Below are 57,671 nucleotides of genomic sequence, written 5' to 3' on the forward strand. Positions count from 1 at the left end.
CAGGCTTTAGGAGCCGGAATGCGTAAGTTGGTACAGATTTGTTTTGGCGTTGTAAAACATCAAAGCGAATACCGCCCGCAAGTGGTTAGCTAACCCTTTACGGACGGTTCGGAGAGATGGTATCTACGTCAGAGCCGGTTAACGCGTTCCTGATGCCCAGCTAGCTCCTACCGCCGCACTTAGGCATACATACCTTGCCATCTTTGGTGCCATATTCTGTTAGTCACCCATTGTGTGAATATTTGCTATGCGTATACAGTATATTTTGAGTTTCGCAGAGAAACGTGTTCGTTTTATCCGACTTAATGCTCGGTTTACCGGCGCAGCGAAATTGGATAAGCTGCAAATTCAATACATTATGGAAACCGTGCCTGTCCTTTTTTAAGAGCACAGGCGCACGGTTATTGGCGCAGATGCGTATGCGCGTTTAGCAGGGAAGCAGTCAGGCCAGAAAATGGATTTTTCATTTCTAATCAAAGTCTTTCCTCATTTTCAGACGGTATATTGAAATCGTCATAACGCGCATGCCTATGATTAAAATAACTGGATACAGAGTTTGGAAAGCCGAATGCACAAAAACAAAGTGATTGTGGCATTGGCGAATAAGTTAGCGCGGATAGCCTGGGCATTGTTAGCCAAAGGCGTTCGTTATCAAAGAGTAGAGGAAGCCTGATTTTGCGCAGGTAGTATCAAAGATAACACGACAGGTTGAACCTGTGATCTGGACACTCTGGCCCTAACATCGTTCCGATAAGAGAACGCTAAAATGATTAGAACCAGATCAGCGAAGCTCATCAGGGATAGGGCGAACGCCCGATTAAAATCCGAATAGATGGCTGCAAACCTTTTTATGTTATCGGAAACTACTTGCCAAAATAGGGGCGTCCAGAGATGTTAGGCGTGTCTGATCGATCTCGGGAGTTGGTGTTGAGTAAAAGTTGTGCGTATTGCAAAAAAAACCAACCATTAACTAAAGAACATATTTGGCCTAATGGATTTATCAAGCGTTTTGGTTCTGACGGTGTAATCTACAACAAGAAAGTGGACCGTTTCTTTAAATCTGATCCAGTGATAAGAGATGTTTGTGCATCATGCAACAATATAAAATTAAGCAGCCTCGATAGGTACTTATGTGAACTATACGACTCTTATTTCCATACAGTAATCGCCCCTGGGCAGCCTGCGTCGTTTGGGTATAACTATGAAAAGCTGCTGCGAGGTTTATTGAAAATATCATTCAACTCTGCACGAACTCAGGACGAAGAAAACGGAAAGATAAAGGCCCACGATAAATTTTCGGATTACATACTCGATGGGGGATATAAACCAAACGATGTTCAGCTTAGGTTGTTGATTGTGACGTCGTCCACGATGCACATTCCAGAGCAAGGTTATACCGGTCAGCTTGAGCCGGAGTTTTTTCGATGTACGGACATCAGCTACGATGGCCCATTAAGCAATCGATTCATAGTAAGGGCTGTAATTATAAAGAGTTACTGGTTTTACATCGTTCTTTCTAAAAGAAGGGAAGAAAAGGCCAAGTGGAACCGGTTTAATAAAGGGTTTGAGAACTGGTTGGTACAGCCAGGGGAGATACTGCGTCCCGGCAATGTTAAATTGGAAATACCGGTTAATCAGACCACGTACATGCATAACGACTTGCTTGGCCGCTTGGTCGATGCTGCGAGTTAAGCCGCCTAGCCAATCGCGCAAGGCTGACGGCTTTTAGCCGCCGCTTCGCTTGGCCTTCAGCCTGTAGAAAAACCTCCCGAACTATGACCTGAACAGGTTTTGAAATGTAGGAGGCGGTGATAGCCCGGTTCAAACACGACGACAACCAAACGCCGATGGCGTACCTGGATCAGTGACAGCTGGGATCATTTGATTTCTGAAAAGGCCAGAAACACAGAATAAACAAACGATGGCCGATAAAAACCAGCCATCGAAAATAAACAACAGAAAACGAGCTGCTGCGAGAAAAGCTGGCTGAAAACAGGTTTTTCTACAGGCTCGTTGAAAGCTACCACGCGGAGCGTGGGAGCTAGTTTTGCCTCAGTACGTGGGAGCGAGTCTGTGGGAGCTAGTCCGGTAGGGGAGTGCTTGGTAAATCCCTTCTCAGTCTCCCAATCCCCAAACCCCACCCAAAAAAATACCCCGGCCTAGGCCGGGGTATTGGGTATCACTCTAGCGTGCTTAATAGTATCAAGCGTGCTCAGCGATCATCTTAGCCAGGATATCCAGACCTTCGTTCAGCACTTCATCGCTCATAGTCAGAGCAGGCAGGAAGCGGATAACGTTAGCGCGGATACCGCAAGACAGCAGGATCAGACCGTGCTTAGGTGCCGCAGCAACCAGAGCTTTGGTCAGTTCAGGGTTTGGCTTGTTGATGTCGCCATCCTGAACCAGTTCCATTGCGATCATGCAGCCCAGATTACGAACAGCACCAATCACCTGACCATGCTCTTCTTTCATGGCGCTCAGGCGTTGATTCATCTGGTCGCCAATGGATACAGCGCGTTCAACCAGGTTCTCTTCTTTGATCACGTCCAGTACTGCCAGGGCCGCTGCACAAGCAATTGGAGAACCTGCGTAAGTACCACCCAGGCCACCAGCAGGGGATGAATCCATAACGGCTGCTTTACCAACAACCGCAGACAGTGGGAAACCACCGGCAATACCTTTCGCCATAGTCATCAGGTCAGGTTCAACGCCAGCGTGTTCGATAGCGAACATCTTACCGGTACGACCGAAACCGTTCTGGATCTCGTCAGCGATCAGCATGATGCCGTGCTCGTCACAGATTTTACGCAGTTCCTGCAGGAATTCAGCAGGAGCCTGATAGAAACCACCTTCGCCCTGTACTGGCTCGATGATGATTGCTGCAACCTGAGATGCTTCGATGTCACAAGTGAACAGCATTTTCAGCGCTTTCAGAGAGTCTTCAATGCTGACACCGTGCAGTTCGTTCGGGTAAGGCGCGTGGTAAACACCCGCTGGGAAAGGCCCGAACTGTGCTTTGTAAGGAACCACTTTACCGGTCAGTGCCATGGTCATGTTGGTACGACCGTGGAAACCGCCATTGAATGCGATTACGCCCGGACGACCGGTGTGAGCACGTGCGATTTTTACACAGTTCTCAACCGCTTCAGCACCTGTCGTTACGAAGATCGCTTTTTTGTCGCCAGAGATAGGGGCAATATCAACCAGCTTCTCTGCCAGTTCAACCGCAGGCTCGTAAGGTGTTACGGTGGTGCAGGTGTGGGTCAGTTTTTCTGTCTGAGCTTTAACTGCTTCAATTACTTTAGGGTGGCAGTGGCCGGTATTGAGTACCGCGATACCTGCAGCAAAGTCGATGTAGCGGTTACCTTCAACATCCCACATTTCTGCGTTCTGACCGCGCTCAATGAAAGCCTGAGCCAGGTTGCCCTGACCTACTGCGAAAACTTTATTCTTACGTTCCTGCAAAGATGCATTCGTTGACATGTTTTAACTCCACAAATAAAGGCACGCCATGGCGGCCACACACAAAAAGGGGAAGCAGGCGTCCATTACCGACGCCTGAGTGAAGGTGTTTCGCTTAGCGAATGCCACCCATCAGCATGTATTTGATTTCCAGATATTCATCCAGACCGTATTTAGAGCCTTCGCGGCCCGTACCGGATTCTTTAACACCACCAAAAGGCGCAACTTCGGTGGACAGGATGCCGTCATTGACGGCAACCATGCCGTACTCCAGGCCTTCAGAGACACGCCATACGCGACTCATCGTTTCGGAGTAGAAGTAAGCCGCCAGACCGAATGGTGTATTGTTGGCAATCTCGATCGCTTCTTCTTCAGTTTCGAAACGAACGATAGGCGCTACAGGGCCAAAGATCTCCTGGGTGAATACCGGCATCTCTTGGGTCACATTGGACAGGATGGTCGGGGTGTAGAAGAGTTCACCGTGTGCGTGACGCTCACCACCGGTCAGGATTTTAGCGCCCTGCTCAACAGAGGCTTTAACCAGAGTGTCTACTTTGTCGATAGCCGCTTTGTTGATCAGAGGGCCCACTTCAACGCCTGGCGTTGTGCCATTACCGATCTGCATCTGCTCAACACGCTTGGCCAGCTTTTCAGAGAACTCATCGTGTACACCGGCCTGAACCAGTAAACGGTTAGCACAGACACAGGTCTGACCGGCGTTACGGTATTTGGATGCGATGGCACCTTCTACAGCTGCATCGATATCGGCATCATCAAATACGATGAAGGGTGCGTTACCGCCCAGCTCCATTGAGGTTTTCTTAACGGTGTCGGCACACTGTTTCATCAGCAGCTTGCCTACCGGGGTAGAACCGGTGAAGCTCAGCTTACGAACGATAGGGCTGGAGGTCAGCTCGCCACCGATCGCTGCAGCGTTGGTGCCGGTGACCACGTTCAGTACACCTGCCGGTACACCGGCGCGGTGTGCCAGCTCTGCCATAGCCAGGGCACAGAAAGGCGTTTCTTCAGATGGCTTGATCACGATGGTGCAACCCGCTGCCAGTGCAGGAGCGGCTTTACGGGTGATCATAGCAACCGGGAAGTTCCATGGCGTGATGGCCGCAACAACACCAATGGGTTGTTTAACGGTTACGATACGTTTATCAGCGGCGTGGGTTGGAATCACATCACCGTAGGCGCGGCGGCCTTCTTCTGCGAACCACTCAATAAAGGAAGCGCCGTACATCACTTCGCCCACGGCTTCTTTTAGTGGCTTGCCCTGCTCAATGGTCATCAGAAGACCCAGGTCTTCTTTTGCTTCAACCATCAGGTCGAACCATTTCTTCAGAATAACTGAGCGCTCTTTCGCTGTTTTTGCTTTCCAGGAAACCATCGCTTTATCTGCGGCTTCAATAGCCTGGCGGGTCTCTTCTGCGCCCAGGTCAGCTACATCATCAATATGCAGGCCAGTCGCCGGGTTTTTTACCGGGAAGGTCTGAGCGCTTTGGGCATTAACCCATTCGCCGTTGATGTAAGCCTGTGTCTTAAGTAGCTGTGAATCTTTTAATTTTAGTAACATGGTTTGCTCCAACTTCCTGGCACAAAAAGCAAGTAATTCGTCGGCAGGGGTCTGAGTCAGGAAGGGCCTGCCCATGACAAATACTGCCAAAGTACGTGCAGTCTAATTAAGGGTCTGGTTTAAAAAAATGAATAACAATCAACGCATAGTTTGGTTAAAGCTGAACAATAACCGCCAAACCTGCAGATAACCCCGGTTAGACAGGGGAATAATTAACCTGCAGAAAGCACTGAAGCCCTTACAGATGAAGGGCTTCAGTGTTTTCGTCATACTGATGCGATACTTATACAGTAAAGGCTTCTGTCAGTTTTTCCAGTTGTTCTGCCCGTTCGTAGGTTGCGCGGGTGTTGTCCGATATCTGGCGGTTTGCCTGATTGTTGTTTTTAATTTCACCGGCGATACTATCCATGTTTTGCGCCATATCACCTGTGGTGAGAGCAACTTCACGGATCGCCTGTTCAATGGCGGTGGCCTGTTCTGCCGCTTCTGACGTTTGCTGCTCAATAAGGCGGATGGAGTGCTCTGCTTTTTCGCTCAGCAGGCGGCCGTTTTCAACTTCACTCCGGCTTTGATCGATAGCCTCAACCACATCACGGGTGCCTTTCTGAATCCGTTCAATCTTTTCTGTGATGCTGGAGGTGGCGTTAACGGTCTGTTCTGCCAGTGTGCGGACTTCATCGGCGACAACAGCAAAGCCGCGACCGGCTTCTCCGGCCCGGGCAGCTTCAATAGCAGCATTAAGTGCCAGTAGGTTGGTCTGTTCCGCAACCCCCTGAATCAGTTCAATGACGGTATCAATCTCTTTGGACTGTTCACCAAGCTGCTCAACGGAGTGGCTGGTGCTTTCAAAGGCGGCGGCGACGGACTGCAGTGACTCCAGTGCCTGGGATATCACCTGTGCACCATCCAGGGCTGAATCATGGGCACCCTGCGTGGCAGAACTTACCTGCAGACCGCTTTGGGCGATCTGCTCGGTGGTCACGCTGATCTCCTCTGTTGCAGCAACCAGTGATGTACTGCGCTGGCTGATGTTCTCGCTGCTTTGCTGAATATTTTGCTGGGAGTGATCCGTTTCATCTGAAATCTGCTTCAGACTGTGGGTGCTGGTCTTAATGTGGCTGACCAGATCATGAATCTGGCTGCACATGGTATTCGTAGCATCTGCCAGCTGATGAAACTCATCACTGGGGTTGGAGCCTTTTGTCATGCGGGTTGTCAGGTCACCGGAGGCGATCTGATTGAGTGCGTTTAACGCTCTTTGCATATTGCGGGAGATGGATGTTGCCACTGAACCAATAATAGCGACCGCAACAGAGACCAGAATCAGGCTGCCGATGATCAATGAATTACGAGCGCTGTTACGGGTTTCCTGTACATTCTGCTGGGCTTCTTCAGCCAGTACATCGATCAGTCGATGGGTTGCGCGCTGAATCTGCTCATTCAGTTGACCGCGAAGCTGATCTAACCTGGTTTCATCTTTTGCATGTTGCAGTTTAAGTGCTGCCATCTCCAGATAAGCATTTTCATAGCGATCGACATCTGCGGCAAACATATCTTCAAAGTTAAAGGCGCGCATATTACTGCGTAGCTTCTCAATCAGATCCATAACCCCTTGCTTGTGCGGGGTGTCGGATGTAATCAGAAAGTCTTTTTCAGCGTTACGGATCTCTTTAAACGTGGTGGAGAAACTGTCCAGAATTCCCAGTTTTTCGACCACTTCATTGGCTATATTATCCAGCTGTTTAATCATGCCTTTTTCGCCCTGAAGCTTTAGGCTCAGGCCGACGCTTTCGTCCAGTGTATTAAGGTAGTCGGGCATCAGGCTCAGAATTTCACCTAACTGGCCACGGGCTGTTTGGTCCGTAAGGTGGTTCCGGGCCTGGGTTAGTGGCGCTTCATAGCTGGACTTTAATTGACGAACGGTTTCTGCAGCCTGGTTCAGTGACTTAATTTCCGGCTGCTCTTTAAGTTTTTCCAGAATCAGCAGGCGGGATTGCAACTGACTGATTTCAGTGCTGGCCTGGTTAATCTGGTTTTGTTCGGTGGAAGCATCATTCATGGTGCTCAGTACGGAGACACTGTAAATGCCCATGATGGCGAAACCGGCAATAATGACGGCAACGATAAGGATCAGCTTCTGTCTGAGCGAGAAGTTGATATTCATCCTGTACTACTCCTGGTTTTATATGAACTCTTACTCTGTTCAGAGGTGAGTTTCTTATCGGGTCTGGGGGAGGTTGTCTTCGTGCTGAAGGCCACCAGCCCTTATATTGCAAGGGGGTAGCCCGAGGACGAGGCATAGATTTGCGACTTTAGGGGGTAGGCTTTTGTCTAACAATGGATGGACTTCAATGTTCAGTTTGGTGTCCGTCAAACATATGACCTGTATCATATTAGGGTAATATCCCTAACCCCTTGTTACATAGAGCCTGAAGCCTTTTTGGCCCGAAAATCTCAATAGGGCGGGATTTCAGTTGAGTTACCAAAATACTGATAAATGGTTTCCAAAAATAACGTTTTCGCCCGGTTCGGCTTTTTCATCTGTTTGTAAATCACCGCTGCACCCAGGGTGAAATGTTTATGCTGCCGGGCGATCGCTTTTAGTTCACCTTTCTCAACGTAGGGCCGGGCAACCTCTTCCGGGAGAAAGCAGATAAACTCGCCACTCAGGGCCAGTGCGATCCGCGATTCGTAATGATAGGAGCTGCCTGCCAGATTCATCTCACTGAGCTGGTGGTAGATCTCTTCATGGGGTTGTAATCCGGCGTGAACCAGCTTGGCATTGCAGATCATCTCATTGGTGATTTCCGCTTCTGGCAGAGGGTAAAAGGGGTGCTCTTTAGCGCAGTACAGATAGTTATTGTCGGTAAACAGATGGATATAGCTTAGTCCCTGTAATTTACGGTGATAAGGGATAAAAGCGATATCCAGATCTCCATTCAGCACCTGCCGCTCCATATCACGCATATGTTCCACTTCAAAACTAAGGGTCACCTTAGGGGCTGCTTTGCAGTACGAGCGCATCACTTCCGGTATACGACAGCGTTCATCGTTGCTGTAGGTATCGCTCAGGGCGATGCGCAGTTGGCTCGCGGGACTTTCTCCAAGGTTGTTGAGTGTACTGCGGAACTGATCCAGTTGAATCAGAAGTTGTTTACTTTCTTCGTATACCACCGCGCCTTCATCTGTCAGTAAAAAACCGCCGCGCCCCCGTTTGCAAAGAGGCATTCCCAACCGGGATTCCAGGCTGGCGATATGGTTGCTCACCGTGGGGCGACTGATATTCAGCTCGGCGGCTGCGGAGGTAAAGCCGCCACTTTCTACCACAGTCTTAAAAAGTTTGAGCTGTTTCAGCTCGTAATCACTGATCTGGCCCAGGGATGGTTTTTTCATGGGAGGCCCCGCTGTTTGCATATATGCCTGCTTTAGGCTCATGGTAAATATAATCAACCTTAGCAGGGTTTATTGCGTCATTACGTAAAAAAAGTCAAACCCTTGGGTGGAAAGAGATTGGTTTAACCGTGAATTACCTTTTGTGATGATCTGCCAGCGCAAGGGGTAGGCTGAAAAGGCTGCTTACATAAAAAATGATAAAAATCAGGTGAGACGATAATGTTTCTAAAAAAAACGTTCACTCAGAAAACTCTGCACAACACATTGGGTCGCTACAAGAAGAAAATTTCCGCAACGGCTCTGGCTCTGGCTTTAGGTGTTACCGGGATCACACAGGCTTCTGCTGCTGAGCATAATTGGCGTTTCAGTAATCTGTATAGCCGGGGAACAGCTTTTGGCGAAGTCTACGAAAGCATGGCAAAAAATATCGAGAAGCTGTCTGATGGCCGCATCAAAGTTCAGGTTCTTTACTCAGGGGAAGGTGTTGGCACCAGTGGCTTGCTGGGTGCGGTGAAGTCCGGCCTGATCACCATGGGCGCGCCATTTCAGTCGATGCATGCGGGTGAGTTACCGGCCGGTGTGGTTGAAATCGGCTTGCCAGGCGGTACCGATGATCCTAAAGAGTTGCAGGCGCTGTTCCACGAAAAAGGTTTCGGCGATGTGCTGACCAAAGCGTATGGCTCCCAGGGTATGGTTTGGCTGGAACCCTACATTCAGCCGCCGGTTTATATTCTGACCAAAAAACCGATTAACTCGGTTGAAGACTTTAAAGGTCTGAAAATACGTGCGCCAGGAGCTTACGGTAAGTTCCTGCGTAACCTGGGAGCGTCTCCTGTTTCCCTGGCCTGGAGTGAGATCTACACCTCTTTGGCAACCGGTGTTATCGACGGTTCTATCGGGTCTAACATGATCGATCACCGTGATGGTAACCATGTTGAAGTGGCAAAGTATATGTATCGTCTGCCGCTGGCCGGTGCACAGGTTCTGCCGATTGTGGTCAACCGTAACGCCTGGAAAAAACTGCCGGATGATCTGAAGGCTGCTGTACGTAAAGCCACTGAAATTCATGCAGATGATCAGTTGCGCCTGTCACGTCAGTGGGAATCTGAGGCGGTTTCTGAGATGGAGTCTAAAGGCCTGAAATGGAGCCCTGAGCCGAGTGAGGCAGACAAGAAAGCATGGGCTGATGCTGGTGCAAGTCTGTGGGATGAGTACGCTGCTAAGGATAAGTACAGCAAACAGTTGATCGATATTCTTCGCAAAGAGCAGATGTAAGTCTGATTAAAGCACTTTACTATGGCAGGCTAACCTGACCTGCAGGTGCTTTAATACATATCACATCTTGGGGAGCGCCTTCGGGCGCTCTTTGTGCTCCGTTTATTAGGTAAACCGCTTTTAGGTAAGCCTTTTTATTAGGTAAAAAGTATGACTGCATTCCTCAGAAACCTGTGCCGACTGGTGGATCTGATTGTTCGCTTGTGCGGTAAAGCTGCGGCCTATCTGATGCCGGTTCTGGCCTTTGTTGTTGCCTTTGAGGTTTTCTCCCGTTACGTGCTGAACAGTCCGACCATTTGGGCCTTTGACCTGTCACTGTTTCTTTTTGGCTACATTGCGGCCTTAGGTGGTGCCTACGCCCAGCAACAGCGGGTACATATTAATGTGGATATTCTTTATTTCCGTGTCTCTAAGAGATCCCGCGCTGTTTTCAATCTTATCTCCTGGTCGTTGGGGATTTTCTTTCTGATTCTGGTGATGAAGCTTTGCTTCGGAAAGTTTGAGGAGGCGATGGAGTACGACTATCGCCGTCAGAGTGAGTGGGCTCCACCCATGTTTCATTTCTGGATCATGATGATTGTCGCTGCAGGTTTGTTTGTTGCTCAACTGGGTCGGGATATGTTGGCTGAGCTTTACTTTCTGGTTACCGGGCAGCCATTGATCGAAGATACAGATTCGGGCTCAGAGGATAACCGTGATGAGAACAGCTCTGATAAGAATGAAGACGAGAAAGCAGAGGCGGCGAAGTAATGGATCTGGGTATTGAGGCATTAACCGGCGTTTTGCTGGTCTGTATTTTTTTCTTTTTTGCATTAGGTGCCCAGGTCGGCCTGGCGCTGGGTGGTATCGCCATGGGGATTGGCTATATGGTTTGGGGGGATGGCCTGTTCAATATTATCCCCTCAACCATAGAGTCGACCTATTTCAGCTTTATTCTGCTGGCTATTCCACTCTACATCTATATGGGTCAATTACTGACTAAGTCTGGCATTGGCGATGCGATGTTTAACTTCAGTCAGCTGGTTGTGGGGAAGGTGCGCGGTTCTCTGGCGATCAGCGTGATCGGCGTCTGCTCTATGATTGGCGCTATGGTGGGGATTATCGGTGCGGGTATTATGACCTCAGGCTCTATCGCCCTGAAGCCGATGCTGGACCGAGGTTACGATCGCAGATTGGCTCTGGGTGTTATTATGGCCGGTGGTGGTCTGGGGATTTTGATTCCGCCCAGTATCCCTATGATTATGTTTGCTGCATCAACCCAGAACTCGGTGGGCCGGATGTTCCTGGGGGCTATGATGCCCGCGCTTCTAACGGTGTTCAGCCTAATGGCTTACGTGGTGATCAGCTGCTGGCTGAAACCGGAAAAAGCACCCATCGATTCCCAGCAGGAAGATTTTGTTCCCCATACTCCCAGTGAACGTTTCCGTGTGATTCGTGATGGTCTGTTCTCGTTGCTGCTGATTGTAGCCGTGCTGGGTAGCATTATTACCGGTATTGCAACGCCGACAGAGTCCGGCGCTATCGGGGTGATGGGTGCTATTGTTCTGGCGATCCTGTTTAAGCGCTTTAAGTGGGATATGTTCCGCTCTGCTGGCCTGCAAACCGGTACCTTAGTGAGTGTGGCGATGTGGATCATCTTTGGGGCGTCGGTATTCAGTAACTTCCATCTGCTGATGGGTGTGCAGAACATGGTGGCGGACTTTACCAATGGCCTGGATATGCCGCCGATCATGATCATTATCATGTTCCAGCTGATCATGCTGCTGCTGGGCTTTATCATCGACGAGTTTATTATCGTTCTGATGTGTGCTCCTTTGTTCACACCGATTGCGGTATCCCTGGGCTATGATCCGATCTGGTTTGGGGTGCTGATGATTTTGAATATTCTGATTGCAGTTCAGACACCGCCGTACGGTTTTGCGCTCTTCTATCTGAAAGGTATCGCACCTGCGGGTATCGGCATGGGGGAGATCTATCGCTCGGTAACCCCTTTTGTGCTGATCAATGTCATGGTGCTGGTCCTGTGTATGGTGTTCCCGGATATCGTACTCTGGTTACCTGGTATGGTGATGGATGGGTAAGTATCCGCTATCTGCTTAGCACTGTGAGAAGCCGCTTCCTATGAAGCGGCTTCTTTGTTTTCAGCTCAACCGTTGCTCTCAGGTGCCCACATTTCTGAGCTTGCTACGGCTTTCCATTACAGACTTTTTTGCCGGATTACTTTTCTGCTCGTGGGCAATGACAAACAAACCGGCTCCAAGAATAATACCGGTACCGACCAGGGTCAGGCTGTCCGGGTATTCACTGAACACCAGAAACCCTAAAAAAGTTGCGCTTACAATCTCCAGATACTGAAAGGGGGCCAGGGTACTGGCTGCTGAACGATGAAAGGCCACATTAATCATCAGATAGCTTACCGCGGATACGGCTCCCAGCAGTGCCAAAAGAGGCAGATGATTGCTTTGCAGGCTACTCCAGTGCAGTACCGCTTCCTCCGTATGGCTGCCAGCGATAAGCAGTAAGCCAAGAAAGAGAATACCAGCGATGCCGGTTCCGGCCTGGATCTGCAGCGGTTGCAGGTGGTCCCGGCATTTGCGGATTACGATAAAGTGCAGGGCATAACAAAGTGCTGCCAGCATCGGCAATACAGCGCTGAAACCATACAGCTGCCAGTTAGGGCGAATGACCACCATAGCTCCGATCAGGCCGACAATAGCGGCCAGATAACGAACCCAGGGTGTGCGCTCTTTCAGAATCAGCCCGGATAGAGCCATCAGTAATAAAGGCTCGATAAAAAAGAGGGCGATAGCATTGGCGACCGGAAGCTCCTTTAAAGACCACATCATAAAGGTAATTGCAGTGCTGATCAGAACGCCTGCGATACTTAATCTGAGCTTTAAGGCCAGATTTAATCTTCTGAGTGACCCTGATCCTGCGGGGCTTCGCAGCAGAATCAACATGATCAGAAGAGTCTGCAGCAGGGTTCGGATGAAGCTGACCTGAACCGGCCCTAAGGACTGGGTCAGAATTTTGGCCAGAACATCCACTGTGGGCACCAGTAGCATAGCCAGAATCATAATGATCAGGCCGCTTTGGTTGTTTTGTTGAGCATTGGGGTGCAGTAAGTAAGAGAGAAAAGCTCGCATAGCCGTCTCAGGCTCCAGACAAGGGGTGAAGGTGTTAGCCGGATATTGGCCTTTGGTTTAGACCCGCTGACGGGTGGTCTCTTGTCGTCGATTTCAGCTTCTGATGAGCTGTTCAGTGGTACTGCTCTACTGTTTCGGCAGTCTTGTTGCTGCTGTTTTACAGCTAACAGAGGTTATCTTTGGTGATGCTCTTTCGTCTGTTACGCAGAAGCGGCATAATACGCGCCTTTTACCGATGCGGACAAACAGGATTTCCTCCCGCCCGGCCGAATAATTAATCAACAAACTCAGGTTATTACATTGCTTACTACCGCTAATATCACCATGCAGTTCGGCGCAAAGCCGTTATTTGAAAACGTTTCCGTTAAATTTGGCGAGGGAAACCGTTACGGTCTGATCGGCGCCAATGGTTGCGGTAAATCCACCTTTATGAAGATTTTGGGTGGTGATCTTGAGCCAACAGCGGGCAATGTATCCAAAGATCCCAATGAGCGTATCGGTAAACTGAAGCAGGACCAGTTCGCTTACGAGCAGTACAGTGTTGTTGATACTGTCATCATGGGTAATACCGAGCTTTGGGCGGTTAAAGAGGAGCGTGATGGGATCTACTCGAAAGCGGAAATGACCGAAGAAGACGGCATTCGTGCCGGTGAGCTGGAAGGCGAGTTTGCGGAAATGGACGGCTACACCGCAGAATCCCGTGCCGGTGAACTTCTGCTGGGTGTGGGTATTCCTGTTGAACAACATTTTGGCCCGATGAGCGAGATCGCGCCGGGCTGGAAACTGCGTGTGCTACTGGCACAGGTGCTGTTCTCTGACCCTGATATTATGCTGCTGGACGAACCCACCAACAACTTGGATATTAACACCATCCGTTGGCTGGAAGGCGTTCTGAACGAGCGTAACTGCACCATGATTATCATCTCCCACGATCGTCACTTTCTGAACAGTGTCTGTACCCATATGGCGGATCTGGACTACGGTGAACTGCGTCTGTATCCCGGCACGTACGATGAGTATATGACGGCGGCAACTCAGGTGCGTGAGCGCCAGATGGCCGATAACGCTAAGAAAAAAGCTCAGATTGCGGACCTTAAAGCCTTCGTTAGTCGTTTCTCGGCCAACGCATCCAAGTCCAAGCAGGCAACCTCCCGGGCCAAGCAGATTGATAAGATCCAGCTGGAAGATATTAAGCCTTCAAGCCGTCAGAACCCGTTTATCCGCTTTGAGCAGGAAAAGAAACTGCACCGTTTAGCATTGGAAGTGGAGGGACTGGCGAAAAGCTTTGATGAGGAGTTGTTCTCCGGTCTTAATCTGATGGTGGAAGTGGGAGAGCGTATTGCGATTATCGGCCCGAACGGTATCGGTAAGTCCACGCTGCTGAAATGCTTAGTGGGGGACCTGGAGCCAACGAAAGGTATGGTGAAATGGTCTGAAAACCACAAGCTCGGTTATTACGCTCAGGATCATGCCAGTGACTTTGAGCAGGATGAGACACTGCTGGACTGGATGGCTCAGTGGGGGCAGGAAGGTGATGATGAGCAGGTGATCCGTGGCACTCTGGGTCGTCTGTTGTTCTCGCAAAAAGATATTGATAAATCGGTGAAGGTGATCTCCGGTGGTGAACAGGGTCGTATGCTGTTCGGTAAAATCATGCTGCAGCGCCCGAACATTCTGTTGATGGATGAACCCACCAACCACCTGGATATGGAATCCATTGAGTCGTTGAACCTGGCGCTGGAAAACTACGAAGGCACACTGCTGTTTGTCTCCCACGACCGTGAGTTTGTATCGTCACTGGCAACCCGTATTATCGAGATTACCCCAACCGGTATCGTCGATTTCCACGGCACCTACGAAGACTACCTGACCAGTCAGGGTGTTAACTGATAGGTGATTGCCAGGAATCAGATTGTCGTTTAAACGATTAATCAGTCCCTGATCCGATGCCGGTTTGTTTGCTCTGTCCTAAAAGGCAGTGCGTAACAGACCGGCATTTTTGTTGTGGTCTGTTGTTCGTCTTGTTCTGTCCGCAGTGATCGTTAACCCAGGCCAATGAGCATATATCGAATCTGTGGTTCTTTTACCGTTTTTTGATAGTGATAGCCCTCTGTTATGAGTTCATCAAAAAAAGCCCGCCTTGATCGTTTCATCAGCCAGACCCTGTTTGAGCGTGATCCGGTAAATCCGGTGAGTAAAAAGCAGGTACGCCTGTTATTGGCGCAAGGCCGGATTAGGGTGAACGGAAGACCTGCAGAAAGCATCAGTCAGCCCATCGACTTTTTCAGCCGTATTGAACTGGACGGTGAGCTGTTGCAGAGCAATCGTGCGCTGTATCTGATGCTGTATAAACCGGTGGGTGTGGTGACGGCGGTTACCGACGACGAGCACAAAACCGTGATCGATCTGATCGACCACCCTGATAAAGCTCAGCTGCATCATGTGGGACGGTTAGACCTGAACACCTCCGGGCTCCTGCTGTTAACCAATGACGGCGACTGGTCAACGGTGCTGACCCTGCCGGACAAAGATGTTGAGAAGTGCTACGAGGTAGAGCTGGCGCGTCCGGTTAATAAGGATTATGTGCCGGTTTTTGAGCAGGGCATCTGGTTCGATTATGAAGGCATCACCACGCGCCCGGCGCGGTTGGAGATTCTTGATGATTACCACGCTCGTGTCTGGCTGACGGAAGGGCGTTACCACCAGGTTAAGCGGATGTTTGGTCATTTTCGCAATGAGGTGGTTAAGCTGCACCGCAGCTCACTGGGGTCTCTGCAACTTGACCCGACATTAAAACCGGGTCAGTGGCGGGCCTTGACGTTGCAGGAACTGGAGGATCTGAACGCTGAGGGAGCCCCTTACTCGGCGGCTATTAATTTAATGACTTAAGTGTTGCTGTCAGCTCATCAAAATGGCGGATCACCTGGTCGGCCTGATGGGCGTAATCCGGTAACTCATCGGGGGCATAAAGACAGGAGTGCATGCCGGCATTGTTGGCGGCCTCAACGTCATAACGAAAGTCACCAACATACATAACCTGCTCCGGTTTCAGGCGCCACTCGGTGGCGATCATTAACAGTGCCGTGGGGTCTGGTTTTGCAGGAGCCTCTTCGCGGGTGATAATGCGGGTGATCGGCATAGCATTATTACGGATTTTAATCTGTGCGGCTTGCTGAAAGTTGCGGGTCACAATCGCCATCGGATAGTTATTCTGATTCAGACAATCAACGAAGAGTTTGGCGCCGGGTATCCAGTTGGCCTGATGGGCATCATCCAGTTCATGTTGTTCAATAATACTGTTTGCCCTGTCCTTAAGGTAAGGGTCCTGCAGCTGTGCTGTGAACGTCAGAATATCGTCTTCATCAGGGCAGTTCACCTGTTGACGTAGCCATTGGAAGTCCAGAGAGGAAGATACCAGCGTCCCGTCCAGATCAAAAATCACACCTTTAATATTTTTCATTCCGTTCTGCCCTGCGAAAGTTTAGTTGGACTGAAAGCCAGATAATTCAATACGTTATATCAGTAAAACAGAGCCTTTTCACGTTGCAAAATAATCTTAGACAGAAGAGGCTATCTGTGTATAATGACTTTGTCTGAAAGCAAGTCTGTATTTATGCACCATTTCGATGTCTTCAATTTAGTAAGTACCTCGTCCTGTTTTCCATAAGTAATAGCACGACTTCCAGCAAAACCGCTTCATTTTTGAAGCAAAAAAATTACTCTTGTATGACAGGAATTTAATCATGTCTAAAGTTACTGGCACTGTTAAATGGTTTAACGAATCTAAAGGTTTTGGCTTCATCGAGCAGGAAAGTGGCCCAGACGTATTCGCACACTTCTCTGCGATCGTTGGCAACGGTTTTAAAACCTTGCTGGAAGGCCAAAAGGTTGAGTTCAAAGTAACTCAAGGCCAAAAAGGCCCACAGGCTGAAGAAATCGTTGTACTGTAAGACATTATTGTCTTAGGTATTACGGGCTCAAGCCTGGATCTCAAGCTTAATTCGTTAGGCTAAGATCAACAAAAAGCGAAGCTACGGCTTCGCTTTTTGCGTTTTTGTCAGTTTTTTAAAGATCAGTAAGGTATCGCAATGGGTATTTCAAAAGATAAAGTGGTTCAGTTTTACTACACACTAAGAGATGAAGCTGGTGAGCTTCTGGAAAGCAATGTAGGGGCAGATCCTGTCGCTTATCTGCATGGTCATAAGAATATGATGCCAGGTGTTGAGAAAGCACTTGAAGGCCGTGAAGCAGGGGGTGAGTTCACGGTTACCCTGCCTCCGGAAGAAACCTATGGTGTGCGCCGTGAAAACAGTGAACAGCGTGTGCCGGTTAAGCATCTGATGGGAGCTAAGAGATGGAAACCGGGTATGATGGCGGTTGTTCAGACTGAGCAGGGGCAGCGTCAGGTTACCGTTATTAAGGTTGGCAAGTTTATGGTCACGGTTGATACCAACCATCCGATGGCCGGTAAAACCCTGACCTTTGATATGGTCGTCGCTGATGTTCGTGATGCAACATCGGAAGAGATCGCCCATGGTCATGCCCATGGTATTGGTGGCCACCACCACTGAGTATTCCGCAAAGAGCTGCTGTATAGCAGCCTATGCTGCTGGTTTTTATCTTTTCCGGCTCCGTTGGTCTTTTCATCAGAGTGGATTTAACTTTCAGGATAAGGCGGTGAGCGCCACTTTGAAGGTGAGTATCCTGTCCAGCGTTTAAAGGCGCGACAGAAGGCCGCCGTTTCCGAAAAACCTACCCGCTCACTCACTTCGTTGATGGAGAGATGTTCAGACCGAAGTAGCTTAATCGCAAACTCTTTGCGTAACTGCTCCTTAAGCTCCCGTAATGAGGTCCCTTCTTCTGTCAGTTTCCGGCGCAGGGTTCTGGGGGCGATATGCAGTTTATCGCTGACCTGCTCCAGATTTGGCAGTTGATCAAAGTCAAACTGCTGGAGCAGCATCCTGATCCGTGTCTGCAGGCGTGTATCCTGATCCGGTCGGTGCAGAATCATGGCCGGTGATTGTTTCAGAAAGCCTTTCAGCTCCTCTTCACTACGCACGATCGGCAGTTGCAGATAACGGGGGTGAAGGTAAAACCCGCAGCAGGGGGCGGTGAACTCCAGGGTTCCTGTGTACATCGCCGGGTACTCCTGCCGGTGGGCCGGAGGCGGGTAGGCAAAGCATGTCCGGCTGAAGGGGATCTGCTGTCCGGTCAGCCAGCTGGAAAAGCGCTGCCACATGAGAAGAAGAAACTCCTGCAACAGGTGATGGGGATCCCCATCGCTCCCCAACAGCTGTAGCCGGTAGAAGACCTGTGTCTGACCGGAATCCGTTACCTGTGCACTCTCCAGGCCGATATCGAGATGGGGGTAAACGGTACTGTAGAAACGGGCACTCTGCCTCAGCATTCCCCCCCAGGGTTTTCGCCTGTTGTGCCAGCTCCGCCATCAGGGCAAAAATCCCCTTTCTGCAGGGAGCCGGAGCTAACCCCATAAACTCATCCCGGGTCTCCCGCCAGACCGCCTTGATCAGATTGCTCAGCTGCTGCTCGGTGATCAGTTGATCCGGCTTCTGATACCAGTGCAACGGAATTCCGGCCTGCCGGAGTAATGTGGGCACTGTAACCCCCTGCGCCAGAGCACCGGTGATACAGGCGTGAATGTAGTGGTTGGCAATATAAGCCTTGTCTGTTGAGGCCGGCTTTGTGGCAGCCGGTAACCTTGTGGCAGAGGGCATGCTGTTGATGTCTTATTATTGTTTTTAAGAAAGATGTGCCCCAACGCTATTACATTCCCGACCTAAGATCCAGCTGTCTGTCTGACGGAATCGATCGCCTGGCCGTTTTGATCAATTAAATCGACCGGGTTCATCATTCTGCGCCCAAAAGATAACCGATTAAATGGCCTTTGTTATCAATCGCGTTAGACAACAAGATTCAATACTGCAGTAAGACAGCCGGTGAGTATCGACACTATGAATACATCTGTTTCTTCTCAACGTTCTTTATCAGCCTCTGTTTATGGGGATGATGCCCCGCTCTTTGCTGAGATGGTTCAACGCTTTCTGCAACAGGAGGTTGAACCCTACTTTGAGCAGTGGGAGGCGGCGCATCAGGTTCCGCGCTCCCTTTGGAACACCTTTGGTGAAGCGGGCTTGTTGGGGGTTGATCTGCCGGAGGTCTATGGTGGAGCCGGTACAGATTTCCCCATCAGCCAGCTGGTGTGTGAAACGATCTCCCGCTATGGCTACGGTGGTGTCGCTAGTGGCTATAACATCCATGCCAATATTGTGATGCCCTATCTTCTTCATATCGGCTCTGAAGCCCAGAAGCAGTATTGGTTGCCGAAAATGGCTTCCGGTGAGGTGCTGGGGGCTATCGCGATGACCGAGCCCGGTGCCGGTAGTGATCTGGCTGCCCTCAGAACCCGTGCTGAGAAGGTATCCGGTGGCTGGAAGATAAATGGCTCCAAGATCTTTATCACCAATGGTCTGCTGGCGGATATGGTGATCGTGTGTGCAAAAACAGATCCTCAGGCCGGTGCCAAAGGGGTCTCTCTCTTTCTGGTGGATACCCGCCTGCCGGGTTTTTCACGGGGTAAGGGGATCCATAAGATCGGCCAGCACTCCAGCGATACCGCTGAACTGTTCTTTGAAGAGCTGATCGTACCGGAAGATGCCTTGCTGGGTGAGCTGAACAAGGGCTTCACCTACCTGATGCAGGAGCTGCCCCGAGAGCGTCTTGGGGTCGCATCTCAGGCATTGGGGGCGATGGAAGGGGCGCTGCAGCTGACCCTGGATTATGTGCAGGAACGAAAAGCCTTTGGGCAGCGCATTGCCGATTTTCAGAACACCCGCTTCAAACTGGCGGAGGTGAACGCGCAGGTTGAGTTGGGCCGGGCTTACTTTAACCAGTGTATGCAGCGCTACAGTGAAGGGAGGATGAGTGCGACGGATGCTGCGATCCTCAAGCTGCAGCTCAGTGAGATGCAGTGTAAAACCATCGATGAGTGCCTGCAGCTGTTCGGTGGCTATGGCTACACCACAGAATATCCCATCTCCCGTTTCTATGTGGATGCCCGTATCCAAACGATTTATGCCGGTACCTCTGAAATTATGAAAGAGGTAATCGCCCGCTCGCTATTGGGTAAGTAAGAGCGGGCGGTATGTGCGCTATGCAACCGGAAACAGTAATAATCAAAAATCCAACCAGAAAACAATAAACAAAAGGATTCTGCTATGTCTGCAATCGATCTGTCTCAGGTCGTGATTCTTGACGGTGCCCGTACTGGGATAGGACGTTTTGGTGGCTCTCTGAGTTCGTTCTCTCCGGCGGAGCTGGGAACCTTCGTCGCGAAAGAGGCGATTCAACGGGCTGGGGTGCCTGCATCGGATATCGACCACGCTGTCTTTGGTCATATTATCACCACGGCCCCTCAGGATGTGTACCTGGCCCGGCATATCGCTTTGAACTCAGGTCTGCCGGTGGCGTCTGCGGCTTTGAATGTGAATCGTCTCTGTGGCTCTTCAGTGCAGTCCCTGATCTCCGCAGCCCAGATGATAGCGGCGGGTGATAGTCGCATCGCACTGGCCGGTGGTGCAGAGAGTATGAGCCAGGGGGCGTATCTGCTGCCCAATATGCGCTTTGGTCAGCGTATGGGGGATGGCAAAACCCTGGATATGACGCTGGATATTCTCAGCGACCCCTTTGATAGCGGTCATATGGGAATGACCGCAGAAAAGATTGCCGATCGTTACGGTTACCGTCGCCAGCAACTGGATGCTTTTGCATTGACCAGCCACCAGAGAGCGGCCCGGGGTATCCGCGAGGGGCGGTTTGCGTCCCAGATCGTGCCGGTTGAGATCAGAAAGCGCGGGCAAACTCAGCTTTTTGCAGCGGATGAACATGTGCGGGCAGATATCACGGCAGAAGACCTGGCGCGTCTGAAGCCTGCCTTTAAAAAAGAGGGATTGGTAACGGCTGGAAACGCTTCCGGTATCAATGATGGTGCCGCTGCAATGGTGTTGACCTCCGCACAGGAAGCCGCGAAACGGGGGCTGAAGCCCCGGGCTCGCTTTGTGAGCTATGCCTTTGCCGGTGTTGAACCTGATCTGATGGGGTTGGGGCCGATCCCTGCGGTGAAGCGGGCACTGGAGAATGCGGGCTTAACCGTCGCAGATCTGGATGTGATCGAGTCCAACGAAGCCTTTGCGGCCCAGGCGATGGCGGTAACGGAAACCCTGGGCCTGGATCCTGCCAAGGTGAACCCAAATGGTGGGGCGGTGGCCCATGGTCATCCGGTGGGGGCAACCGGTTCAATCATTACTCTGAAAGCCCTCTATGAGCTGGAGCGGACCGGTGGTCGCTACGGCCTGATGACCATGTGTATTGGTGGAGGACAGGGTGTCGCTCTGATCATTGAAAACCTGAAGGAGTGTCGCTGATGACTGATACGCAAATCAGGAGGGTTGCCGTAATCGGTGCCGGTGTTATGGGGGCAGGGATTGCGGCTCAGGCGGCTAATGCCGGTGCTCAGGTACTGCTGTTGGACCGACCATCTGAGGGTGACTCTTTTGCTGAGCGTAACCTGATTGCCGCTGGCGCATTGGAGCGAATGATCAAAGATGGCTCCCGGGGGGCTCTGATGTCTTCCGGCGTGGCTGATCGTATCACGGTGGGCAATACAGAAGATCATTTTTCAGAGCTGGCTGGACAGGACTGGATTGTGGAAGCGATTGTCGAGCGACTGGATGTTAAACGGGCCCTGTATCAAAGAATTGATCAGGTTCGCTCTGCGCATTGCATGGTTTCTTCGAATACATCCACTCTGCCGTTAAAGCATCTGTTGGATGGGATGAGTGACGGTTTTCGTCAACACTTTGTGGTGACACACTTCTTTAATCCACCGCGCTATATGCGACTGGTCGAGTTTGTTTCTACTGATGAGACTTCACCGGAAGGGTTGGCAGCACTCAAAGCTTTCAACGATAAAGGGATGGGGAAAACTCTGATCACCTGCGCGGATCGCCCGGGATTTATCGCTAATCGCCTGGGTGTCTACTGGATGCAGGTGGCGTTACAGGAAGCAGTCTCACTTGAATTAGACGTTCAGCAGGCTGATCAGGTCATGCAGCTTTGTGGTTTCCCCAGAACGGGCGTTTTTGGCCTCTGGGATCTGTGTGGCATTGATCTGATGCCGGAGGTTACTGCAAGTCTTAGTCGCCTGCTGCCGGAAGAAGATGCCTTCCAGCGATACGCCCGTTCACCGGAGCTTATCAGCACCATGATCGAAAAAGGCTGGCACGGCCGCAAAGGCAAGGTCTTGCAGGGTTTCTACCGTCAGAGCATAAATGATCAGGGGTTGAAGCAGCGCCATCAGCTTAACTTGATGACCCTTGAGTATCAGATGCTGTCTGACAAGACGGACTGGCCCAGTCTGCAATTGAAGAAAGGTGATCTTTCCGCGCTGGTGCAGACAGATGATAAAGGTGGTGAATATGCCCGCCGGGTGTTGAGTCGTGTCATCGCCTATGCTGCCAGCCTTCTGCCGGACGTCGCCGAAGATATCGACGCAATCGATACCGCTATGCGCTTGGGCTACAACTGGCGATTTGGGCCTTTTGAACTAAGAGACCGAATCGGTGCATCAACCTTTGATGCGCTGCTTCATGAGGAACAGAACCGCGATCCGATGGCTTTTGCCAAAACTGCACCTTGGCTGCAACAGGCGTCAGCAGGAGATAAACCCGGTTACTGCCAGATTGACGGAGTGACTCATCAGCTGACTTTAACCGAGGGGTATCAGCCCATTCGCCGGGCTGAAGGTATTGTGCTCTGGTCTGATCTGACCCAGGGACAGCCGTTGATAGAAGGCCAGTTCAGTCGCCTCTGGCAGCTGGATGATGAGCTGCTTTGCTTCGAGCTTTCCGCCCGGATTAATACGCTCAACACCACTTTGCTGGGTGAGTTGGACGTTGCTTTGGACAAGGCTATTGCTGGTCATCAGGCGCTTCTGATTGCCAGTAGTGGTTCTGTCTTTGCTGCCGGGGCTGATCTTAAAGAGTTTATGCAATTGAGGGATAGCGGGGGGCTTGAGGATTATATTCGCTATGGACAGCGGTTATTTCAGAGAATTGAGGCTGCTCCGGTTCCCGTTGTCGCTGCAGTTTCCGGAAAAGCTCTGGGTGGCGGTGTAGAGCTGTTGATGCACTGTCATTATGTGCAGCTTGCTGCAGAGGCTCAATTGGGTCTGGTCGAAGCACAGGTTGGTATTGTGCCTGGCTGGGGGGGATGTAAAAAAATGCTGAAGCATACGGCAGCACTTTATGGCCGTGAGCGGGCCGTAGAAACAACATTCAATACGCTTAAGTCGGCACAGGTCAGTCATTCAGCCTTTGAGGCCATAAGGATGGGGCTGGTTGCAGACCGGAGTGCTGTCAGCATGAATCCAGACCGGTTGCTGGGTGATGCCATTACCGTGACCCGATCCCTAACCGGTAAAAGACAGGTCGCTGTTGGTGCTGATCCTCGGCCATTAATACCCTGGCAACCCGACGCTCCGTTGGCGGATGGCAGCTATCAGTCAACCCTGGAACAGGCACTGTTGTCCCTGTTGAATAGCGCTGACGCAGAGGGATGGTATGACGCTTTTGATCAACGGGAGCTGGCTACCGATCAGGACCTGGCCCAGCACGCCGCTTGCGTTGCCCGGATGAAGCACCTGCTGGAAACCGGCAAGCCGCTGAAAAACTGATCTTGCCTGCGGGTACGCCTGGGTTGTGATTTATAGCAGGCACAGTTGTGCGGTATTAAGCAACATTAGGAAGGTTTTATTTAATCATGTTGGCCATTACGATCAATAATAACGACCGTTATGGCCATTGCTAGCAGTTTGCAGGCGTTATTAACTAGGTGGCGCCTGTTCTTTAAAACTCAACTCTTAATAAAAACAGAACAAAAACAAAAATCTTAGAAGAGAGGTGTCGTATGACGACAATGGATATGGCTCAAGTGATTTCTCAGGCTACCCGTAACACTTTAGGTTCAGGCCTGGAGCGCTCGGCCCGCCGCAATAACAATAAAGTTGCCCTGCAGTATGCGGACAGATACTGGACCTTTGCTGAATTAAATCTGGCGGCGAACCGAGTCGCTAATCAGCTGATCCGTTCTGGTCTGCAAAAAGGTGACCGCGTGGCAGCCTATGGTAAAAATTCAGATGCTTATCTGCTGCTTTTTCTTGCCTGTGCTAAAGCAGGGTTGATCCATGTACCCGTGAATTTTGCTCTGGTCAAGGATGAGCTGCTCTATATCCTGAACCAGTCCGGCGCAAAAGCGCTTTTCTCTGACTCCAGCCTTAAAGCCCATATTGATGAAGTATATGATCAGGCAGGACTGGCTCTGCACGGTAGTCTGCATGGGGCTGATCCTGCGGCAGGTTCCGGTGAAAAGCTGGATATTCTGACCATGGCTTTGGATTCCTCCGGGAACGACACCACTCCGGATCTTGAGTTGAGTGATGATGACGTGGTGCAGATTCTCTATACTTCCGGCACGACCTCTGACCCTAAAGGGGCTATGCATACCCACCGCTCTTTGATGTCGGAATATAACAGCTGTATCAATCACCTTGATCTCTCATCGGATGATCGTGGCCTTGCCGCGCTGCCGCTTTACCACTCTGCGCAGATGCATGTCTTCAGTATGCCTGCTTTGCTTCAGGGGTCTTTTTCTTATCTGATCGATACGCCTACACCGGATCAGATCCTGCGCTTGCTGAAAGAGGAAAAACTAAACAGCTTTTTTGCGCCACCCACGGTATGGATCGCTCTGTTACGCCATGACGACTTTGTGGATGCTGAGCTGCAACATCTGAAGAAGCTTTATTACGGCGCATCTATTATGCCGGAACCGATTGTACACGAGCTGGAGCAGCGTCTGCCTGAGTCTGGTTTGTACAACTGCTATGGCCAGAGTGAGATCGCCCCTCTGGCAACGGTTCTGACACCTGCGGAGCATAAAGACCGTCCAAGTTCATGTGGACGACCTGTGTCTTCTGTCTGTACACGGATTGTAGACCCGGTGACCGGTGAGGATTGTGCTCCGGGTCAGCAGGGTGAGCTGGTGCATCAGTCGCCGCACCTGATGGTGGGGTACTGGAATAAGCCGGAAGAGACGGCGGAGGCCTTTAATAATGGCTGGTTCCACTCCGGGGATCTTGGGATACAGGATGAAGAAGGCTATATCTATATTGTTGACCGCATTAAAGATGTGGTGAATACCGGTGGCGTTCTTGTTGCCAGTCGTGATGTGGAAGAAGCGCTCTATACCCACACATCCATTGCTGAGGTGGCCGTTATCGGGGTGCCGGATGAGAAATGGATCGAGGCAATTGCTGCTGTTGTGGTACTGAAGCCGGGTGTGGAAGTGGATGAAACGATGCTTATCCGACATGCTAAAGAACATCTGGCAGCGTTCAAGGTGCCGAAGCAGGTTCACTTTGTTGACCAGCTGCCGAAGAATACGGCAGGTAAACTGCTGAAGCGCACGTTACGCGATCAGTTTGCCCAGACCGCTTAGAAAGGATCGAAGCTTTGCCCGCCCTCCCTGTGTAGCAGGGAGGTTGTTACGCAAATGAGTAAAAAAACAAAAACAACAAAGGAAGACCTTATGCGTTTAAAACTGAAAAAAATATCTGCTGGCGTACTTTCGGCTTTAGCTTTATCTGCTGGTTCTCATGCCGCTGGAATATCAGATAATGAAGTTCGCATTGGTTATATTGCAGATATGTCCGGCACATACAGCCCCCTGGCAGGCCCTAATGGTCTGACCGCTGCCAAAATGGCAATTGCGGACTTTGGGGGCAAGGTTAACGGAAAGAACATCACGATTGTTGCTGCAGATGATCAGAATAAGCCGGATATCGGTGCCAATAAGGTTCGACAGTGGATCGATACCAATAATATTGACCTGGTGGCGGGGATGGTTTCTTCGGCGGTAACCATCGCGGTAAATAAAGTTGTGGAGTCAAAAGATAAACTCTCTATTGTGTCCGGGTCTGCTTCTTCATCGATAACCAATCAGTATTGCACACCGAATTCAGTACACTATGTTTATGATACCTATGCGATGGCCCATGGTACCGGTGAGGCTGTTGTAAAAGAAGGTGGCGACAGTTGGTTCTTTTTGACCGCTGACTATGCCTTTGGTCATGCGATGGAGGGCGATGTAGCATCCGTTGTTAAAGGTAGTGGTGGTAAGGTTGTTGGCGCTGTACGACACCCTCTGGCCACCAGCGATTTCTCCTCCTTTATTTTGCAGGCCCAGGCTTCTGGCGCCAAGATTGTTGGTCTGGCTAATGCGGGTGCCGATACGATTAATGCACTGAAAACGGCGAAAGAGTTCGGTGTTGTGGCGTCGGGTCAGAAATTAGCGGGGCTTCTGGTCTTCCTGCACGATGTGAAAAGCCTTGGTCTTGAAACCACACAGGGATTACAACTGACCACCGGCTTTTATTGGGACCGAACACCTGAAACGCGCACCTGGTCAAAACGTTTCTATAAAGAGACCGGTACCATGCCAACCATGGTACATGCAGGTGTTTATTCTTCAACCATGCACTACTTAAAAGCCGTTGAGAAGACGGGTACGGATGACTCCCAAACTGTTTTGAATGAGATGAAGAGTACACCGGTTAATGACTTCTTTGCTACCAACGGTCGTATCCGTGATGACGGGCGTATGATCCACGATATGTATCTGGCTGAAGTTAAAAAACCTTCAGAGTCAAAAGGAGAATGGGACCTGTTTAAAATTCTGCGCACCATTCCGGCAGACCAGGCCTTCCGGCCGTTATCAGAGTCTAAGTGTCATTTAGTAGCTAAAGGCTGAGTGCCATGATTCCTTATCCGGTGCTGTAAGGCGATGTTAACTCGTTAGTCCACCTCTTGTTATCCGGGCAGAAATGTCCATCTTGATAAAGCCCGGCTGCTGATTAGTAGTCGGGCTTTTTTCGCTTTCAGAATCAGAGCAGCTGGTGGGTGATTTTCTTGGCCAGGGATATATCGCCCAAGTGTTTGGCCAGGTTGCTGGCTTTGATCCATTTCCGGCTGCGTTGGTCATCTTCCGGCCAGTGTTTCAGTTCTTTACGTACCTTTAGCGGGTAGAGCGTCAGGTTACGTTTCACCTGTTTGCTGAGGGAGCGGGTGCGGAGACTGAAGCGCTGTTTTCGGCTGGCGCGACCCAGTACACCGGCTTCTTCATAGGCTTCCAGCTGAGCAACATCCCTATTGCTCAGCTTGCTCTCCGGCTTTCCCGTCGGCACGATCCAGTGCCTGTGTTTGCGGGATGTAATCAGGCAGATCTGTAGCCCCTTCTTTTTGTGATAACGAATCGGCAATGCTGCAATTTTTGAACGTCCCTTTTTCTTAGCCATAACGAATCCGGTCATTAAGTGTGCTTCAGAGCTTTTCCAGTTTACGGGCGATCTCTTGCCAGAGAGCCTCATAGGCCTGGCCACCCGGTGATCGGGGAGCAAAGCAACTGATAGGGGAACGGTGCTCGCCCATTTTTTCGATATCTGTTGAAAAAGGTATCTGGGCCTCTAATAAGCGAGGGGTTGTATCCTGCAACCGTTCTATGGTGCTTTTATGCAGATGCTTCTGTCTCTGGACCATAGAAAAGAATGGATAAACCATGCGATCAGGCAGGTCATTTCTGTGGAAGAAATCCTGTAGTTGCTCAAAGGTTCTCTCGGAGAGTGTTGTAGGAATGACCGGGACGAGAATCATATTGACGGCATGGAACACGGCTTCACTCAGATAGCTCAGAGTTGGTGGGCAGTCCAGGATAATCAGGTCATACTCTTTTTTTAGCCCTTTCAGAACCCGTTTAAGGCGCTGCTCCCGTTTACCCTGATCACTGAGCATGGCATCAAAATGCCTGAAGGACTCGTGAGCAGGAATAATATCCAGCCTGTCAAAATCTGACGCCTTGATCTGTTTGAGTAGCTGCTCATAAGTTTTGAAGAAGCGCTTGCCCCAGTTCTTTTTACTGGGACGTACCCGAAAATAAAACGAGGAGGCGCCCTGGGAGTCCAGGTCAATAAGCAGTGTGCGATAGCCGGCCTGGGCCGCCAGATAGGCCAGATTGACAGAGGAGGCTGTTTTGCCAACGCCGCCTTTGATGCTGTAGCAAGCCAGTGTTTTCATTCGGATAACCTCCCTGTTTTAGATTTCCTTTGGACGGCAGCGGGTATCAGAGACTCAACACGCCGGCGAATATCATCGTCTAAAAAAGCTTCAAGCTGAAGGCCGATGTGGGCTCTCTCCTGTCGTTGCTTACTGTAAAGGGCGCTGTTGAGTGCATGAATTGCTGCTTCTGTCTCTGCACTGGCATTACGGTCTTTCAGGTATATTTCCAGGTTTTCTCTTTGTACACAGAGATCATTGAACCGGCCGAGGTTATTCTGGAGCTGCTTCAGAGCTTTTAAAAGGGGGCGAATCTCCTGTTTAGGGAACAGATCTGCAAAGAATTCCAGTAGGTAACGCAGTTTTTTGCAGGCCAGCCGCACGTCATGTACTTGTTCATCCGGTGAGTGGCCTGTTATATCGATCGCATCCATACTTATGGCGTTGTAGCGGCTGACAATCTGACGGGAAGCCTGTTTTAGGATGGCTTTATGCCCTTTTCGGGGCGGCGATTGAGGGCAGAGGGAAATATGGGATTCGATTAACCCTATCTGACTCAGATATTCAGGGGAGTTGAGTCGTTGAGCCAGGTTTTTCTGTTCTTTCTGCCGTTCACAGGCGATATCCCGGAACAGCTTTTCCAGTCCGTTATGAAAACGTGCAGGGATCAGACTGAGATAATAGTCCTCAGATGCAAGACAGACATCAAGATCCCGCAAACGACCGGTAGCCTGGGCTACCTGGCTTAACTGTCTTTTAAACCACTGACTCTCGTCCCGGCCAATACTTTGTTTCATCTGGGTAAAGAGGGCACGTAATCTGCGTAAGGCAACCCGGTATTGATGTAAAAAACCTGTGTCCCAATCCCGAATAATACCTTCTTCATTGCAGCGAACATTTTTCCAAAGTGTGCTTGCAATGATGGCAACTGCATCACAACTATCCAGCTCCGGCGTCAATGCAATGTGTGGTCGGGCACTGTATGAGCTGGGCTTTATGCCCAGTAGCCTGAGACTGTTAAGGAAGATATGGTGCTCAAGTTCGTCAGGTTTGCTATGCAGGACAATATTAAGGCACCGTCGGTATTCTTTGTCGTAGCCTCGCAGTCCTTTAAGCTCCACCATGGTGCCATAACCTGTCAGAGTGACACTTAGGTCACACACTTTTTTCAGGTCTTTATTGCGTACCGCATAGTGGCAAAACTCTACTTCGAGTTCAGCCATCGGAAACAGGCGGCGTCCCTTGGTGAGTTTCTGTATTGACTGCTTTAGAGTCGGATTGATCAGGTTTTTGGCAAAAACGGGAGGATTTTCACCGTCGAAAAAAGTTAACTCTGAGTCATCTACCCTGAGAATCAAACCTTTATTATTGCTGGCCAGCAACTGTTTTCTGTGCCAGAGGTGCCACTCAAAGTCATCGTAAAAGCTTAGGGTTTCGTGGCGGATCTGCATCGGCTCCAGGGTAAATTTTTGCCGGTACTTATCCAGCAGGCGTTCGGTGGAGTCACTGTCTTTAATCAGCCAGCGAGAGTGTGCGGTCATCTTGGCTACTTCCCTTTGATAAGTGTAATACGTCCGTCAAGGTAGGCTTGTATCAAGCCCTCAATAAGTTTCTGAATACTGGAGTCCTCTTCAATGGCCCGTATTTTTAAAGCCTTGAGAGTTTGTTGGTCGAGACGTAGGGAGGTGTTTTTCTTCTTTCGTTCAGAGTCTGCAGAAAGCTCCGTTTCTATAGTTGTAGCTGCCATAAAGCGATCCCTTGCCGTGTAAAAATGATGGTATGACGTCACTCAGTATCACTGATTCTCTACCTGAATTTCAAATGACAATATTATGACACTGTTTTTTACAAAGGGTTTGATTGGCGTTTTTTCTTGAACTGATGCGTGAAAATAGGGGCGTTGTTTTTTATTTTTATGAGAAAAGGTATCATTCTCTTTTTGCCGCGAAAGCGGCCAGAGCCATTAAAAGGATGGAATCATGGTTAATTTATTACAGATGGGTGCTTTTCGTGTTGTATGGGTGTTGGCTCTTACACTTTGCTCAGGTGCGGGTTATGCCGCCAGTATTGCCGATGATGTGCGTGATCTGGTTGAAGAGAATATTGCCGCGACCCAAAGTGAAAATATGGCGCGGATGATGAAAACGATCCATAGCTCATCCCCAAGCTATCAGGCAACAATGCAGCAGGTTCCAACGCTGTTTCAGCAATACGATCTTGAATATGAGTTAACCGGTTACGACTTTGTGGGTGTTACCGGTGAGTTTGCCGTAGCCAAAGTAAGTCAAATTACCCGGAAGGTGGGTGGTTCGGCGGCATTCAATGATAATGAATTAGAGCTGTTGCAGGCATTCAGGAAAGAAAACGGTCAGTGGAAGTTCTGGTCGCAGTCTGTGCTGAATATGAATTTCTTTGGGCAGTAACATCTGCAGATACAGAGCTTTTTATCAGGAAGGGTATCATCCTGTTTCCCTATGCTGATCAACGCTTTCTTAATAGCAGCTTCCTTCGGGAAGCTGTTTTTTTTGCCCCCCTTCTGGAATATCGTCAGTGGTATTCGTTGCTGTCTGCGGTTGGTGTTTTCTCTGAGGCTTCTGTTTCGGCTTCCATTTTGGCGCGCTCTGCCTTTGATATATAGCGAGGTTTATTGCAGCCACCGCTTTCAAAAGCTTTTTTACTTTTGGCGCGTTTACTTTTTTTGCTCAAAATCTGATTGATCTTTTTCTTACGGTTCATGGTTTTTCACTGCTGTGTAGTGGCATTTTTATAATGTGCAAAATAAAACCCCGATACATAAGTACCGGGGTTTTGGGGAAATAGTTCAGAGGGGCGGGAGTATACCCACCCAACGGAATTACTTCTTAGCGTTACGCTCTTTAACTTCAGCAATAACCTTCTCAGCAACATTTGCTGGGCAAGGCATGTAGTGGCTGAACTCCATAGAGAACTGACCACGACCTGAAGTAATGGTACGCAGGTGACCAATGTAACCGAACATTTCGGACAGAGGTACGTCTGCTTTGATACGTACGCCAGTGGTACCTGGCTCCTGATCTTTGATCATGCCGCGACGACGGTTAAGGTCACCGATTACATCACCTACGTTGTCATCAGGTGTGAACACGTCAACCTTCATGATAGGCTCGATCAGCTGTGGAGAAGCCTTAGGGATAGACTGACGGAATGCGCCTTTAGCGGCGATTTCGAAGGCTACTGCAGAGGAGTCAACAGCGTGGAAGCCACCATCGTACAGCTCAACCTCAACGTCCAGTACCGGGAAGCCAGCCAGAACACCCTGATCCATCATGCCTTTGAAGCCTTTCTCAATGGCAGGGAAGAATTCTTTAGGTACGTTACCGCCAACAACTACAGAGTTGAACACGAAACCGGAACCTGGCTCACCTGGTTTGATACGGTAGTCGATCTTACCAAACTGACCGGAACCACCGGACTGTTTCTTGTGCGTGTAGCTATCTTCTACTGGAGCTGTGATCGTTTCACGGTAAGCAACCTGAGGCTGACCTACTTCCAGTTCGATACCGAAAGTACGCTTCAGAATGTCTACTTTAATATCCAGGTGCAGCTCGCCCATACCTTTCAGAATGGTTTCACCGGAGTCTTCATCAGTCTCAACCTGGAAGGATGGATCTTCAGCAACCATTTTACCCAGTGCAACACCCAGTTTCTCAGAAGAACCTTTGTCCTTAGGAGCAACTGCGATGGAGATTACCGGATCAGGGAAGATCATCGCTTCAAGAGTACATTCATGTTTAGGATCACACAGAGTGTGACCTGTCTGAACGTTCTTCATACCAACGACAGCGATGATGTCACCGGCCTGAGCTTCACTCAGTTCGTTACGATCATCTGCATGCATTTCAACCATACGGCCGATACGCTCAGTTTTACCGGTTGCAGAGTTCAGGATGGTGTCACCCTTCTTCAGCTTACCAGAGTAGATACGTACGAAGGTCAGGGCACCGAAACGGTCATCCATGATCTTGAACGCCAGAGCGCGGAAAGGTTCGTCAACAGAAACTGTTGCAACTTCACCCGTAGGCTCACCGGTTTCAGGGTCAGTCAGAGGCTGAGGGTCAACTTCAGTCGGAGACGGCAGGTAGTCAACAACAGCGTCCAGAACCAGCTGCATACCTTTGTTCTTAAAGGCAGAACCACAGAAGGTAGGGAAGAATGCCAGGTCACGAGTACCTTTGCGGATACAACGCTTGATGTCTTCAACAGAAGGCATTTCACCTTCCATGTAAGCTTCCATCAGGTCGTCGTCCATTTCAACAGCCGTTTCGATCAGCAGCTCGTGGTACTCTTCAACCTTGTCTACCATATCGGCAGGAATATCCTGAATTTCAAAGTTTTCAGGCAGACCTGTGTCATCCCAAACGTATGCTTGTTTGGTCAGAACATCAACAACACCTACAAAGTCATCTTCAATGCCGATTGGCAGAGTCATAACCAGAGGAGTCGCAGCCAGTACGTTTTTCACCTGATCCACAACGCGATAGAAGTCTGCACCCATACGGTCCAGCTTATTAACGAAGATCAGACGGGCTACTTCAGATTCGTTTGCATAGCGCCAGTTGGTTTCAGACTGAGGCTCAACACCACCGGAGCCACAGAATACACCGATACCGCCATCCAGTACTTTCAGGGAGCGGTATACTTCGACAGTGAAGTCAACGTGCCCAGGAGTGTCAATAACGTTGAAGCGGTGATTTTTCCAGAAGCAACTTACCGCTGCAGACTGAATGGTAATACCACGCTCAGCTTCCTGCTCCATAAAGTCAGTTGTAGACTCACCATCGTGAGTTTCACCGATCTTATGAATCTTACCGGTCAGCTTAAGGATACGTTCTGTGGTAGTGGTTTTACCGGCATCAACGTGGGCAAAAATACCAATATTACGATAGTGATCTAAGTTTGACATGTTTCTACGCTATACAGTCAGGGTTAATTTGCGCACTGGCGCCTCAGAAGAGTCATTCTGACCCGCTTCAATCGGCCACCGCGCGTTCAATCAGATTTGATTTGCGCGCAAGTATAGCAAAAGTACTTCAAGAAAATAGACCACGGCTTTAAAAAAAACCCTTTTTTCATCTAATTTATCCGGCTTTAGTGCTCATCAGTGCTCATCATTGTTTTCAGAATGGGGTTTGCTAATGCCCTGATGGATAAAGGCTCGCTTTAAAATACGTTCTTTATTTGCTGAACAGGTTTTCTTCAATTCCTGTATTTTTTGATTCAGCAGGATAGAATCCGGGTCTGTTTATTTATCCGGGGCTCTCCTTCTCTATCGCCTGAAGCGAATACCCCGGTCAGCTGCTTTCGAGGTAAATGTGCAAAATCCGCCACGGGTCCTGACGGACCACCGTTCCGCTCTGATCATGGGGGCCGGGCTTATTCTGATATCAGAGTTATTTTTGGTTCTGTCCGGTATGGTGGTCAAATTTATCGCTGATGATGTTCCCGTGCAGATGATTGTTTTTTTCCGTAATGCGCTCGGTCTTGTAATCCTTACGCCCTGGTTGGTAAATAATGGCTTCAGCGCGATACAAACAAATCGCCTCAGGCTACATCTGATGCGGGCTGTGGTCGGGGTTACAGCAATGACCTGTCTTTTTTACTCCTGGGGCTATCTGCCCCTGGCTCAGGCTGCACTGTTAAAGCAAACAGCACCTTTCTTTATTCCTGTTATCGCTTTTGTCTGGCTTGGTGAGCGTATCCCGGTGGTTGTAAAGCTGGCAATTCTGATCGGTTTTTCCGGGACGTTCCTGGTTTTAAATCCCGGGAGCGGACAGTTAAATATTGCTGTATTGATTGCTCTGGGAGGTGCTGCTTTGGGAGGGCTTGCTAAAGTGACGATTCGTCGGATGCGTTCGACAGAGCCTGCGGGGCGCATTGTGTTCTATTTTGCTTTTTTCAGTGCCATTCTGTCGTTTATCCCTGCGGTTATGGTCTGGCAGCCCATAGGCTGGCAGAGTTTGGCCTGGCTGTTTTTGGTTGCAGGTACTTCAACATTGGCTCAGCTCTTTCTGAGTAAGGCATATGGGTTAGCTCCTGCCGGGCAATTAGGCCCTTTTACCTACGGCTCGGTTGCGTTTGCTGCCCTGATGGGCTGGTGGTTATGGGGTGAGGTATTAACCCTGGGTACGTGGTTGGGAATTCTGTTAATTACCGGCGGAGGGATTCTGGCGATGCTGGGGAAGAATCTGGTTAAATCGACTAAATAATTTGGATTTTTCTATAGAAAATTCTGCATTTCCTTTGATTGTTAGCTATTGTGTTGCTATTTATAGTTCTGCTGGTATAAAAGGCCGCTTTTCAACTAGAAAGGCAGGCCTTTTTTAATGTGCAGGCCATGATTATTAGAGCAAAAGTAGCAGAGGTTTGTTTTGGATAAGCAGTTAAAGCCATTTGATGTGCTTGGTTTAGGTTTTATGACTTTCGCTTTCTTCCTGGGTGCGGGTAACATTATTTTCCCTACCATGGCAGGAATGTTAGCCGGTGAAGATGCTATACCGACGATGTTGGGTTTTCTTTTGACCGCTGTGGGACTGCCTTTACTGGGGCTGTTTGCAGTGGCGAAAGCAGGTGGTGGTATTTCTGATATGACTCGGATGCTGCACCCGGCAATCGGTGTTTTTATCTCGGTAGCTATTTTTATCATTATTGGCCCTCTTATTGCGGCACCTCGTACTGGCCTGGTAGCGTTCGAGCTGGGTGTTAAACCTTTTGGTGAAAACCCGGTTGTCAGCCAGTTTGCCTATTCGCTGATGTTTTTTGCGCTGGCTACGGTTCTGGCTCTGTTCCCCGGTAAGCTGATGGACTCTGTGGGTAAAATTCTGACACCGCTTCTGATTGTGTTGCTTGTAGCGTTGTCGATAGCCGTTCTGACGGCTTCAGGCGGACAGGCGCTGCCAACGGATGCGGCGTATCTGGAAGCGCCTTTTGCCAAAGGGATACTCGATGGCTACAGCACTATGGATGCGCTGGCCTCTATTATGTTCGGAATGTTGATTGTTGACCTGTTGAATAAGAAAGGCATTACGGATCGTGCTCGTCAGTACCGCTATCTGGTGATTGCAGCATTAATCGCTGCCGGAGGGCTTGCTTTTGTTTATGTCTCTCTTTTCTTTTTAGGCGCAGGTTTTGGCGTACCGGGTGCAACTTCCGGTGGCGTTATTTTGACTACATTTGTTGAACAGCAGTTTGGTACCTTAGGGCTGCTTGTTCTTTCCGGTGTGATTACACTGGCTTGTATGACGACAGCGGTGGGCTTGTTAAGCGCCTGCTCAGATTACTTTTCTCAGCTGACACCTATCCCTTATGCCGGATACGTGATTATTAATGCTGTTTTCTGCGTCATGATGGCAAATCTTGAGCTGGGTGTGCTGATCGAGCTAAGTGTTCCTGTTCTGGTTTCTGTTTATCCAATTGCCGTGGCCTTGATGTTGTTCAGTGTTTTCTCTGGCTTTATTGGACATAAGAAACCTGCCTTGGCTTTAACGCTGTCGGTATCACTGTTTTTTGGGGTTTTGGAAGGCCTGAAAGCCGCAGGTGTAAATCTGCCGGACATGAGCTTTATGCCACTTTATAAGCTGGGTCTGGCCTGGGTTCTGCCAACGGTTCTGGTATTGGTGTTCTTTATGTTGGTGGGGCGTGTTAAAACGCAGGCTGTAACCTCCTGAGACAGGATTCCCGAAACGATTGACTCTGACGGAATCAGACAAAAGCCTACGGATTAATTTCCGTGGGCTTTTTTTGTGTTCTCACTTTGAGATTGAAGGCATCAGTTTAATTCATTTCTATTGATGTGTTTATTCGCTTATTGTGATTTCTCTAATAATAAGAGGAATTTATGATGAGTCAGCAGCCAGGGTTAAAGATCAGGCGTCTGCAGGTTTTGTTAGCCGGGGTCTTCAGTCAGGTTATCTGTATTGGTATCGCCCGTTTTTCTTATACCCCTTTGCTGCCGGTCATGCAGGAGCAAAGTTGGCTGGGAGATATTGAAGGAGGCTGGCTGGCTGCTGTGAACTATGCCGGATATATGGCTGGGGCTTTGCTGGCGGCTTCCCTAAGCGATCTTAATGTGAAGGATAAATTATACCGTATCGGTTTGGTTTTAGCGGTAGTTACTACACTGCTGATGGCGGTTACGGAAAATTTCTGGCTTTGGGCGCTGCTGCGTTTTGTGTCCGGCCTGAGCAGTGCCGGTTCGATGTTGATCGCGTCTGCTCTGATTCTTAATTGGCTGATCCGGCACGGCCATCGCTCTGAGCTGGGTATCCATTTTGCCGGTGTTGGTATTGGTATTATGGTGGCGGCTCTCTTTGTTGAGCTGATGCTGCAACTGGGGCAGGACTGGCAGCAGCAGTGGCTCTGGTTTGGTGGTCTGGCAATCGTTCTTGCTTTTCCTGCCTGGCGCTGGCTGCCTCGTCCCGCTTCTGTTAATACCTCAGGAAGCGGCGCGCCGATGAAGGATATGCCCCCCACCAGGAAGTTTATGTGGCTCATGCTGACGGCTTATTTCTGCGCCGGTTATGGCTATGTGATCAGTGCAACCTTTATTGTGACCATTGTTGAGCGTATTCCAGCTCTGAGCGGTATGGGAGCGCTGACGTTTGCTGTAGTAGGACTGGCAGCAGCTCCGGCGGTTATGAACTGGGATCTGATTGCCCGGCGTATCGGGTATCTTAACGCTTTGCTGATGGCATACAGCCTGCAGATTGCCGGTATTATTCTGCCAACCTTTTTCCATTCCCTTGAAGTTGCTCTGTTTAGTGCACTTCTGTTCGGCGGGACTTTTATCGGTTGTGTGAGTCTGGTTCTTACCATGGCGGGACGGCTCTATCCATCAAAGCCAGCAAAACTGATGGGTAAAATGACGCTTTCATATGGGGCTGCTCAGATGATTGCACCTGCTCTGACCGGTATTCTGGCAGAGAAGACAGGACATTATGATCTTGGGCTCTGGCTGGCGGGTGGTTTTGTAGCGGTGGGCACCGTGCTTATTTTCTGGCTGAAGATGACAGACCCTACTGCTCAGGCGTTAGATGATGAAGGCAAGCTGCAAACGGCGTAGGCCGTTTGCAGTATGAGTCTTTGCATGTTTGAGCGTAACAAGATCAGCTGATCAACGCTTTTAACATCATCCGGATTCTTGGGGCGGCATTTGCCGGGGCATTTCTGCCTATGCTTTCGACCAGTTCACGTTGCTCATCCACTGAAAGGGATTGGCGGCACTCCTGAAGCCATTGTCTGCCAACAGGGCTTTCATTAAGGCAGTCGTAGGCGACCGCAAGATAGGGAAGGGCCTGAGGGTTTTTGTTGCTCATCCAAAGATCCAGGGCGCTTTCTTTCAGAAACCAGAACTGGCCGTCTCTTAGCAGTTGGTTTAAATAGCCTGCGATGATCATAGTTGTCTCGTTATATTTGATGTGGGTTTTTACATTCTGGTAAAGGCCCGTTAACTTGTCACGTAGCAGAAACTGACCGATTCTGACTGGGATTTTTATTCCATAGTGTCGTTTCGTTAAAGCTGCTAGCATTTCACTTCTTTATAATGCGCGGGACACCTACTTTGCTTTCGTTATCAGTATCCGGGCTGCGGTTTATCGGTCTGTATTTTGTTTTCCTGCCTGTATTTTTAATTATGCTGCCCGGGGTCACTTCAGCTCAGGCTGATGCATCGGCTGCGGTCGATGAAGTGGATGCAAAATTTGGTTGGCTCGATGATCCGTCAGGAGATCTATCACTTCAGCAGGCTATTAACCGGTTTGAATACAATGGCTTTAAGCCTATTGGTGGTTCTTTAAGCCGGGGCTATACACTATCTGACTCCTGGTTAAGTCTTACGTTGACAGCCTCTGAACTGATGGATTTTGATTATCTGTGGATGGAGCCATCGCAGCTGAATGAAGTCGATGTGTACTATCAGACAGGGATTAATGCTTCCGAGGCCGGAAACTATCTGAAGTTGTCTCTGGGTGACCATGGTGATAGTGCTGAGAAACCCTACCTTCATTTCCGTATGCTATTCCCGTTAAAAAGCATGCGTTCATATCTGTAATACCCGGGCTTTCAGGCTCTGGGTGAATATCAGATCTTTATCCGGGTCAGAACGAATAGTGCCCATACATTAAATGGCCGGTTGCTGACGGATTCGGCAATGGTCAGGAATAGTAATCTTTACCTCTTCTTCTATGCGGGATTCACTACGGTCACATTTATTTTGGCCGCATTCTCTACCTTTGTTGCTTACCGGTTGAGGGATAGGGTTTATTTTTGGTATGCCCTTTATCTGATCACTATTATGGTGGTTTATCTGCCGATCAGTGGTGTCCTTTTTGTCGTCTTTGAACATGCACCGTCTTATCTGTCCGATCTTTTTAGTGGTGCCGGAACAGGCCTCAGCTTTTTTTGTTTCAGTGTGTTGAGTCTTTATCTGCTGGCCAGTGGCCGGCCTGTTAACCCGTGGCTTAAACTATATCTGCAGTTTACCGCCGCTGCGGGGCTTGTTCAGGCGTTGCTGTCCCCTTTTGATGCTTACGTTTATGTTGCAGAATTTGTTGCTCTGAATGCTGTGGTTTTTTCCTTCGTCCTGCTGATAAGTTTTGGTGTGCGTGTGAAGAATGGCACCACTGGTGATCGTTTTGTATTTCTGGCACTTTTTCTTTCTGTGGTCGGCATTGTGATCAATTTCAGCCGATTGTTAGGCTGGATACCGGAAAATATCTTTACTATCCACGCATTTCAGTTCTCTTCTTTGTTGCACATGCTGCTACTTAACCAGGCTTTTGCTGAACGGGTTATGTCTGCTGAGAAGGATGCCGTGAAATCTGCTCAGCTCTCTGAGTTGCGAGCTAAGGATATGGCAGCAGGTATGAATCAGGAGCTGATAAAGGTACTGGATCAGGAGAAAATTCTGCGGCTTGAGCAGGAGCGCTTTATCGATATGATCTCCCATGAGTACAGAACGCCCCTTTCGATTTTGAAAACGAATTTAGAGATTTTAGAGCTGAAAGAAAAACCTGACTGGACCGGCCGTCATAATCTGCATGTGATGCAGCAGGCCACAGAGCGGTTGCAGGAGGTTTTTGATAAGACGATTAAAGGTGCCAGCTGGAAGCAGGCACTGGAGCGCCAGCATGAGCATAAGGAGCTGGTCTCTCTGATGGATCACTTTATGGATGAAGCTCATTTGATGTGGAGCGATATTCGTATTCAATATGATGTTCACGTTTCTCAGGTCTGGTACAAGAGTCTGGACGCCTCTCTGATGAAAACAGTTGTACTTAACCTGATTGATAATGCGCGCAAATACAGTTCAGATCCTTTTGCTATTCGTGTCATGCTGAGGGCGTCATCAGATGAGAGTGCGCTGATATTTAGTGTCAGAAACCCAGTGGCAGAGTCAGCAAGCCATCAGGATGTTGAGCTGACCAAGAAGTACATCCGTGGTGCCAATAGTGCCGGAACCAGCGGTCTTGGGCTGGGCCTGAATCTGGTAGAACAAATTGTGGCGGAACAAGGTGACCGGCTAGAGCTTGTTGAAACAGACAAGCTATTTGAGGCCCGGGTTTATCTGACGGCAGAGATGGACCCAAATGAGAACTTGTCATCATTTGAAAATGGTAAAAAGAAAGCCAGACCCTGATAGCTAATGCTCAAATGGGTTGTGAATCTTAATGTGTACAGCGCAGTCGTATTGTAAGGAGTAGGTGAGGGTGAAGGCGTTAAATGAATTATCTCAGCCGGTCTCTGTTGTTTTGGTTGAGGATGACCAGTTCTTAAGGGACAGTCTTGTGGAATACCTTGAGCTTAAAGGGCTGGCTGTTGAGGGTACGGGCACGGCGTCAGGGTTTTACAGCCTGTTGGAGCGGAGGAATTTTCAGGTCGCGATTATTGATATCGGCCTGCCGGACGCCTCAGGGGAAGAATTGGTGGATTTTGCCCGTAACAGCAGTGACATGTCTTTAATCGTTATTACCGCGAATGATGGTCTGAATTCAAGGGTGAGCTGTTACCGGGCGGGGGCGGATCTGTTTATGGGGAAGCCGGTTCAGGGGCGAGAACTCGCTGCTGCAATTTTGAGCCTGGCTGAGCGTCAGGTTAAGCGTGTTACTTCTGAGTCAGGAGCATTGGAGAGCCCCGCTGGCTGGCAGTTGAACAGCAGGAGCTGGTCCCTGGTGACGCCCGCTTCGGAAGAGATTGATTGCACGGTGAAGGAGTATCGCCTGCTGTATATGCTGGCAGAAACACCTTCTGAACCGGTGCGGCGTCCCAGGCTGTTACAGACCCTGTACGGTCGCGATGATGAGAGTGCTCAGCGTGCGCTGGATACGCTGGTGCGGCGATTGCGGAAGAAAATTCAGCGTTACCATGATGATGAATCGGTTCCGATCCGGACCGTTTACAGTGTGGGATACCTGTTTGCAGACCAGATCGTGGTTAACGCAGGCCAGTAGCCGGTTACTCAGTGACTGAGGGCTGCATTCCAGAACTCATACCCGTAGGGGATGCCACCAGATCCCGAATGCCATCCAGCTTGTTTGACCGGTAGTCTTTGCGCCAGACTAACAGGGTTTTAACCTGTGAGAAATGCTCAGGTAGCTCAAATTGCTGAATGCTGGGGCCGATGAGCAGTACCTGAAGAACAGACTCGGGAATAACCGCTATCCCTGTACCGGCAGCCACACAGGCGGCCAGAGCGTGGTAGGAGCTCATCTCCATACCATTGCGGGCGGTTGCCCCTTCTGTGGCGAGCCAGTTTTCAAAGATTCGTCGGTAAGCACAGCCGTTTCGGAAGGTGATCAGGTTTTCATTGAGCGCATCCCGGGCGGTTTTAAACCCTTTACCTCTTGCTGTGATCAGCACCAGTTTTTCCTGATGGGCATCCAGACTCTCGAAATCGGACGAGGTGACAGGCTCTGCCACAAAAGCGGCATCCAGGTCATAGTTTTGTACCCGTTCGAGCAGGTTTGCTGTGGTGTCTGTGATCAGATCCAGTTGCACTTTAGGGTGCCTGGCGTGGTATGCAGAGAGCAGGTCGGGCAGGCGGGCTGCGGCAGTACTTTCCATGGAGCCGAGTCTGAGCTGCCCCTGAACAACGCCGCCTCTAAAGGCAATTTCGGTATCTTCCGCCAGCTGGAGAAGGCGGTCGGCATAACGGAGTAGCAGGTCACCTTCCGTTGTCAGTTCAAGCTTTCGGTTTGTCCGGTGGAACAGTGTGGCGCCCAAACGTTCTTCGAGCTGCATCAGTCGGGTGCTGATATTCGACTGTACCCGGTTGAGCTTTCGGGCGGCGCGGGTGACGCCGCCTTCCGTGGCAACGGTGCGGAAAATTTCTAATGCATCAAGGTCCAGGTTATTCAGAGCCATCTTGATTCCAGATATGTTGTTCTTGAAATATCATTTTTATTGATTGAGATACTAACATATTCTGATTCTGGCTCGCCCCTGGGGCGGTAAATAATAATGGCAAGGAGTTGTGTATGCCGACGTCCGTTCTGCAGCCCTCGGCTGCTTTTTTACAGGAAAGGCTTCGTTTTCCATTATGGCAAGCCCCTATGGCGGGATCTCAGGATAGCGCATTAGCGATTGCTGTGAGTGATGCCGGAGGGTTAGGGGCTATTCCCTGCGCTATGCTCTCTCCGGAACAGGTCGGTTGCTCACTGGCTCTGGTGAAGGGGAAAACAAAGCGGCCTGTTAATGTGAACTTCTTTTGCCATAACCCACCTGAATCCAATGAGGCAGAGCAGGTCGCTTGGCAGGAAGTCCTGCAGCCCTATTACGCTGAAATGGGTCTTGATCCTTTATCCGTATCGCCAGGTTCTGGCCGCCAACCCTTTTCAGAGGCTTACCTTGAGGCGATCAGGCCCTATCAACCCGATGTGGTCAGCTTTCATTTTGGGTTGCCGGATCAAGCGTTGATCACAGAGATTAAAGCCTGGGGCGGATTGATTGCTTCCACCGCAACCACGGTTGAAGAGGGTGTATGGCTGCAGGAGAGGGGGGCTGATTTTGTGATTGCTCAGGGTCTGGAGGCCGGAGGGCATCGGGGACACTTTCTTACAGCAGACCTTGAGTGCCAGTTACCGGTACGGCTTTTGGTGACGGAGTTGGTGTCGAAGGTTGACCTGCCGATTATTGCTGCCGGTGGGATCGCCACTGGGGATGATATCGCTGAACTGCTGAGTCTTGGCGCTTCTGCTGTACAGTTAGGAACGGCCTTTTTATTGACACCGGAAGCCAAAACAACAGACGTGCATCGCAAGGCGCTGAAAAGCGATGGGGTGCGCCATACGGCGGTTACCAATCTGTTTTCCGGAAGACCGGCCCGGGGCATGGTGAACCGTCTGATGGAGGAGTTGGGGCCAATCTCCTCTCAGGCTCCGGCCTTTCCCCTGGCTTCCCAGGCGATTGCACCTTTACGGGCAGCGGCAGAGCAACAGGGGCGATGGGATTTCTCGCCGCTATGGTGCGGTCTGTCCGCCGATCAGTGCCGTGAGCTTCCTGCTGCGGAGTTAATTCGTTGGTTAACGGCTAAGCTGTAACCGGTCCCCTAAGAACGGATACCCCCGTTGAGGCTATGGAGCTTTAGGTGTCGAGGGTGTGATTGGGCTTGCCCGTTTTTCTTGCCGGATTGGTGTTTATCACTAATTAAAATATTTTTCGAGGTGTATAAGTTTAATATTGGCTTTATTGGACATGATTTTAGTCATTCCTGCTGATGATATTTAGCGACAATGGATGATCACAATAACAACATTAACGCTAGAGTAGTGATCATGTCTTCTGATGCATTAACAAACACTGACCGCCCAGGGGTTTCTGGCCGGTCTGTGTTGGAGGTGGAATCCCTCAATATGCCTTCTGCCCAGAAAGTACTGGGTTTATTAGCGGCTCTGATGATGGTTTTTGTCTGGTCGGGCTATTTTCTCTCCCTACGGGCCGGAGCGGTCACTCCGGTCAGTACCTATGAAATTGCGCTGCTGCGCTTTGGTTTACCGGGGTTGATCCTGCTGCCGGTGTTTATCCGTCATTTTAATGCGATTGCCCAGGTGCCCAGGTTGTATCTCGTGGGTATGCTGCTGGGAGGGGGGCTGCCCTTTTTCTGGCTGGGTGCTATGGGAATGCAGGTCGGGCAGGTGGCTGAAGGCAGTACTCTGATCCCCGGGGTAGCCCCGTTATTTGTGACGATGATGGCGGTTCTGGTTTTCAATCAGCCGCTATCCGGCTGGCGTCTGGGCGGTTTATTACTGATTCTTGCCGGTGTGGTGGCATTTATTGGTAACTCAGTGGCAGGCGATACGCACGTTGGGGCGGTGGTTCTTTTCCTGGCGGCCAGCTTTCTATGGGCTTTGTTTGCACTGTCAATTCGTCAATGTGGGCTCCCCCCTCTGGTGGCGGCATCTGTGGTAGCGGTGCCGACGGGGTTATTGCTTCTGATTGCGGGGCCGGTGATACAGCCTGAATTGGGTTGGTTTGACCTGTCTCTGCAGCAGCAGTTTGGCCAAATTGTGGCTCAGGGGCTGGGTGCCGGGTTAGCATCCGGTTTATTATTTGCCTTTGCCATCAGTCGTCTGGGGGCTGAAGTCACCTCGGCAATCGGGTCTCTGACACCGGTAGCTGCTTCGGCTATTGCCTATGTCTGGTTTGGGGAGCAGGTCACCCTGGTGATTGTTGCCGGGATTATGTTGATTAGTCTGGGGGTGATTCTGGCCAGTGGACTTGTAAAAGGGCGTATTGCAGAATAACTCAACGGCTGATCATACAGCTTCTGGCCGGAAGCTGTATGACAGGTTGTCATCTATCCTTTAGCTGATGGACGCCGGTTATTCATTTGAGATGTTTTAATGGCAGCTCGGTGCATGTTTTGACCTGACGGAGCACAAAACTGGTCCGAATGCTGGCCACGCCTTCGATACGGTTCAGCTCATTCAGCAGAAAATGTTCGTAGTAGGCCATATCCGGCATCACGACCTTGAGCATAAAGTCGGCATCACTGCCGGTAATCAGGGCGCACTCCAGTACCTCATCATAGTTCAGAATCTTCCTTTCAAAGGCCTCCAACCGTTCCGGTAGCTGACTGGCCAGGCAGATCTGGACATAGATGGTCATATCCAGACCCAGAGCACTCTGGTTAAGCAGTGTGACCTGCCGGCTGATGATGCCGGCATCTTCCAATAGTTTGACTCTTCTGGCGCAGGGTGACGGTGATAAGCCTACCTGTTCTGCCAACTCCAGATTGCTGATATTGGCATTTTTCTGCAGGACTTCAAGAATTCTGCGGTCGATCCGGTCAAACTGTTTCGTTTTGTGCATGATTAATAGTCTTATTATTGTTTGTGTGGCAGTGCGCGAGACTCGGAGATCTGCTATTTAGCTAGTTTTTATTGTTATGGAAGGTGGATTCTATAGGCTTTTAACTTGGTTTTCCTTTTTTTTCACTGGATTCATCTGATTTTTGTATCTTCTATAACTAATGATAGAGGGTCGTATAAAGGTTTGAGCTGTATCATCAGCGGATGCGATATCTCCTGTTTTAATGGGTGCCCTTTTCCGGGTCAGCCGTTTGAGAGCAAGTGAATGCCTTTACACCAAAAAATTATCCGCTTTGCCAGAACCCTGCGTGGTTATGTACTGATCTCTATTATGGCGGTATCCATAGTGGTTTTTCTCAGTGTCACCCTGACGGCTACCCTGCTGTATGAAGATGTCATTCATCGTCAGTCGGCCCAGACATCTGAGAGTATTGCCCAGAGTACTTTCAATAGTATGTTTCAGGTGATGCGTCAGGGCTGGACTCGCCAAGAGCTGGAGGTTTTTCTCTCAGAAACCAAGGCCACGTATGCAAATACGCCTTTTGATATTGAAATTTATCGGGGTAGCAAAGTAGAGGCATTATTTGGTGTCATTGATCAGCCGGATCCTGATGCTGCGATTCAGCAGGTTTTTCAGGATGGCTTGCATCATCTGAGTCAAACCGATCATACAACCCGACGCCTTTTTCCATTGAAAGTCCGGGCTGAGTGCCTGCAGTGTCACCGTAATGCAAAACCGGGTGATGTGCTGGGTGTCATTGATATTCGGCAGGATATGAGTCCGATACGTGATGGTATTCGTCAGGGTTATATCGCTCTTTTTATTATCGCGGCCATGGTGATTATGTTTGCTGCCCTGGGGATCTCTGCCTCAATCTCGGTACGTATCAAACAGTCGATGGAGCGCTTCAAACATCAGCTGAAAGATGTGAACTCGGTGAAAGATTTTCGGGCGCTGGATACGAAAAAAGTTGATTTCTTTTTTGATGAATTTAATCAGGCGTTTTCCCATGTCAGCTCTCTGATGGAAAAGCTGAAAGATGTGGCCGTTGACAAGGATATTCTGGAGTTCGAGATCCGGCTGCTCAGTAAATTCATTATTACTTCTGAGGTCGTTCGCGACTGGCGTGATTTCATCAAAGACCTGCTGGTCGATATTAATACCATTATTGAAGCGCATACTTTGGTCACTATTTTTCAGGTAGATGACGAAGGCTATGAACTTGAAGTGTTCTGGTACCAGGATGTCACTGAAGAAACCCGAACGGCCTTCGAAGTGTTTCTGCGCACGAATATTGAAAATGACGAACACTTCCATAAAGGGGCTGTGATTCTGAGTATTGCTCACCACGTCGCTCACCCTGAACCTGAAACTCTGGATCTAAAACCTATTACACCAAAGGATATTGAACTACAGACTAAATCTTTGCTGCTGGAAGCTCCTAAGATAGGTGGTGTTGTGGGGATTGGGGTGCAATCAGATCTGGCTCGGGACCCAATTCGCCATATTGTTATTGATGGCATTCTGACAACCCTGCTGAACCTGGTCGGTTCCGTTAAAGCGATTTATAAATACACGCAGGATCTGGAGTTTTATGCTACCCGTGACCCTTTGACCAGCTTGCATAACCAGCGGATGTTTAAGGAACTTCTCGGGTACGAAGTGGGGCGGGCCAGCCGCCATAAAGAGAGTTTTGCTCTTTTGATGCTTGATCTGGATAATTTTAAGACGGTGAATGACAGGTTTGGCCATGCCTATGGTGATCAGTTTCTGCAGGCTTTTGCCAGAGTATTGGAGCATTCTGTACGTCCGGGTGACTTTTTGTCTCGCTACGGCGGCGATGAGTTTACGATTATTTTACCGGAAGCGAGCCAGGAGCAGGCTTTCTCCGTTGCTCAGCGAATAAAGCATGCCATTGATCAGATGCATCTGAAATCCCCCGATGGTCAGCCGATGCGCGCAACCGGTTCCATGGGGATTGCGGTCTATCCGGACCATGCGAGCAACCCAAGAGATCTGTTTTTGCTTGCCGATAACATGATGTATAAGGCAAAACGTCTTGGCCGTAACAGTATCGCTGTACCAGATGATGATGAGGTTGCTGAGGTTTACAAAGAGGCCGGTGCCAAAAATATAATGGTACTGAATGCACTGGAGGAGGAACGTATTGTTCCTTATTTCCAGCCCATTGTGGACTCGGAAACAGGTGATGTCGAGATTCACGAATTACTTATGCGAATTGAAATGGATCATCGTATTGTTCCCGCCGGTGAGTTTATTGATATTGCAGAGGGAATTGGTGTAGTCCATAAAATGGACTATATGCTGATTGAGAAGGCTTTTGATCAGATGGTTGAGCAGGGCTACACCGGTAAGCTGTTTGTGAACCTGTCTCCAAAGTCATTGATTGTCAGTGAATTTATTGGGCGTATTCGCCAGTTAGCTCAGGATAAGCACATTGCGCCTGATCGAATTGTTTTCGAGCTGACTGAGCGGGAAACGGTTAGCAACCTGAATCTGCTGGAGAAGTTTGTACTGGATCTGAAACTGGAGGGCTTTAACTTTGCCATTGATGATTTCGGCTCAGGTTTCTCCTCATTCCACTATATCAAGCATTTTCCAATTGATGTTATCAAGATTGAAGGTGAATTCATTCGTAATATGCTTCATGACGATAAGTATATGGCCTTTGTTAAAAGTATTGTGACCCTGGCTCAGAATCTGGGTATCAAAACGATTGCTGAGTTTATTGAGGATGAAGACATTATGGATAAGGTTCGTGAGCTGGGAATCGATTATGGGCAAGGGTTCTATCTGGGGCGTCCTGCAGGGCACTTTGTCTGCAGTCAGAATTGAAGCATTGATACAATTTCTAAGGTTTCCTGCTGACTACAGGCTATAGTTTATACTGTGTTTTTTCTTTGTCAGGACGTAGCATACTGTATCTTGGGTTGATATGTTAATAATGCCTTTTCCGGATGACAGGCCTTTTACTGAAGATGACGATAGGGAGTGATGAATGGAAGCGCAGACCCCTTTAATAGGTGATCGGATGGCGGAGTATCGTGGGTTAAGTCGGGATGAGCTGGAGCTACAGCTCAGAAAGCATATGGGCGAAGCGGAGAAAATCCGGGCTCATCTGGAGAGTGAGATCCGTCGCCACAGAGATACTTCGGCTCAGCTTAACCTGATCAGTCGGGTTGTTGAGAAGGCCCATTTTGCCGTTATGATTACCGACGCTGACCAGCGACTTGTGTATGTCAACGCTGCTTATACCCGGCTTACAGGTCTAAAAGCAGAAGATGTGATTGGTCGTACGCCTAAGGTTAACCAGTCTGGGCGCCATACTCAGGAATTTTATCAGAAACTTTGGTATGAACTGGATCGCAAAGGGGTCTGGCGAGGTGAGGTCTGGGATCGGCGGCCCGATGGCAGTTTCTTCATGAAGTATCTGTCTATTGAGGTGGTAAGAGATGAGGCCGGAACAGTTACTCACTACTTTGCTATTTTCAGTGACCTTTCTGAACAAAAGCGCACAGAAGAAGAGCTGGAGCGGCTGACACATTATGACCCTCTGACAGAGCTGCCAAATCGCATACTTTTTCGTAATCGCCTTGGACATGAATTTAATATTTCAAACCGCCATCAGTCCCGTACAGGGCTTTTGGTGTTGAATCTTGATCGCTTTCGTATGATCAATGATGCCTTTGGTTTTGCTCTGGGGGATGAGCTGCTGGTGCAGGTGGCTGCACGACTTCGAAGCCGGGTACGCTCAACGGATCTACTGGCACGCCAGGAAGATCGTTCAGAGAGAGACTCGGATCTGATTTCCCGCATTGGAGGTGACGATTTCAGCTTTATTCTTAGTGAGCTGAGAGCACCAGAAGATGCAAATGTTGTCGCGCGGCGTTTGCTCGCTGCATTTGAAGAACCTTTTGATGCGCATGGTGAAGAGGTTTTTCTCTCCGGTAGTATTGGCATTGCGGTCTATCCCGATAATGCTAAAAATGAAGACGGATTAATGCAGTGTGCTGAGGCTGCACTGAACCTTGTTAAAGCGGAAGGCAAAGGTGGCTATCGTTTTTTCTCAGATGAGTTAAACCGCAGTAGTGCTGAGCGGGTTCGCCTTGAGGCGCGTTTGCATCGGGCCGTTACAAACGAAGAATTTACTCTGTATTATCAGCCTAAACTTGATCTCAAAACCGGTAAAATCATGGGGGTGGAAGCTCTATTACGCTGGCCTCAGGACGATGGCAGTACGGTATCCCCTGAAAGCTTTATCCCTCTGACAGAAGATACAGGGCTGATCAACCCCATTGGACAGTGGATCATCGTTCAGGCAATGCAGGATGCCTGTCGTATTAATCAGCAAACAGGGCTTCAGCTTCAGGTGGCCATTAATTTATCTGTTCGTCAGTTTCTTAACCCCGGTGTGGTGGGTTTGGTGGCTGAGGCGCTTCAGTATACCGGTATTGATCCGGCATTAGTGGAGTTCGAAATTACGGAAAGCATGCTGATTGATAAAGTCGAGGATGCCCGGCAATCTATGCATAACCTGCGGAATCTGGGGGTTCAGTTAGCGATTGATGATTTTGGTACTGGTTTTTCATCGATGTCCTATCTGAAAGAGTTTCCGGTCAATACCATGAAAATTGATCGTTCGTTTATTATGTCCCTGGATCATGGCGCAGAAGGGTTGGCAATTGTGACGGCCCTGGTCTCTTTGGGTAAGGCGATGGGACTAGGGGTTGTTGCAGAAGGTGTTGAAAATAAAACCCAAATGGATTTGCTGTCAGAATCAGGTTGTGACTTTGGTCAGGGGTTTTATATCGACAGACCTATGCCCATTGATAAGTTGATTGCCAGTATTGGGCAATAGTTTTACTTTGAACCTGATATGCTCAGGTTCAGAGTTAGTTTGTTATTGATCGGTTACTTCCCTCCGCCCACATCTTTTTATTTGTCTTTTTATTGTATTACCAAAACGCTCCACCTTTGCCGGATATCCCGTTTTCCTGTTATGGACGGTATAATATTCATAAGAGCTGATAATTGCCTGAGATACCGCAAGGTATTGTAAATAAAGATAATGTATATTTTATTGGTTTCTTCTGCGTTATCTAAGATGTGCAGGAAATCCTCCTCCCGCAGGAGTGTCTCAGGTACATAAATAAGGAGTGTGTTATGAAGGAGTATATCGGTTTTGGTATTGTTGTTTTCTCACTGATTTTCGCCATAAGTGCTGCGTTTATGGCCTGGCGACTGAAGCTGCGGCTGGATGCGGCAAATTCAGTAATTGTTCTGGAAAAAAGTCGTCGTGACGAGCGCCGCAAAACCTACCAGGACGTGATTGCTCAACTTGAGCAGGCAATGTCTTCTGTTAATAATGGCAGGCCGGAGCTTGCAAACTTATTTAATGATCTTTCCCCTAAACTTCATCTTCATGCCTCTGAAGAGGTTAATTCCAGCTTTGTGGAGGTGTGTCTTTTGTTGGAAAACTGGACTGCGATGAAAGATGATGTCGATAAAACAGTGAGCAGTCTGCAGGAAAACCCTGACCATGAGGTATTGGAGCAGCGTCTTTCTGAGCAGAAAAAACAGGCTCTTGATGCCTATCAGCTATTCAAGCATAAGTTTAATAAACTGGGGGCGATGATGCGTAAAGAGATGAGCGAAGCGCTATAAAAAGAGCAGTATCAGATTGCAGGTTTGTTGTTGTGGCTTGAGCTTTCTTGCTCATCACCGTATATTCCGCAACCATATTCTATTACCTGCTTCTAAGGATGCCTAATGGCTCTGAAATCAACAGTTTATAAAGCAGCGGTTAATCTTGCTGATATGGATCGGAACGTTTATCTCGATCAGTCACTGACTTTGGCGCAACATCCTTCTGAAACGGACGAGCGCATGATGTTGCGCATCCTCGCCTGGAGTCTGAATGCGATGGAAGGCCTTGAGTTTACTAAGGGCCTTTGTGTGGATGATGAACCTGAAGTCTGGAAGAAAAATTATTCTGATGAGATTGAACTTTGGATCGAACTGGGATGCCCGGATGAGAAGTGGTTACGCAAAGCGTCTGCGCGCTCAAAAGAAGTGATTCTTTATACCTATGGTGATAATGCCGCTCCGATCTGGTGGCAGCAGAATAAGAGTAAACTGGCGCGCTTTGAAAACCTGCAGGTGTGGAATATCCAGGATACGGCTATTGAGCAGTTAGCAGGGTTGATCGCACGTACCATGCAAATTCAGGTGACGATTCAGGATGGCACCGCTTGGTTTTCCTGTGGTGAGCAGAGTGTCGAGGTCCGCCCGGAACGCTGGAACTAGTGCGTGAGGCTTTCTTCTATCGGCGCAGAAAGCGCTGACAAAAAAACCGGGGCCAGCCCGGTTTTCTGTTTGACTAAGCACCATCGTTGATGGTCTTTCCGCTAGCTTAACTCTTTTGCCAGTCGTGCCATAGAATCTTCGAGATTAGCGTTACTGGTTGCAAATGAGATGCGCATGCAGCCGGTTGTTCCGAAAGCAGACCCTGGAACCAGAGCAACACCGGCTTTTTCAAGCATCGCTTCAGCAAATTCTACATCATTGGCTGAGCCGTAAGCTTTGATCGCCCCTGAGAAGTCCGCAAAAGCATAAAAAGTGCCATCACCGGCCAGGCAGTTAACACCATCAATAGCGTTTAATTTCTCAACCACGAAATCATGACGCTGTTTGAAGGAAACCAGCATCTCCGAGATACACTCCTGAGGTCCGTTCAGCGCAGCTTCGGCAGCGTACTGAGAGATGGAGGCCGGGTTTGAAGTGGACTGGGACTGAATTTTCTTCATGGCGCCGATCACTTTAGCCGGACCTGCAGCATACCCAATACGCCAACCTGTCATGCTGTATGCTTTGGATACACCATTCAGAACGAAAGTACGCTCATAGAGTTCCGGCGTTGCGTTCAGAATATTGCAGAAGTTCTGATCCCACAGGATATGCTCGTACATATCATCTGTTGCAACCATGATTTGTGGGTGCTTTTTCAGAACTTCACCCAGGGCTTTCAGCTCATCAAGGGTATAAGCCATACCGCTTGGGTTGGGTGGGCTGTTAATCACAAATAGTTTGGTACGAGGTGTGATTGCAGCTTCAAGCTGATCGGCAGTGATCTTGAAGCGCTTCTCTGCGCTGGTTTCCAGAATAACCGGTTTGCCTTCGGCCACAAGGACCATATCTGGGTAAGATACCCAGTAGGGAGCAGGGATAATGACCTCATCACCGGGATTCAGAAGTGCCAGAGACAGATTGAAAAAGCTCTGTTTGCCACCGGATGAAACCAGAATCTGATTGGGCTCGTATTTGAGTCCGTTATCCCGTTCGAATTTCGCTATAATGGCTTTCTTCAGGCTTGGTGTACCGTCCACAGCGGTGTATTTTGTCAGGCCCTTATTGATGGCCTCAATCGCGGCATCTTTGATGTGTTGCGGGGTGTCGAAATCCGGCTCACCTGCGCCCAGGCCGATAATGTCATTGCCTGCTGCGCGAAGCTCTGCCGCACGGTTTGTGACCGCGAGAGTCGGTGAAGGTTTAATTGACTGTACGCGATCTGACAGTTGTACGTCCAAGCTGATATCCTCAATTTATTTTCAGTCAGAAAATAGGCGTTATGCAGATGAATCATACAGGAGATACCGACCCTTCGTGAAGGAGGCAAGTTTAAAAAACATGCTAAAAAGTCCGGTATTTATCTACGTTTGCGTTGACGGTGGCGGCCCCTGAATCGCTTGTTTTAATGTTGATGTCGGATCAGGTTATAGTGTCTTTAAATTTATAGAGTTGCTTGTTTAGCGTAGTTTGCTGAATTGCATTGCTAAGATAAAAAATAAGTCTGGTAAAACATGGAATCACAGAAAAAGTTTAAACTACATTCCCGTTTTAAACCTGCGGGTGATCAGCCTGCCGCGATTGATGCCCTCTGTAAAGGTCTTGATAACGGCTTGATGCACCAGACCCTTTTGGGGGTAACGGGGTCGGGTAAAACATTTACCATGGCAAACATTATTGAGAAAACCCAGCGCCCGACCATTATTCTGGCCCATAACAAGACACTCGCAGCCCAGCTGTATGGTGAGTTTAAAGACTTCTTTCCTGATAATGCGATTGAGTACTTTGTTTCTTACTATGACTACTATCAGCCTGAAGCTTATGTTCCTGCCTCTGATACTTTTATTGATAAAGATGCTTCTATTAACGAGCATATTGAACAGATGCGTTTGTCGGCAACCAAGGCGTTGCTGGAGCGTAAAGATTCTTTGATTGTGGCAACCGTATCCGCAATTTACGGTTTGGGAGATCCTAAGTCCTACCACAAGATGGTGCTGCATATTAATCGGGGGGAGCGTATCGATCAGCGTCAGATGCTTCGTCGGCTGGCTGAGCTGCAATATACCCGTAATGACCTTGATTTTCGCCGGGCTACTTATCGGGTTCGGGGTGATGTGATCGATATTTTTCCTGCAGAATCCGATCAGGAAGCGGTTCGGGTTGAGCTGTTTGACGATGAGATCGATAACATCTCTATCTTTGACCCTCTGACAGGAGAGCAGCTGCGCAAGCTGCCGCGAATTACGATCTATCCGAAAAGCCATTATGTGACGCCAAGAGAGACGGTTATTGAAGCTACCGAACATATCAAAGATGAGCTGCGGGAGCGGATCGAATGGTTTCGGGAGCATGATAAATTAGTTGAAGCACAGCGGATCGAACAGCGTACCTTGTATGATATTGAGATGATGCTGGAGCTGGGCTACTGCAATGGTATTGAAAACTACTCCCGCTATTTATCCGGGCGCGATCCGGGTAACGCGCCACCCACCTTTTTTGATTATCTGCCCGATAATGCACTGCTGTTTATCGATGAGTCCCATGTCACCGTGCCTCAGTTGGGGGTGATGTACCGTGGAGACCGCTCGCGGAAAGAAACTCTGGTGCAGTATGGGTTCCGGTTACCATCAGCACTGGATAACCGCCCGATGAAGTTCGAGGAGTGGGAGCAGATCTCGCCTCAGATGGTGTTTGTTTCTGCTACACCGGGTAACTATGAAGCCGAGCACCAGGGGCAGGTGGTTGAGCAGGTTGTACGGCCGACGGGGCTGCTTGATCCGGAAATTGAGGTGCGTCCTGCGACGAGTCAGGTGGATGATCTGATGTCAGAAATCAGCCTCAGGGTTGCCGATGGCGACCGCGTGCTGGTCACAACTCTGACAAAGCGCATGTCGGAAGATTTGACGGACTACCTTTCTGAGCACGGTGTAAAGGTGCGCTATCTGCATTCGGATATTGATACGGTTGAGCGGGTTGAGATTATTCGGGATCTGCGTCTGGGTGAGTTTGATGTGTTGGTAGGGATTAACCTGCTGAGGGAAGGTCTGGATATGCCGGAAGTGTCTCTGGTGGCGATTCTTGATGCGGACAAAGAGGGTTTTCTGCGCTCGGAACGTTCTCTGATTCAGACCATTGGTCGTGCCGCCCGTAACTCAAAGGGTAAGGCAATTCTGTATGGCGACCGCATTACCGGCTCTATGCAGAAAGCGATTGATGAGACTCAGCGCCGTCGCGAAAAACAGATGGAAGCTAACGAGGCGGCGGGTATTACCCCCACCACTGTCATGAAAAATGTGGCCGACATTATGGAAGGAGCACGGATTCCCGGTAAAAAGATCAGTAATAAATCCGGTAAGAAAGTTGCTGAAGCTGTGGGGGAGTATCTTGTTGATCCTGCGCTGATGTCACCGGAGCAGTTGTTGAAGGCTATCAGTAAGCTGGAAGATAAAATGTATGAGGCGTCCAAGAACCTTGAGTTTGAGCAGGTCGCACAGATTCGGGATGAGATTCAAAAGCTCAATGGTCATTTACTGACATAAGAGAGCTTGTCAGAGCTGCCATTACAGATCGGCCTTTATAATGATAGCTCTGCTCAATAACTCGAAGGTCTGCAGTTTACCTGTTCTCAGCCTGTTTTAGGTTGACGCCCCTGTTTTATATGCCGGTCACGGTTGATGGCTTTCTGCTTTTCACTCTTTTTCAGCAGAGCATAAACTGCTGTGCTTCCCCCGTGGCTTTTATGGGCGCTGCTGACCGCTATGACCTGAGGGAGTTCCGGGAGCCAGCGGGCAAGATAACTTTTAATGACACAGGGCAGTGAGTCAGCCGTTGTACCTTTACCAAAGCTGATCAGAGCTACCCGGATATCGCTTTTATAGCAATCCTCAATAAAATCAAAAACTTCTCTGCGACAGGCTTCCACAGGTTTTTTGTGCAGATTTAATGCGGCATCGACAGGGTAACGTCCTTGCTTGAGGCGCTTGTAGACGCCTTCCTGTACACCATCTTTTTTGTATATAACGGGATCGAAAGGCCCCAACAGATCAACAAACTGGTCGGTTAAAAAATTTCTGTCCGCCTCTGTTTGTTCCTGTGCGGCATTACGACGGGCTTTGAGACTCTGAGGATCGCTTTTATGAATAGTTTTCAGGTCTGCTTTCAGCTCCTGCTTTAGTGGAACAACGTCACGCATTTCCCTTAAAAAATAATCCAGATCATCATCCTGGTAAGCCATAGCTTTCCCCTCATCTTTCACTGTCACCATTGGATGGTAGCTTCAGTGCTTACAAATAAGGCTTTAATAAGACAAATTAAAGGCGATTTCTCATTTCCTGAACGATAATATAAGGTTTTGGGCTTTAGTTAAGTGGTTTGTCCCGGTTTTTGGTAGAGATCGCCTTGCCCCGGTTTTTCGTGTTGACGGTTAGGCTGCATTTTGTTGAGTGGTAGATGAGCATAGATGTTGTTAATGGATAATAGAACTCAGTGGATCTCCGTGATTATGGCGGGCCTGATCCTGCTTACCTGCTTTCTTGGCTTCTATCAGTTGCAGAAGGATCAGTATGCCAGTCGCAAGGATCAGCTTGAGGAAAAGCTATATAGTAGTGAGCGGATTTTTTCTCACTGGTTTCAGCAGCAAAAGAACAGAGTTAATGCATGGTCCCGCCATCAGGTTGTTCTGGAGTCAGCCGACCTGTTGTCCGAGATTGGGACATCTCGGTCTGAGCTGCTGGCCGGCCCCGTGTCAGCGAAGTTGCGCCAGATTTTCTCACCTTTAATAACCTCATCCAAGATTGATAGTTATCTGTTAATCGACAGTCGTGGGTTAGTGCTGGCGGCTTCAGATGACCGTTTGACCGGATTACCCTCGCCTATTGGGGAGCATCTCTCTTTTCTTACTCCGCTATGGCAGGGAAATAATCAGTGGCTCCTTCCTTATGTGAATCCGTCAATGTCATTGGATCAATCCGGAGTTTTCAGGCAAGAACAACCTATGTTGCTGATTGCTGCCCCTGTTAAACATGAGCTAAAAGTCAAAATGGCCCTGATTTTTACGGTCAATATGCGCCGGGAGCTGCACCACTTAATGCAGGATACCTTGGTTACGCCGGACTTTTTTTTACAGGTGACAGCCCGTAACCGGTCTTTGGTCGATATTGGTCAGAAGCAGTTTGATGATAATGCATCTGAATCAGAACCACTTTTGGTGCGAAAAGATCATGACCTGCTTCCGGTCTCATTTACAGTGGGTAAGGTGTTTCCTGTTTATCCTGTGTTCAGTACCCAGCAGAACTTACTGTTGGGTATAGGCAGTCTTGCTTTATTGGTTGTTGTGTTTCTGCTTGTGAGGCTATTGAGGGAGGCTCCGGTTGCTGATAAACCGGACTCGCTTTCCCAGATATTTTATGAGCGGGGTCGGGAAGGATTACTCCAGCTTTCTGACACAGGTGTTGTAACCAGCTTTAACCGGCAATCCGCACTTCTTTTGGCAGGAGCACAGGAGGTCACGCCCGAGTCAATGTCCATTTTGTTGGCAGAGTGTGCATTGGGGCTTAATGATGAGTCAGGTCATCCGATGGGAGATCTGAAGATGCTTTTGACCAGAGAAGCGGGCGCCAGGTACTACACCTGGTGGTCAGCTAACGGTGCACGTCGCTTGCTGGAGGTATCCAGGGAGTGTTTGTCTTCAGGTGCAGAGCCTGTGATCAGTATCCGGGATGTAACTCAGTCGCGACAGGAATACCTGAGACTTAAGCGCCAGAGTGAAGCTCTGGATGATGCCGCAGAATTAGTGCTTTGGGTCGGCCGGGAAGGCGGAATTGTCAGTGCCAATCAAACCGCCGTGGCATTGCTGGGGTATTCACAGAAAGAGTTTCAGGGGCTTTCGGTTGGCGATATTGACTCAAGTCTTAATGAAGAAAGTTGGCGACTGATCTGGGCCCGCATCAGACGGGGGGAGTCTATTGAGCAGGAAAGCAATGTCCTTCGCCGGAACGGTATACCTTTCCCCGTAGAGCTGCTGGTGCGCTACTACTCTGATGGGTTTGAAGAATATGCGTGCCTTTCTTTCCGGGATATATCTAAACGCAAACGCCTTGAGGTTGACCTCTATCGTAAGCGGATGCGTTTAACAGAAAAACTTTCGGTGACTTCACAGGAACTGGAGGTCAGAGAAGCGGAGAATGAGGCTCTGATTGAAGCATTACCGGATCTGTTAGTCGTTTTTAACTCCCGTTTTGAAGTTTTAAGCTACCAGCAACCCCAAGGTGAGATACTGCCTCTGAAGCTGAACGCTGGTGTTTTGCTTTGTCAGCTGTTTCCTCCATTAGATGCAAAGGTTTTGCAGCACCATCTTACGGATCAGGCATACTCGGGTTTAGCCCGTTATTTTACAGAGATCACACTGGAAAATCAGTGGCAGGTGCAAACACTGGAGCTGCGCTTTGCCCGAACCGGCACCAATAAAATTCTCCTGCTGGTGCGAGATATTACGGAACGGAAGCGTGCAGAGTATTTTCGCCAGTTTAACAATCGTCTGCTTATGAGTATTTCTCAGATGCAGACACATTTCATCTGTAATAGTAATAAACTTCCCGATATTCCCGGGCAACTTTATTCCCTGGTTAACTTAGTGCAGTCGGAAGCTGGCTTTTACTGGCTGGCGGAATCGTTGCAGCAGAAGCTAGGCTGTCCTGCCTCAGGCCACCGCTTCAGACGGCCGGAGGCTTTTCTCAATCATGAAGATGATATTTCGTTAATTTATGAGCGTATTGCACAGGTTGTAGCCCATTGGCGGGCCTCGATTGAAACACCGGAGCCTGTACTGACGCCCTTGCAGGATATCTTTGCAAATTCAGCACGGGATATCCGCAACGAAGGATTGCTATTATTGCCGGTGTTATCTGGCGATTATCCGGTAATCTGCTT

The 57,671-nt window shown here is 49.3% G+C and carries 46 protein-coding genes and 2 pseudogenes (1 of these 48 running past the window's edge); 29 read left to right on the forward strand and 19 right to left on the reverse strand.

Annotated features, from left to right (window positions below; translation table 11 throughout):
• Positions 1 to 562: 562 nt before the first annotated feature.
• Positions 563 to 673 (forward strand): annotated as a pseudogene (locus BTA35_RS18465) (IS110 family transposase); the annotation flags it as partial.
• Positions 674 to 927: 254 nt separating this feature from the next.
• Positions 928 to 1,692, forward strand: a complete 765-nt coding sequence (locus BTA35_RS10560; protein ID WP_139363648.1) for a hypothetical protein — start codon at positions 928 to 930, stop codon at positions 1,690 to 1,692.
• Between the two features lie 510 nt (positions 1,693 to 2,202).
• Here BTA35_RS10560 and gabT read toward each other — a convergent pair.
• The 4 genes from gabT to BTA35_RS10580 all read right to left on the reverse strand — a co-directional run bounded on the left by gabT (position 2,203) and on the right by BTA35_RS10580 (position 8,434).
• Entirely contained in the window at positions 2,203 to 3,483 is a 1,281-nt protein-coding gene (gene gabT, locus BTA35_RS10565) for a 4-aminobutyrate--2-oxoglutarate transaminase (RefSeq protein ID WP_078319800.1), read from the reverse strand.
• 94 nt (positions 3,484 to 3,577) lie between these two features.
• A complete protein-coding gene (locus BTA35_RS10570) occupies positions 3,578 to 5,041 on the reverse strand; it encodes an NAD-dependent succinate-semialdehyde dehydrogenase (RefSeq protein WP_078319801.1) in 1,464 nt (487 codons plus the stop codon).
• Between the two features lie 283 nt (positions 5,042 to 5,324).
• On the reverse strand, positions 5,325 to 7,205 hold the full coding sequence (locus BTA35_RS10575) for a methyl-accepting chemotaxis protein (RefSeq protein WP_078319802.1): 1,881 nt from the start codon (positions 7,203 to 7,205) through the stop codon (positions 5,325 to 5,327).
• Between the two features lie 290 nt (positions 7,206 to 7,495).
• Positions 7,496 to 8,434 carry a LysR family transcriptional regulator gene (locus BTA35_RS10580; protein ID WP_078319992.1) on the reverse strand — a complete coding sequence of 313 codons (939 nt, stop codon included), beginning with the start codon at positions 8,432 to 8,434 and terminating at the stop codon, positions 7,496 to 7,498.
• 219 nt (positions 8,435 to 8,653) lie between these two features.
• On the opposite strand from BTA35_RS10580, the gene BTA35_RS10585 reads away from it, so the two are divergent.
• The 3 genes from BTA35_RS10585 to BTA35_RS10595 all read left to right on the forward strand — a co-directional run bounded on the left by BTA35_RS10585 (position 8,654) and on the right by BTA35_RS10595 (position 11,790).
• The gene (locus tag BTA35_RS10585) at positions 8,654 to 9,709 is read left to right on the forward strand and encodes a TRAP transporter substrate-binding protein (RefSeq protein ID WP_078319803.1); all 1,056 of its coding nucleotides are present in this window, start codon (positions 8,654 to 8,656) and stop codon (positions 9,707 to 9,709) included.
• Between the two features lie 150 nt (positions 9,710 to 9,859).
• Positions 9,860 to 10,459 (forward strand): TRAP transporter small permease subunit, encoded by a 600-nt coding sequence (locus BTA35_RS10590; RefSeq protein ID WP_202931237.1) that lies wholly within the window; start codon positions 9,860 to 9,862, stop codon positions 10,457 to 10,459.
• Between the two features lie 5 nt (positions 10,460 to 10,464).
• Positions 10,465 to 11,790, forward strand: coding sequence for a TRAP transporter large permease (locus BTA35_RS10595; RefSeq protein ID WP_078319994.1), 1,326 nt, complete (start codon positions 10,465 to 10,467; stop codon positions 11,788 to 11,790).
• 78 nt (positions 11,791 to 11,868) lie between these two features.
• Here the strand turns inward: BTA35_RS10595 and BTA35_RS10600 are convergent, their stop codons facing one another.
• Positions 11,869 to 12,855 (reverse strand): DMT family transporter, encoded by a 987-nt coding sequence (locus BTA35_RS10600; RefSeq protein WP_078319804.1) that lies wholly within the window; start codon positions 12,853 to 12,855, stop codon positions 11,869 to 11,871.
• Positions 12,856 to 13,155: 300 nt separating this feature from the next.
• Here BTA35_RS10600 and BTA35_RS10605 point away from each other — a divergent pair, with 300 nt between their 5' ends.
• Both BTA35_RS10605 and BTA35_RS10610 read left to right on the forward strand, forming a co-directional pair.
• Positions 13,156 to 14,745 (forward strand): ABC-F family ATPase, encoded by a 1,590-nt coding sequence (locus tag BTA35_RS10605; protein ID WP_139363649.1) that lies wholly within the window; start codon positions 13,156 to 13,158, stop codon positions 14,743 to 14,745.
• A gap of 225 nt (positions 14,746 to 14,970) precedes the next feature.
• A complete protein-coding gene (locus BTA35_RS10610) occupies positions 14,971 to 15,744 on the forward strand; it encodes a pseudouridine synthase (protein ID WP_078319806.1) in 774 nt (257 codons plus the stop codon).
• On the opposite strand, the gene BTA35_RS10615 is transcribed toward BTA35_RS10610, so the two are convergent.
• Positions 15,728 to 16,315 (reverse strand): HAD family hydrolase, encoded by a 588-nt coding sequence (locus tag BTA35_RS10615; RefSeq protein ID WP_078319807.1) that lies wholly within the window; start codon positions 16,313 to 16,315, stop codon positions 15,728 to 15,730. The two genes, BTA35_RS10610 and BTA35_RS10615, sit on opposite strands and share 17 nt — an antisense overlap.
• 283 nt (positions 16,316 to 16,598) lie before the next feature.
• Between BTA35_RS10615 and BTA35_RS10620 the strand changes: the two genes are divergently transcribed.
• Positions 16,599 to 16,805, forward strand: a complete 207-nt coding sequence (locus BTA35_RS10620) for a cold-shock protein (protein ID WP_078319808.1) — start codon at positions 16,599 to 16,601, stop codon at positions 16,803 to 16,805.
• Positions 16,806 to 16,943: 138 nt separating this feature from the next.
• The gene (locus BTA35_RS10625; RefSeq protein WP_078319809.1) at positions 16,944 to 17,426 is read left to right on the forward strand and encodes an FKBP-type peptidyl-prolyl cis-trans isomerase; all 483 of its coding nucleotides are present in this window, start codon (positions 16,944 to 16,946) and stop codon (positions 17,424 to 17,426) included.
• 86 nt (positions 17,427 to 17,512) lie between these two features.
• Here the strand turns inward: BTA35_RS10625 and BTA35_RS18470 are convergent, their stop codons facing one another.
• Entirely contained in the window at positions 17,513 to 18,262 is a 750-nt protein-coding gene (locus tag BTA35_RS18470; protein WP_238377567.1) for a helix-turn-helix transcriptional regulator, read from the reverse strand.
• A gap of 31 nt (positions 18,263 to 18,293) precedes the next feature.
• Positions 18,294 to 18,590: pseudogene (locus BTA35_RS18840) on the reverse strand (AraC family transcriptional regulator ligand-binding domain-containing protein); the annotation flags it as partial.
• Positions 18,591 to 18,827: 237 nt separating this feature from the next.
• Between BTA35_RS18840 and BTA35_RS10635 the strand changes: the two are divergent.
• The 5 genes from BTA35_RS10635 (at position 18,828) to BTA35_RS10655 (ending at position 26,739) form a co-directional block, all read left to right on the forward strand.
• Positions 18,828 to 20,006: an acyl-CoA dehydrogenase family protein gene (locus BTA35_RS10635; protein ID WP_078319810.1), complete on the forward strand. Its 1,179-nt coding sequence runs from the start codon at positions 18,828 to 18,830 to the stop codon at positions 20,004 to 20,006.
• Positions 20,007 to 20,090: 84 nt separating this feature from the next.
• The gene (bktB, locus tag BTA35_RS10640; RefSeq protein ID WP_430522266.1) at positions 20,091 to 21,296 is read left to right on the forward strand and encodes a beta-ketothiolase BktB; all 1,206 of its coding nucleotides are present in this window, start codon (positions 20,091 to 20,093) and stop codon (positions 21,294 to 21,296) included.
• A complete protein-coding gene (locus tag BTA35_RS10645) occupies positions 21,296 to 23,605 on the forward strand; it encodes a 3-hydroxyacyl-CoA dehydrogenase/enoyl-CoA hydratase family protein (RefSeq protein ID WP_078319811.1) in 2,310 nt (769 codons plus the stop codon). Before bktB ends, BTA35_RS10645 begins: the two co-directional genes overlap by 1 nt.
• 233 nt (positions 23,606 to 23,838) lie before the next feature.
• A complete protein-coding gene (locus BTA35_RS10650) occupies positions 23,839 to 25,428 on the forward strand; it encodes a fatty acyl-CoA synthetase (RefSeq protein WP_078319812.1) in 1,590 nt (529 codons plus the stop codon).
• 90 nt (positions 25,429 to 25,518) lie between these two features.
• Entirely contained in the window at positions 25,519 to 26,739 is a 1,221-nt protein-coding gene (locus tag BTA35_RS10655) for an ABC transporter substrate-binding protein (RefSeq protein ID WP_078319996.1), read from the forward strand.
• 133 nt (positions 26,740 to 26,872) lie between these two features.
• Here the strand turns inward: BTA35_RS10655 and BTA35_RS10660 are convergent, their stop codons facing one another.
• Genes BTA35_RS10660 through BTA35_RS10675 form a run of 4 tightly spaced genes read right to left on the reverse strand, consistent with a single transcriptional unit; the run spans position 26,873 to position 29,784 of the window.
• The gene (locus tag BTA35_RS10660; protein ID WP_078319813.1) at positions 26,873 to 27,283 is read right to left on the reverse strand and encodes an NUDIX hydrolase; all 411 of its coding nucleotides are present in this window, start codon (positions 27,281 to 27,283) and stop codon (positions 26,873 to 26,875) included.
• Between the two features lie 25 nt (positions 27,284 to 27,308).
• A complete protein-coding gene (locus BTA35_RS10665) occupies positions 27,309 to 28,058 on the reverse strand; it encodes a ParA family protein (RefSeq protein ID WP_078319814.1) in 750 nt (249 codons plus the stop codon).
• The gene (locus tag BTA35_RS10670) at positions 28,055 to 29,578 is read right to left on the reverse strand and encodes a CHAD domain-containing protein (protein WP_078319815.1); all 1,524 of its coding nucleotides are present in this window, start codon (positions 29,576 to 29,578) and stop codon (positions 28,055 to 28,057) included. Before BTA35_RS10670 ends, BTA35_RS10665 begins: the two co-directional genes overlap by 4 nt.
• A gap of 5 nt (positions 29,579 to 29,583) precedes the next feature.
• On the reverse strand, positions 29,584 to 29,784 hold the full coding sequence (locus BTA35_RS10675; RefSeq protein WP_078319816.1) for a hypothetical protein: 201 nt from the start codon (positions 29,782 to 29,784) through the stop codon (positions 29,584 to 29,586).
• A gap of 232 nt (positions 29,785 to 30,016) precedes the next feature.
• Here BTA35_RS10675 and BTA35_RS10680 point away from each other — a divergent pair, with 232 nt between their 5' ends.
• Positions 30,017 to 30,460 carry a hypothetical protein gene (locus tag BTA35_RS10680; protein ID WP_078319817.1) on the forward strand — a complete coding sequence of 148 codons (444 nt, stop codon included), beginning with the start codon at positions 30,017 to 30,019 and terminating at the stop codon, positions 30,458 to 30,460.
• A 124-nt stretch (positions 30,461 to 30,584) separates the two neighbouring features.
• Here the strand turns inward: BTA35_RS10680 and BTA35_RS10685 are convergent, their stop codons facing one another.
• Together BTA35_RS10685 and fusA are read right to left on the reverse strand one after the other, a co-directional pair.
• Complete coding sequence (locus BTA35_RS10685; RefSeq protein WP_078319818.1) at positions 30,585 to 30,773, reverse strand: DUF2986 domain-containing protein; 189 nt, start codon at positions 30,771 to 30,773, stop codon at positions 30,585 to 30,587.
• 118 nt (positions 30,774 to 30,891) lie between these two features.
• Positions 30,892 to 32,979: an elongation factor G gene (gene fusA / locus BTA35_RS10690; protein WP_078319819.1), complete on the reverse strand. Its 2,088-nt coding sequence runs from the start codon at positions 32,977 to 32,979 to the stop codon at positions 30,892 to 30,894.
• Between the two features lie 409 nt (positions 32,980 to 33,388).
• Here fusA and BTA35_RS10695 point away from each other — a divergent pair, with 409 nt between their 5' ends.
• From BTA35_RS10695 to BTA35_RS10705, 3 genes are all read left to right on the forward strand, one after another.
• Entirely contained in the window at positions 33,389 to 34,282 is an 894-nt protein-coding gene (locus BTA35_RS10695; RefSeq protein ID WP_238377568.1) for a DMT family transporter, read from the forward strand.
• Positions 34,283 to 34,444: 162 nt separating this feature from the next.
• On the forward strand, positions 34,445 to 35,740 hold the full coding sequence (gene brnQ, locus BTA35_RS10700) for a branched-chain amino acid transport system II carrier protein (RefSeq protein ID WP_103989724.1): 1,296 nt from the start codon (positions 34,445 to 34,447) through the stop codon (positions 35,738 to 35,740).
• Positions 35,741 to 35,913: 173 nt separating this feature from the next.
• Positions 35,914 to 37,134, forward strand: a complete 1,221-nt coding sequence (locus BTA35_RS10705; protein WP_078319820.1) for a YbfB/YjiJ family MFS transporter — start codon at positions 35,914 to 35,916, stop codon at positions 37,132 to 37,134.
• A 43-nt stretch (positions 37,135 to 37,177) separates the two neighbouring features.
• Here the strand turns inward: BTA35_RS10705 and BTA35_RS10710 are convergent, their stop codons facing one another.
• Complete coding sequence (locus BTA35_RS10710; RefSeq protein WP_139363650.1) at positions 37,178 to 37,468, reverse strand: hypothetical protein; 291 nt, start codon at positions 37,466 to 37,468, stop codon at positions 37,178 to 37,180.
• Positions 37,469 to 37,632: 164 nt separating this feature from the next.
• On the opposite strand from BTA35_RS10710, the gene BTA35_RS10715 reads away from it, so the two are divergent.
• The 3 genes from BTA35_RS10715 (at position 37,633) to BTA35_RS10725 (ending at position 40,519) form a co-directional block, all read left to right on the forward strand.
• Complete coding sequence (locus BTA35_RS10715) at positions 37,633 to 38,121, forward strand: 7TMR-DISMED2 domain-containing protein (protein WP_160055182.1); 489 nt, start codon at positions 37,633 to 37,635, stop codon at positions 38,119 to 38,121.
• Between the two features lie 99 nt (positions 38,122 to 38,220).
• Positions 38,221 to 39,708, forward strand: a complete 1,488-nt coding sequence (locus tag BTA35_RS10720) for a sensor histidine kinase (protein ID WP_078319823.1) — start codon at positions 38,221 to 38,223, stop codon at positions 39,706 to 39,708.
• Between the two features lie 70 nt (positions 39,709 to 39,778).
• Entirely contained in the window at positions 39,779 to 40,519 is a 741-nt protein-coding gene (locus BTA35_RS10725; RefSeq protein WP_160055179.1) for a response regulator transcription factor, read from the forward strand.
• Between the two features lie 4 nt (positions 40,520 to 40,523).
• Here the strand turns inward: BTA35_RS10725 and BTA35_RS10730 are convergent, their stop codons facing one another.
• On the reverse strand, positions 40,524 to 41,432 hold the full coding sequence (locus BTA35_RS10730; protein WP_202931240.1) for a LysR family transcriptional regulator: 909 nt from the start codon (positions 41,430 to 41,432) through the stop codon (positions 40,524 to 40,526).
• Between the two features lie 113 nt (positions 41,433 to 41,545).
• On the opposite strand from BTA35_RS10730, the gene BTA35_RS10735 reads away from it, so the two are divergent.
• Both BTA35_RS10735 and BTA35_RS10740 read left to right on the forward strand, forming a co-directional pair.
• Positions 41,546 to 42,607 (forward strand): NAD(P)H-dependent flavin oxidoreductase, encoded by a 1,062-nt coding sequence (locus BTA35_RS10735; RefSeq protein WP_078319825.1) that lies wholly within the window; start codon positions 41,546 to 41,548, stop codon positions 42,605 to 42,607.
• A 234-nt stretch (positions 42,608 to 42,841) separates the two neighbouring features.
• Positions 42,842 to 43,810, forward strand: a complete 969-nt coding sequence (locus BTA35_RS10740) for a DMT family transporter (protein ID WP_160055177.1) — start codon at positions 42,842 to 42,844, stop codon at positions 43,808 to 43,810.
• 82 nt (positions 43,811 to 43,892) lie between these two features.
• Here the strand turns inward: BTA35_RS10740 and BTA35_RS10745 are convergent, their stop codons facing one another.
• Positions 43,893 to 44,378, reverse strand: a complete 486-nt coding sequence (locus BTA35_RS10745) for an Lrp/AsnC family transcriptional regulator (protein ID WP_078319827.1) — start codon at positions 44,376 to 44,378, stop codon at positions 43,893 to 43,895.
• A 264-nt stretch (positions 44,379 to 44,642) separates the two neighbouring features.
• Here BTA35_RS10745 and BTA35_RS10750 point away from each other — a divergent pair, with 264 nt between their 5' ends.
• From BTA35_RS10750 to BTA35_RS10765, 4 genes are all read left to right on the forward strand, one after another.
• Positions 44,643 to 47,234, forward strand: coding sequence for a putative bifunctional diguanylate cyclase/phosphodiesterase (locus tag BTA35_RS10750; RefSeq protein ID WP_078319828.1), 2,592 nt, complete (start codon positions 44,643 to 44,645; stop codon positions 47,232 to 47,234).
• A 163-nt stretch (positions 47,235 to 47,397) separates the two neighbouring features.
• On the forward strand, positions 47,398 to 49,257 hold the full coding sequence (locus BTA35_RS10755) for a putative bifunctional diguanylate cyclase/phosphodiesterase (protein ID WP_078319829.1): 1,860 nt from the start codon (positions 47,398 to 47,400) through the stop codon (positions 49,255 to 49,257).
• A 305-nt stretch (positions 49,258 to 49,562) separates the two neighbouring features.
• On the forward strand, positions 49,563 to 50,063 hold the full coding sequence (locus BTA35_RS10760; RefSeq protein ID WP_078319830.1) for a hypothetical protein: 501 nt from the start codon (positions 49,563 to 49,565) through the stop codon (positions 50,061 to 50,063).
• A gap of 105 nt (positions 50,064 to 50,168) precedes the next feature.
• A complete protein-coding gene (locus BTA35_RS10765) occupies positions 50,169 to 50,705 on the forward strand; it encodes a YaeQ family protein (RefSeq protein WP_078319831.1) in 537 nt (178 codons plus the stop codon).
• Between the two features lie 101 nt (positions 50,706 to 50,806).
• Here the strand turns inward: BTA35_RS10765 and BTA35_RS10770 are convergent, their stop codons facing one another.
• A complete protein-coding gene (locus BTA35_RS10770) occupies positions 50,807 to 51,985 on the reverse strand; it encodes a pyridoxal phosphate-dependent aminotransferase (RefSeq protein ID WP_078319832.1) in 1,179 nt (392 codons plus the stop codon).
• A 273-nt stretch (positions 51,986 to 52,258) separates the two neighbouring features.
• Between BTA35_RS10770 and uvrB the strand changes: the two genes are divergently transcribed.
• The gene (gene uvrB, locus BTA35_RS10775) at positions 52,259 to 54,283 is read left to right on the forward strand and encodes an excinuclease ABC subunit UvrB (protein ID WP_078319833.1); all 2,025 of its coding nucleotides are present in this window, start codon (positions 52,259 to 52,261) and stop codon (positions 54,281 to 54,283) included.
• Positions 54,284 to 54,369: 86 nt separating this feature from the next.
• Here the strand turns inward: uvrB and smrA are convergent, their stop codons facing one another.
• Complete coding sequence (gene smrA / locus BTA35_RS10780; RefSeq protein WP_078320000.1) at positions 54,370 to 54,978, reverse strand: DNA endonuclease SmrA; 609 nt, start codon at positions 54,976 to 54,978, stop codon at positions 54,370 to 54,372.
• A gap of 234 nt (positions 54,979 to 55,212) precedes the next feature.
• Between smrA and BTA35_RS10785 the strand changes: the two genes are divergently transcribed.
• Positions 55,213 to 57,671 carry the 5' portion of a PAS domain-containing hybrid sensor histidine kinase/response regulator gene (locus BTA35_RS10785; protein ID WP_160055174.1) on the forward strand. 1,330 nt of this gene lie beyond the right edge of the window, so 2,459 of the gene's 3,789 nt are visible here — the first part of the coding sequence; its start codon is at positions 55,213 to 55,215; its stop codon lies off the right edge, out of view.

The sequence above is a fragment of the Oceanospirillum linum genome, assembly GCF_001995095.2.
Lineage (GTDB): Bacteria > Pseudomonadota > Gammaproteobacteria > Pseudomonadales > Halomonadaceae > Oceanospirillum > Oceanospirillum linum.

What these genes read in the sequence shown, in the direction of transcription:
- gabT (WP_078319800.1), bottom strand. Translation starts at nt 3,483, where the DNA reads ATGTCAACGAATGCATCTTTGCAGGAACGTAAGAATAAAGTTTTCGCA.
- BTA35_RS10570 (WP_078319801.1), bottom strand. Translation starts at nt 5,041, where the DNA reads ATGTTACTAAAATTAAAAGATTCACAGCTACTTAAGACACAGGCTTAC.
- BTA35_RS10575 (WP_078319802.1), bottom strand. Translation starts at nt 7,205, where the DNA reads ATGAATATCAACTTCTCGCTCAGACAGAAGCTGATCCTTATCGTTGCC.
- BTA35_RS10580 (WP_078319992.1), bottom strand. Translation starts at nt 8,434, where the DNA reads ATGAAAAAACCATCCCTGGGCCAGATCAGTGATTACGAGCTGAAACAG.
- BTA35_RS10585 (WP_078319803.1), top strand. Translation starts at nt 8,654, where the DNA reads ATGTTTCTAAAAAAAACGTTCACTCAGAAAACTCTGCACAACACATTG.
- BTA35_RS10590 (WP_202931237.1), top strand. Translation starts at nt 9,860, where the DNA reads ATGACTGCATTCCTCAGAAACCTGTGCCGACTGGTGGATCTGATTGTT.
- BTA35_RS10600 (WP_078319804.1), bottom strand. Translation starts at nt 12,855, where the DNA reads ATGCGAGCTTTTCTCTCTTACTTACTGCACCCCAATGCTCAACAAAAC.
- BTA35_RS10610 (WP_078319806.1), top strand. Translation starts at nt 14,971, where the DNA reads ATGAGTTCATCAAAAAAAGCCCGCCTTGATCGTTTCATCAGCCAGACC.
- BTA35_RS10615 (WP_078319807.1), bottom strand. Translation starts at nt 16,315, where the DNA reads ATGAAAAATATTAAAGGTGTGATTTTTGATCTGGACGGGACGCTGGTA.
- BTA35_RS10620 (WP_078319808.1), top strand. Translation starts at nt 16,599, where the DNA reads ATGTCTAAAGTTACTGGCACTGTTAAATGGTTTAACGAATCTAAAGGT.
- BTA35_RS10625 (WP_078319809.1), top strand. Translation starts at nt 16,944, where the DNA reads ATGGGTATTTCAAAAGATAAAGTGGTTCAGTTTTACTACACACTAAGA.
- BTA35_RS18470 (WP_238377567.1), bottom strand. Translation starts at nt 18,262, where the DNA reads ATGCTGAGGCAGAGTGCCCGTTTCTACAGTACCGTTTACCCCCATCTC.
- BTA35_RS10635 (WP_078319810.1), top strand. Translation starts at nt 18,828, where the DNA reads ATGAATACATCTGTTTCTTCTCAACGTTCTTTATCAGCCTCTGTTTAT.
- bktB (WP_430522266.1), top strand. Translation starts at nt 20,091, where the DNA reads ATGTCTGCAATCGATCTGTCTCAGGTCGTGATTCTTGACGGTGCCCGT.
- BTA35_RS10645 (WP_078319811.1), top strand. Translation starts at nt 21,296, where the DNA reads ATGACTGATACGCAAATCAGGAGGGTTGCCGTAATCGGTGCCGGTGTT.
- BTA35_RS10650 (WP_078319812.1), top strand. Translation starts at nt 23,839, where the DNA reads ATGACGACAATGGATATGGCTCAAGTGATTTCTCAGGCTACCCGTAAC.
- BTA35_RS10655 (WP_078319996.1), top strand. Translation starts at nt 25,519, where the DNA reads ATGCGTTTAAAACTGAAAAAAATATCTGCTGGCGTACTTTCGGCTTTA.
- BTA35_RS10660 (WP_078319813.1), bottom strand. Translation starts at nt 27,283, where the DNA reads ATGGCTAAGAAAAAGGGACGTTCAAAAATTGCAGCATTGCCGATTCGT.
- BTA35_RS10665 (WP_078319814.1), bottom strand. Translation starts at nt 28,058, where the DNA reads ATGAAAACACTGGCTTGCTACAGCATCAAAGGCGGCGTTGGCAAAACA.
- BTA35_RS10670 (WP_078319815.1), bottom strand. Translation starts at nt 29,578, where the DNA reads ATGACCGCACACTCTCGCTGGCTGATTAAAGACAGTGACTCCACCGAA.
- BTA35_RS10675 (WP_078319816.1), bottom strand. Translation starts at nt 29,784, where the DNA reads ATGGCAGCTACAACTATAGAAACGGAGCTTTCTGCAGACTCTGAACGA.
- BTA35_RS10680 (WP_078319817.1), top strand. Translation starts at nt 30,017, where the DNA reads ATGGTTAATTTATTACAGATGGGTGCTTTTCGTGTTGTATGGGTGTTG.
- BTA35_RS10685 (WP_078319818.1), bottom strand. Translation starts at nt 30,773, where the DNA reads ATGAACCGTAAGAAAAAGATCAATCAGATTTTGAGCAAAAAAAGTAAA.
- fusA (WP_078319819.1), bottom strand. Translation starts at nt 32,979, where the DNA reads ATGTCAAACTTAGATCACTATCGTAATATTGGTATTTTTGCCCACGTT.
- BTA35_RS10705 (WP_078319820.1), top strand. Translation starts at nt 35,914, where the DNA reads ATGAGTCAGCAGCCAGGGTTAAAGATCAGGCGTCTGCAGGTTTTGTTA.
- BTA35_RS10710 (WP_139363650.1), bottom strand. Translation starts at nt 37,468, where the DNA reads ATGATCATCGCAGGCTATTTAAACCAACTGCTAAGAGACGGCCAGTTC.
- BTA35_RS10720 (WP_078319823.1), top strand. Translation starts at nt 38,221, where the DNA reads ATGGTCAGGAATAGTAATCTTTACCTCTTCTTCTATGCGGGATTCACT.
- BTA35_RS10730 (WP_202931240.1), bottom strand. Translation starts at nt 41,432, where the DNA reads ATGGCTCTGAATAACCTGGACCTTGATGCATTAGAAATTTTCCGCACC.
- BTA35_RS10735 (WP_078319825.1), top strand. Translation starts at nt 41,546, where the DNA reads ATGCCGACGTCCGTTCTGCAGCCCTCGGCTGCTTTTTTACAGGAAAGG.
- BTA35_RS10740 (WP_160055177.1), top strand. Translation starts at nt 42,842, where the DNA reads ATGTCTTCTGATGCATTAACAAACACTGACCGCCCAGGGGTTTCTGGC.
- BTA35_RS10745 (WP_078319827.1), bottom strand. Translation starts at nt 44,378, where the DNA reads ATGCACAAAACGAAACAGTTTGACCGGATCGACCGCAGAATTCTTGAA.
- BTA35_RS10750 (WP_078319828.1), top strand. Translation starts at nt 44,643, where the DNA reads ATGCCTTTACACCAAAAAATTATCCGCTTTGCCAGAACCCTGCGTGGT.
- BTA35_RS10755 (WP_078319829.1), top strand. Translation starts at nt 47,398, where the DNA reads ATGGAAGCGCAGACCCCTTTAATAGGTGATCGGATGGCGGAGTATCGT.
- BTA35_RS10760 (WP_078319830.1), top strand. Translation starts at nt 49,563, where the DNA reads ATGAAGGAGTATATCGGTTTTGGTATTGTTGTTTTCTCACTGATTTTC.
- BTA35_RS10765 (WP_078319831.1), top strand. Translation starts at nt 50,169, where the DNA reads ATGGCTCTGAAATCAACAGTTTATAAAGCAGCGGTTAATCTTGCTGAT.
- uvrB (WP_078319833.1), top strand. Translation starts at nt 52,259, where the DNA reads ATGGAATCACAGAAAAAGTTTAAACTACATTCCCGTTTTAAACCTGCG.
- smrA (WP_078320000.1), bottom strand. Translation starts at nt 54,978, where the DNA reads ATGGCTTACCAGGATGATGATCTGGATTATTTTTTAAGGGAAATGCGT.